A 56,608-nucleotide genomic window follows, 5' to 3' on the forward strand; every position below is an offset into this window, starting at 1 on the left:
GAACGGCACCAGGCCGATCTCGACTTTGCGCCCGGACAGCTTCTCGCAAAGCATCGAACCGAGGGCAATACCGACCGAGAACACAGTGAGGATCAGCGTCACCACGGTTTCGTCGCCGTGCATCCATTCCTTGGCGTAGGCCGGGATCTGCGTCAGGTAAATCGCCCCGACAAACCAGAACCACGAGTTGCCGACAATCGACCGCGACACCGCCGGGGTCTGCCCCAGGCCCAGCTTCAAAGTGGCCCAGGACTGGGTAAAGATGTTCCAGTTCAGGCGCATTTCCGGGGACGCGGCGGCCGCGCGGGGAATGCTGCGGCTGGCCAGGTAACCGAGCACTGCGATACCGACAATCGCCGTGGAAACCAGGGGCGCGTAATGCCCGGACGACATCATGATCCCGGCGCCAATGGTCCCGGCCAGGATCGCCAGGAACGTGCCCATTTCCACCAGGCCGTTGCCACCCACCAGCTCTTCTTCACGCAAGGCCTGGGGCAAGATCGAATACTTCACCGGCCCGAACAGCGCCGAGTGAGTCCCCATGGCGAACAGCGCCACCAGCATCAGCGACAGGTGATCGAACAGGAAGCCGACCGCACCGACCGCCATGATGGCGATTTCCCCGAGCTTGATCAGACGGATCAGCGCGTCCTTGGCGAATTTTTCCCCGAACTGCCCGGCCAACGCCGAGAACAGGAAAAACGGCAGGATGAAAAGCAGCGCGCACAGGTTGACCCAGATCGAACGGTCACCGTCGATGGTCAACTTGTACAAAATGGCGAGGATCAGCGACTGCTTGAAGATGTTGTCGTTGAACGCTCCAAGGGACTGGGTCACGAAAAACGGCAGGAAACGCCGGGTGCGAAGCAAGGTGAACTGTGAGGGGTGACTCATCTTCCGTGTTTCCCTGATATTAGGTAGAGAGTGGCGTGGAGACGGTTATTGGAATGCCGAACGCCGATCCAGGCCACACATTACCTAATCTTTGCAGGTTATTTCTTTAATCCTGCGATACACGGCGAGACAAACAGCTCGCCACGCCACGCCCCCTGCACCGTTCGCTTGCCGACAATCAGCCACATCACCGCCAGCAGCGCCACCAACACGCAGCCAAACATGCTGAAGAAAGTCAGGTTCAAAGTGCTCGCCAGTTTCAGCGTCGCCAGGGAATACACGCCCAGCGGAAAGGTAAAGCCCCACCAGCCGAGATTGAACGGGATGCCGGCGCGCAGGTAACGCACGGTGATCAGCACCGCGATCAGCATCCACCACAACCCGAAGCCCCACAGCGTGATCCCGGCCACCAGCCCCAGCCCGGCAGCGATTTCGCCGACGCCTGGCAAACCGTTGGCGGCAAAGATCGCCGGGGCATCGGCGCCCAGCAGCAACATGCCCAGCGCCCCGGTGCCGATCGGGCCGAGGGCCAGCCAGCTCGAAGCGGCCATGTTTTCGTGAGGCAATTTATGCAGGGCCATGCGCAGCAACAGGATGGTCAAAATGCTGAACGCCACCGGCAGGGAAAACGCCCACAACACGTAGCTGGTCACCAGCACCACCAGTTGCGAATGAGCCTCGGCCAGGTGCGGCGCCAACAGGCCACCGCTGGCGGCGGCCACTTCCGCGGCCACGACGGGCAACAGCCAGACGGCGGTCATCTGGTCAATGCTGTGTTCCTGGCGGGTAAACATCATGTACGGAATCAGCACACCGCAGGCCAGGGACATCGCCACATCCAGCCACCACAGTATTTCGGCGACCTGAATCACCCCGTCGCCCCAACGCGGCAAACCGAACACCAGGAAGCCGTTGATGATGGTCGCCAGGCCCATGGGGATGGTGCCGAAAAACATTGAGACCGTGGAGTGCCCGAAAATCCGCCGTGCCTCATCGAAGAACAGCACCCAACGCGCGGCGTACAGCCCGGTGAACAACACGAACAGAAAGATATTGAACAGCCACAACCCCTCGGCTACCGCAGGCAGACCGGGGATGGCCATGGGCAATTGCGCCAGCGCCAGGGCCAGCACGCCGGTGCCCATGGTGGCGGCGAACCAGTTCGGGGTGAATTGGCGAATCGCTTCCAGCGGGCGCGGAAGAAGACTTAAAGGTTTGTAACCGGGCTTGGCAGCGTTGGGGCAGATCATGGCGAACTCCTGTCCTCTGATGAGGTAGAGCCCATGGTAGAACCGAATCGAATATCTATATAACGGGTAATATCTCTAACTGTTATCTGTTTTGCAGATACATGTCAGACGCTGCCTTCTGATTCGATCACCAGAATCCGCGCCGCGCCCAGCGGATGCGCCACATGTTCGGTGCCGACCGACGCATAAAAAATATCGCCGACGTCCAGCAAGACCTGCTGTTCGACACCGGCTTCGCGGTAATGCATCCGTACTTGCCCATCGAGCACCACGAACACTTCCTGACCATCGTTGACGTGCCATTTGTACGGCTGATCGGTCCAGTGCAAACGGGTAGTGATGCCGTTCATATTGGCGATGTCCAGCGCGCCCCAGGCACGCTCGGCGGTGAAGGATTTGCTGCGGATGATCTTCATGGGACGGTCCGTCGAATGGGTGGCTGCGCCAAGGCTAACGGTCATCCGGCATCGGCGCTACAGGCTTTCACTGCACGCTGACGCATCAATCCCAGCAACGCACCCACAGCCAGGATGATCAGCACCGCGCCATAGCCATCGGTGGTCGCGATCAGCCCAAACGAGCGGGTCAGATTCCCCGCCAACAATGACGGCAGGCAGAACGCCAGGTAACTGAGCGCATAAAACGACGACATCAGTCCCGCCCGCTCATGGGACAACGCCAACGGCACGAGGCTGCGCACGGCCCCCAGGAAACCGGCACCGAAACCGCATCCGGCCACCAGCGTACCGATGAAAAACAGCGACAGGCTGGCGCTGTGGACGGCGATCAGGATCAGCACAACGCCGATGGGCAGCAGACTGGCGCCCAGGCGCAGCACTTTGTCCGCTGGCCGATTGCGCAAGGTGTAGATCATCAGCGCACCGGTCACCGTCAACGCCGCGACCGTCGCGCCGCCGATCAGGTTCGAGGTCGAGCCCGTGGCCGTGCGTACCAGCGACGGGGCCAGGGAAGCGAAGAAACCACCCAGCGCCCATACAGCGGTGTTGATCGGCAGCACCGACCACAAGGTCCGCCGCGCCTGGACCGGCACGTGCAAGGTCGGTCGCAGCGACGCCCAGGCGCCCGGTTGCGCGCTGACGCTTTCCGGCAAACGCCAGACGTACAGCGCCTGCATCACGAATAGCGCCAGCAATACCCAGAAGGTCAGTTGCAACGGCAGCGGCGCGAACTCGGCCAACAACCCGCAACCCATCGCCCCGATGGCCATGCCCAACAACGGCGCCACGCTATTGATCAGCGGCCCTTGCTGGCGATCGGTATCCAGCAGCGCGGCACTTAATACGGCGGTGGCCATCCCGGTGGCGAAGCCCTGAAGCACCCGGGCACTGATCAGCCAAGTGACGCTGTCGGCGTTGATAAACAGCAACATCGCCAGCATGTTCAGCAGGATCGCGGTGAAGATCACCGGTTTGCGCCCGAGGAAATCCGAGAGCGAACCGACGGTCAGCAGCGCTACGAGCAAGCTGAGGGCGTACACGCCGAAGATCAGGGTCAGGGTCGCGGCTGAGAACTGCAGTTGCTCCTGATACAGGTGATACAACGGCGTCGGCGCCGTGGAAGCGGCGAGAAAACTGAGTAAAGTGATCGCCAGAAACCACAGGCTTGCACGGTTTGAGGTAGAACGAGACATGGGCACACTCCGCAAAAGCTAAGTTTTTGCTTTTGCGGAGTGTGCTACTCGTTAGCGCTTAAAGCAAATTCTTTGTGTTAAGGTCCGCCGCATGGCTATTAGGGACCTGTCATCACTTATTTCCTGCGTCGCGTTGCCACCTGAAAGCGGGCCAGGCAAGGCGCAGTCCGTAGGTAATGTCGTTTCCTTGCCAAGGGCTGCAACGCAGCATGGCCCGCTTTCAGGTGACAACCCGGAGGGCCGGGCCTGCTGTTGCGCAGGCCTGCGTTGCTCGTCGTTCATTTGAAAAAACCAAACCACACTCCTCGCGCCTTGGCCTGCGCAACAGCAGACCCGGCGCGACGCAGGAAATAAGTGATGACAGGTCCTAGTTTACGCCCGGGTGGCCGCAGTGCCAGGGTGCAGGAGTCGGTTCACTCGGCAGTCCGTGCTCTCCTCGAAGAGCAGGACCGCGCGAGCGTGACCGTGCCGCAAATTGCTGCGCGCGCAGGAGTGACGCCGTCGACGATTTATCGACGTTGGGGCGATCTGTCGGTGTTGCTGGCGGACGTCGCCCTCGCCCGCCTGCGCCCCGACAGCGAGCCGGCCAACACCGGCAGCCTGCGCGGTGATTTGCGCGCCTGGGGCGAGCAGTATCTGGATGAGATGAGTTCGGAGCTTGGGCGCAACCTGTTGCGCGATGTGCAATGCAGCTCTACGCCGGGCTTTTGTACGGCGATCATTGGCGGGCAGTTGCAGAGCATTCTGGATCGCTACCCTGACCAGCCGCTGCCGAGCGTTGATCGGCTGATCAACCTGATCGCGGCGCCGACGGTGTTTCGCGTCCTGTTTTCGGCGGCGCCACTGGAGGTTGAAGAGTTGCATCGGTTGATTGAGATGGCGTTGAGTCAGTGAGGCCGCCTTCGCGGGCAAGCCTCGCTCCTACGGATATCATCGTCTGTAGTAGAGCGCGGTGCGACGATTCGATTTGCCCGCGAAGAGGCCTACCCAAACCACCACCATCTGCCTGACACAAAACCCTGCGACACCCCGCCACGCCACGACCTTGGTCGACACTGACGAACCCACGCCATCGTGCGAGACTGTCGGTCCGGGCCTGAACCCCGGGTGTCTTTTGCCGGGAGTTTCCATGTCGCTGTCCAGCGGGCTGATCGCCGCCGTTGCCCTGGCCTATATGGCCATCATGTTCGCCATCGCCTTCTACGGCGACCGTCGCAGCACGCCGTTGCCGCCGCGAGTGCGCGCGTGGGTGTACAGTCTGTCGCTGGCCGTCTATTGCACAAGCTGGACGTTCTTTGGCGCCGTGGGCCAGGCCGCCGAACAGCTCTGGTCTTTCCTGCCGATCTACCTCGGGCCGATCCTGCTGCTGGTGTGCGCGCCGTGGGTCCTGCAAAAAATGGTGATGATCAGCAAACAGGAGAACATCACCTCCATCGCCGACTTTATCGCCGCGCGCTATGGCAAGTCACAATCGCTGGCGGTGGTGGTGGCGCTGATCTGCCTGGTCGGCGTGTTGCCCTACATTGCGTTGCAGCTCAAGGGCATCGTGCTCGGGGTGAACCTGCTGATCGGCGCCGGAGCCGACGCCATGGGCACGCGCGCCCAGGACACGGCGTTGATCGTGTCCCTGGTGCTGGCGCTGTTCACCATTGTCTTCGGTACCCGCAACCTCGACGCCACCGAACACCACCGCGGCATGGTGCTGGCGATTGCGTTCGAATCGCTGGTCAAGTTGTTCGCGTTTCTCGCGGTCGGTGCGTTCGTGACCTACGGCTTGTACGACGGTTTCGACGACCTGTTCGACCAGGCCATGCTCGCCCCACGCCTGGAAGAGTATTGGAAGGAAACCATCAACTGGCCGTCGATGGTGGTGCAGACCGGCGTCGCGATGATGGCGATCATCTGCCTGCCCCGGCAGTTCCACGTCACGGTGGTGGAAAACATCGAGCCGCAGGATCTGCGCCTGGCCAAGTGGGTGTTCCCGGCCTACCTGGCATTGGCCGCTCTGTTTGTCGTCCCGATCGCCCTGGCCGGTCAGATGTTGCTACCGAGTTCCGTACTCCCGGATTCCTTCGTCATCAGCCTGCCGCTGGCCCAGGCCCACCCGGCGCTGGCGCTGCTGGCGTTTATCGGCGGCGCTTCGGCGGCCACGGGCATGGTGATCGTGGCCAGCGTGGCGCTGTCGACCATGGTCTCCAACGACATGTTGTTGCCGTGGCTGCTGCGCCGTAACAATGCAGAGCGTCCCTTCGAAGTGTTCCGCCAGTGGATGCTGTCGGTGCGTCGCGTCACCATCGTGGTGATTTTGCTGTTGGCCTACGTCAGTTATCGCCTGCTCGGCTCCACCGCCAGCCTGGCGACCATCGGCCAGATCGCCTTCGCCGCCGTGACGCAATTGGCCCCGGCGATGCTCGGCGCGCTGTACTGGAAACAGGCCAACCGTCGCGGTGTGTTTGCCGGCCTGGCTGCCGGGACATTCCTGTGGTTCTACACCTTGGTTCTGCCGATTGCCGCCCACAGCCTCGGCTTGTCCCTGAGCACGTTCCCGGGGCTGGCCTGGTTGCACAGCAACCCGCTGCACCTGCCGCTGACCCCGCTGACCCAAGGCGTGGTGTTGTCGCTGGCGGCCAACTTCACGTTGTTTGCCTGGGTCTCGGTGCTGTCGCGCACGCGGGTTTCGGAGCACTGGCAGGCCGGTCGTTTCATTGGCCAGGAAATCAGCGCCCGGCCCAGTGCACGCTCGATGCTGTCGGTGCAAATCGATGATCTGCTGCAACTGGCCGCGCGTTTTGTCGGTGAAGAGCGCGCCCGCCAAAGCTTTATCCGCTTCGCCTATCGCCAGGGCAAAGGCTTCAATCCGAACCAGAACGCCGACGGCGAATGGATCGCCCATACCGAACGTTTGCTCGCCGGTGTGCTCGGCGCTTCTTCGACGCGGGCTGTAGTAAAAGCCGCCATCGAAGGTCGGGAGATGCAGCTCGAAGACGTAGTCCGCATCGCCGATGAAGCGTCGGAAGTGTTGCAGTTCAACCGCGCGTTGCTGCAAGGGGCGATCGAGAACATCACCCAGGGCATCAGCGTGGTCGACCAGTCACTGAAACTGGTGGCCTGGAACCGGCGCTATCTGGAGCTGTTCAACTACCCGGACGGTTTGATCAGCGTTGGCCGGCCGATTGCCGACATCATTCGCTACAACGCCGAGCGCGGTCTGTGCGGCCCGGGCGAAGCGGAAGTCCACGTCGCCCGTCGCCTGCACTGGATGCGTCAGGGCCGTGCCCATACCTCGGAGCGGCTGTTTCCCAATGGTCGCGTGATTGAGCTGATCGGCAACCCGATGCCCGGCGGTGGTTTCGTCATGAGCTTCACTGACATCACCGCGTTCCGCGAAGCCGAGCAGGCGCTGACCGAGGCCAACGAAGGCCTGGAACAACGGGTGACCGAACGGACCCACGAACTCTCGCAACTCAACGTCGCCCTGACCGAAGCCAAAGGCACCGCCGAGTCGGCCAACCAGTCGAAAACCCGTTTTCTGGCGGCGGTCAGCCATGACTTGATGCAACCGCTGAACGCCGCACGGCTGTTCTCCGCCGCCCTGACCCATCAGGACGACGGCTTGTCCGTTGAGGCGCAGAAACTGATCCATCATCTGGACACTTCGTTGCGTTCGGCCGAGGACTTGATCAGCGACTTGCTGGACATTTCCCGCCTGGAAAACGGCAAGATCAACCCCGATCCCAAGCCGTTCGTGCTCAATGAGCTGTTCGATATCCTCGGCGCCGAATTCAAGGCACTGGCGCAGGAACAAGGCCTGAAATTCCGCCTGCGCGGCAGCACGTTGCGGGTCGACAGCGACATCAAGTTGCTGCGACGCATCCTGCAAAACTTCCTGACCAACGCTTTTCGCTACGCCAAAGGCCCGGTGCTGCTGGGGGTTCGGCGGCGCAAGGGCGAACTGTGCCTGGAAGTCTGGGACCGTGGCCCGGGGATTGCGGAAGATAAACGGCAAGTGATTTTCGAAGAGTTCAAACGCCTCGACAGCCACCAGACCCGCGCCGAGAAAGGCCTGGGCCTGGGCCTGGCGATTGCCGACGGCTTGTGCCGGGTGCTCGGCCATACCTTGCAGGTACGTTCCTGGCCGGGGCACGGCAGCGTATTCAGCGTCAGCGTGCCGCTGGCTCGGGCGCAGACCGTGGTGCCGAACACCGTGGTCGAACTCAACGGCAAATTGCCGACAGGTGCGCAGGTGCTGTGCATCGATAACGAAGACAGCATTTTGATTGGCATGAACAGCCTGCTGACGCGCTGGGGTTGCCAGGTCTGGACTGCGCGCAACCGTGAAGAATGCGCAACGTTGCTCGATGACGGGATGCGGCCGCAGTTGGCCCTGGTGGATTACCACCTGGACGATGGCGAAACCGGGACCGAGTTGATGGCGTGGCTGCGCACGCGATTGGGTGAACCGGTGCCGGGGGTGGTGATCAGTGCCGACGGGCGCCCGGAAATGGTGGCGCAGGTGCATGCGGAGGGGCTGGATTACCTGGCCAAACCGGTGAAACCGGCGGCGTTGCGGGCGTTATTGAGTCGGCATTTGCCGTTGTGAATGAGGCCTAAAAAACAACCCAAAACCTGTGGCGAGGGAGCTTGCTCCTGCTGGGCTGCGAAGCAGCCCCAATTCCTGCCACTATGACTGCCAGGCACATCGCGCTGACTGCTTTACGACTGCTGCGCAGCCGAGCGGGAGCAAGCTCCCTCGCCACAAAAGCGGTTACTCAGGTAGCTCAGCCAACCCATCCACATCGGTCATCGCCCGTTCCAGCAAATCCGCCGGCAAGCTCTTGCTCGCCCGCGCGCCCAGCAACTTCAATTGCTCGCTACGGCTGACCAGGTTGCCGCGCCCTTCCGTCAGCTTGTTGCGCGCCGAGCTGTAGGCTTTATCCAGTTGCTGCAAGCGATTGCCGACTTCATCCAGGTCCTGGATGAACAACACGAACTTGTCGTACAGCCACCCCGCCCGCTCGGCGATTTCCCGGGCGTTCTGGGTCTGGCGTTCCTGTTTCCACAGGCTGTCGATGACGCGCAGCGTGGCGAGCAAGGTGGTCGGGCTGACGATCACGATGTTGCGGTCGAAGGCTTCCTGGAACAGCGTCGGCTCGGCCTGCAATGCCGCGGAAAATGCCGCTTCAATCGGTACGAACAACAGAACGAAATCCAGGCTGTGCAAGCCGTCCAGTCGCTTGTAATCCTTGCCGGACAAGCCTTTGACGTGATTGCGCAGGGACAGCACGTGCTGCTTGATCGCGATCTGGCCGATGGCATCGTCTTCGGCCGCAACGTATTGCTGATAGGCCGTGAGGCTGACTTTGGAGTCGACCACCACTTGTTTGTCGCCGGGCAGGTAAATGATCACGTCCGGCTGGAAACGCTCGCCGTCCGGGCCTTTGAGGGTGACTTGGGTCTGGTACTCGCGGCCCTTCTCCAGCCCGGCGTGTTCAAGCACGCGCTCGAGAATCAACTCGCCCCAGTTGCCTTGAGTCTTCTGTCCTTTCAAGGCACGGGTCAGGTTGGTCGCTTCGTCGCTCAGGCGCAGGTTCAGCTGCTGCAAGCGCTCCAGTTCCTTGGCCAGGGAAAAGCGCTCGCGGGCCTCGGCTTGATAGCTTTCTTCGACGCGTTTTTCGAAGGACTGAATGCGTTCTTTCAACGGATCGAGCAACTGCCCCAGGCGCTGCTGACTGGTTTCGGCAAATCGCTGCTCACGCTCGTCGAAGATCTTGCCCGCCAGTTCGGCGAACTGCGCCCGCAACTCATCGCGCGAGCCCTGGAGGTCGTTGAGGCGCTGCTGATGGCTTTCCTGCTGCTCGCGCAGCTCGGCGTTGAGGGAGGCGGCTTGCGCGTCCAGGCGACGCAACTCAGCCTCTTTGCCGGCGCGCTCGATATTCCAGGCGTGGGCAGCGTCGCGGGCATCGTCGCGTTCGATTTGCAGCAGTTCGACTTCACGGCGCAGCGCGGCAAGATCAGCTTGCTTGGTGGAGTTGGCCTGGCTCAGATCGCCGATTTCGTCGCGGCATGCATCGAGCTGGGCGTTCAAGCCGTCCTGGGCCAATTGGGCCATGGCCAGCCGCTCTTCCAGCAACGCCACGTCCGCCTGCCCGACGCTGGCCCGGCGCTGGATTTGCCAGGCCAGTGCCAGCAATGGCAATGCCGCCCCTGCCAGACCGAGCAAGATGCTGGTCAAGTCGATAGCCATAGCCACTCCTGCCGTTGAGATAAAGCTTGAAGGTTAACCAAGGCGTCAGGTCTTGGACAGCTCAGTCTTCGGTCAGCCCCAATTCCCGCTGGGCGCGGCGGTCACCGGCGCGGGCGGCCTGGCGCAACATGTCGTGCCCGATGCGCCGATCCCGGGCGTTACCGCACTCGCGGCACATCAATTGACCCAGACGGCTTTGCGCAGCGACCACACCTTCGCGGGCCGGTTGCTTGAGCAATCGTCCGGCAAAGTGTTTGACGTTGGGGTTATCGCCCAGGCGCGGGCTGTCCAGAAGCCACTCGGCCACACGCAGGGAAAAGCGCTTGGTTGGGGTAACAACAGGGGGTGTTGCGGTAACAGCGGTTGATACTGAGCGAAACTTCATAAAGCACTGTGGGGCAGATCGGAAGGCGCGCCACTCTACTCTTTTTTTCGTACAGGTAAAGTCGAAAAAACCCGGCACGCCCGTCCTAGAGCAAGCGCTTGGGACAATCCACAGAAGCTGTGGATAACTCAGTGGACAACCCACCTTGAACTCTCGCAAAGCCCTGTGTAATGGGGCTCGCAGTCAAACTGACGATTTTTTCACCAGTAAAAAAAAGCGATGTTTTTCATTGACTTAAATTTTCATTACAGGCACCTACCGGGTTTGATGCCAAGGTGACAGCGGCGTGACAGTCTGCGCAACTAATGTGCACAAGTACCTTCGCGGTGGTTATATCGATGCACTTTTTCGGCGCATTTTGCAGCCAAGCCTGGGGATAAGCCTGACTGGCGCATGGCCCCGTAGCCGCTGCCGAGCGACGCGAGGCTGCGTTCGACTGCTTCGCTGCCGCTACAGGCCTGAAGAAAACTTTTTTTGCTGACACACTTCCTTTCTCAAATTCAATCCGTTAGTATCCGCGGCGTTAGTACCAAGCTGAAAGTCAATTCTGGTCGAACAAATCCCCCCGGTCAGCCTTCCCTTAGAGAAGCCTCCACCGACAAAGCGGGATCGACCACCTCGATGGTTTCCAGGTAAACCTTGTGTCAACACTGCCTTTGAAATGAATGCAAAGGGTGTTGCGAAGCTCACTTACTCTGACCGAACCAGCCTGCAAATTGATCAGGATCTTCACCCCGGGCCCAGAACCTTTGCCCTTGATGTGTTGCCTGCCCTCCTAAGTACCTACCTGCCAGCCCAAGCGCGCCAATTATCAGCGCTTCAAACTGTCTGCTTTGTTCCAGTCGGGTTCTTCGTTCGACCAACGGTGGTCGTCGTCACTGGAACGTTTAAATTTTGCACGGCTCTTACTCCGTGTCGCTTGTAGGAACACCTAATAATGTCTACTCAAATCCACACTCAGGATGCCATTCGCACCCTAACCAACGCTTTTGCACCAATGAACTGCCTGATCATGGCCGCTCGCAAAGGCTGCTTCAGCTTCACTCTGGTCAACGAACACGGCATCGCTCGTCACAGCGAACGCCTGTACCCCGATCAATACTCCAGCGCTGAACCGCTGCAGGCCGTGATCGATCGTACTCGCCAGGCACTGGTTGCCTGAGACGCCAGAAAGACTGAAAACCGCAAAAGCCCTGCTCAAAAAGCGGGGCTTTTTATTGCCTGATATTTCTCTTTTCTCCCTCTCGGCCTAAGTACTAACCGATATAACGGTTATAACTGGCTGCCGGAAATATTTTAAAAACAGGCCTTTACGGCGCGAATATGACACTACACTTCAACTCAAGCGGCTTGATCCGCTTCCGGCGAGCCTGAGTCGATTCACTGCTGCCAAAGCCCCCCATTCAGGTATCGCCGCCCATTTCATGTTTCGAGGGCTTTATGGGTATCGCTGCCAGCGAACTGTGCCGTTATGTGATTCGCCCGACCTTGATCTACCTCGGGCGCCATAGCGCAACTGCCGAATCCCTGCTGCTGGGCATCGCCGCCAGCCAGTCAGCCCTTGGCTCCGCCCTGCATGACCGCCGTGGACATGGCCTGTATAGAATCGCCGAACCCCGCCACCGTGCCCTCTGGGATCACTACCTGGCCCTCGACCCTGAACGGGCGAGCCTGGTGCGTGGCCTGGCCAGCCAGCACGCCTTTTTAAGCAGTCCGCACCTGGAATTGACCGTCAACCTGCGTTACGCCACCGCCATCGCCTGGCTGCTGGTAGAAGAGCAAAACACTCCCCTCCCCGATCCCGATGATGTGCTGGGCATGGCCCGAATCTGGCGCCAGACCTTCCAGCCCCAGGGACGCCTGCGCGACTTCACTTGCGCTTGGCAGACCTGTGTTTCATCGCTGAATCAGGTCGCTTGCTGACCACCCGGTTGCACAAGATCCCACAACCGGTAGCGATTCTGGTCTGATTGTCCTACAAAACCGCTCTAACTCAACCCATACAGGCTATAGCGCTGGGACGAAAATGTTGGTAATTTTCGCCCCGGTGATCACCAGGAGTTCTAATAATGAAAAAAGTAATGCTCAAAACCACCCTTAGCCTCGCCGTTACCTTGGCATCCACCCAGCTCTTCGCAAGTGGCTTCGCCATCAACGAACAAAGCATCAGCGGTATGGGTACAGGTTTTGCCGGGCGATCTTCATCTGCCGATGACGCAAGCACAATTTTTGGCAACCCTGCCGGCATGTCGCGCATCAAGCGCGAACAAGTGACCGGCGGCGCTGCAATGCTCGATGCACACACCGATATCAGCAAGTCCAGCTCCAGCCCTAACGGCGGCAGCCACGACGGCGACATGGTCCCGTTCATCGCCGTACCGATGGGCTACTACGTCAAGCCTATCGATGACAAATGGGCAGTCGGTGTTGGCGTGTACGCACCGTTCGGTCTGGTGACCGATTACGAGCACGGTTTTGCCGGCCGCTACTTCGGCAGCACCAGCGATGTAAAAGTCGTGACCCTGCAACCGACCGTGAGCTACGCCTTCAACGACAAGGTGTCGATCGGTTTCGGTCCGACCATCAACCGTATCGACGGCAAGCTGGAATCGAACCTGTCGATTACCCAGGCAGCTCCAGATGGTGAAGTGAAGATCAAAGGCGACGACACCGCGCTGGGCTACAACATCGGTGTACTGGTTCAAGCCACCGACAGCACTCGTGTCGGCCTGACTTACCACTCGAAAGTGAAGTACAAGCTGGAAGGCAACACCAAGGTCAACTACGGCGTCCTCGCTGCCGTGGGCCAGAACCCAAGCCAGAAGTACGACGCATCGCTGGACCTGACCACCCCTGAATCGGTGGACTTCTCGGTTACTCATCAGCTCGACGACAAGTGGACCCTGTACGCAGGCAGCACCTGGACGCGCTGGAGCCGCCTGAAAGAAATCACCGTCGAAAACAAAGGTGTTCCGGCCATCCTCAACGGTCAATTCGGTTCGATTACCGAAGAACAGAACTGGCACGACACCTGGGCTCACGCCATCGGCGCGTCCTACCAGCTGAACAAGGAATGGGTACTGCGTACCGGCCTGTCCTTCGACCAGGCACCGACCAACAACGTCGACCGTTCCCCACGTATCCCGACTGGCGATCGCAAGATTTTCAGCCTGGGCGCCGGCTGGAGCCCGACCGACGACCTGACCATCGACGTGGCGTACTCGTACCTGCGTGAAGAGTCGGTCAAGGTCGCCAACAGCAACGATCGTGGCCAGAGCTACGACGCCAAGTATCAAAACTATGCAAACGGTTTTGGTGTAGGCGCGACCTACCGCTTCTGATGATTCAAGGCGAGCCTGAATCGCTCGCTGCCTGAATCGAAAAAGCCCCGCTCTCTTGTCCAGAGGCGGGGCTTTTTAGTGGGCGTCGATCAGGGTTTCGAGGCCAGGGCTTTTTCGACGGCTTCGATGAACTCAGGGTCGTCGGGCTTGGTCAGGCTGGAGAAATTGGCAATCACCTTGCCCTGGCGATCAACCACGTATTTGTAGAAATTCCACTTCGGCGCGCTGCTTTGCTCGGCGAGGATTTTGAACAAGTGAGTCGCGTCGGCACCGCGAACGTTCTGCGGCTCGGTCATGGTGAAGGTCACGCCGTAGTTGACGTAGCAGACCTTGGCGGTCTCAGCGCCGTCCTTGGCCTCTTGCTTGAAGTCATTGGACGGAACGCCGATCACCTCCAGCCCTTGGTCCTTGTAGCGCTGATACAGCGCCTCAAGGCCTTTGAACTGTGGGGCGAACCCGCAGAAGCTCGCGGTGTTGACCACCACCAGCGGCTTGCCGGCGAAACGCTGGCACAGATCGATGGATTCCTTGGCGCGCAACTTGGGCAACGAGCCCTGCAACAGCTCCGGACAATCGGCCGCTTGCGCCAGCCCGGTGAACGCCATCAGCAACGCGGGGACTGCAAGCCAGCGTTTGAGCATGTCGGTACATCCTTGAGAAGTCGTCAGAAGGTGACGTTACTCGCCCTCGCAACCCCCTAGCAAGCACCCATGCCCAGCTGCATCAACGCCAGCCCGCCCTGGTGCCAGCCCCACCACGCCAGGGCCAGCAACAAGGCGCCGCCGGCGGCGACAATGATCCGTGGCCAGAGACTGTTCATATCGCACTCATTTGGGTTTGCAACCGCGCCACCGGCCGCTCGCGCACTGGCCAGTTCAGGGCGGCTGCCAACAGGCTCAAGAGTATCGCCACTTGCCAGATCAAGTCGTAGCTCCCCATCCGGTCATACACCACCCCGCCCAACCAGCCGCCGAGGAACGAGCCTAGCTGGTGGAACAGGAACACAATCCCACCGAGCATGGACAGGTTTCGCACACCGAACAAGGTCGCCACGGTGCCGTTGGTCAATGGCACCGTGGACAGCCACAGGAAGCCCATGGCCATGCCGAACAAGTACGCCGTAGTCGTCGTGACCGGCGCCCACAGGAACAACCCGATCACCACCGCCCGCAGCAGGTACAAACCGGTAAGCAAACGCGGCTTGGACATCCGCCCGCCGAGCCAGCCTGCCGTATACGTCCCGAAGATATTGAACAACCCGATCAACGCCAGCACCGTGGTGCCGACGCTGGCCGGCAGGTGTTGGTCCACCAGATAGGCCGGCAGGTGCACGCCGATGAAGACCACCTGGAAACCGCAGACAAAAAAGCCGAACGCCAGCAGCCAGAACCCGGAGTGGGAACAGGCTTCACGCAAGGCTTCGGACAGGGTTTGTTCATGCCCGAGGGTCGGCAATGGCGTGTCCTTGAGCATGCTCACCAGCGGCACGATCAGCGCCACCAACAGGCCCAGCACCAACAACGCGGCGGACCAGCCGAGCCAGCCGATCAACCCCAACGTACCGGGCAACATGGCGAACTGGCCGAAAGAACCGGCGGCGCTGGCAATGCCCATGCCCATGCTGCGTTTCTCCGGCGGCACCGCGCGACCGACCACGCCGAGGATCACCGAGAACGACGTACCGGACAAGCCGATGCCGATCAGCAGGCCGGCGCTCAGGGACAAGGTCACGCCCGAGTCGGCAAAGCCCATGCAGATCAAGCCCACGGCGTACAACACGCCACCGACCAGCACCACTTTGGCTGCGCCGAAGCGGTCAGCCAAAGCACCGGTAAACGGCTGCGCCAGGCCCCAGATCAGGTTCTGCAAGGCGATGGCAAAGGCAAACGTCTCACGGCCCCAGCCGAACTCGGCACTCATGGGCGCCAGGAACAGCCCGAAGCCGTGGCGCACGCCCAAGGACAACGCGAGTATCAGCGCACTCCCCACCAATACCCAACCGCAAGTACGCCACATCGATGTCATTCTTATTCTCCGGTAGCGGGTATATACCCGCTTAAGATCGAAAAAACCGGCCTCAAGCCAGTTCGTTCAGCAATTTGATCAAGGTTTCACGTTTTTCGGCGCCCAGCCGATCGATCAACCGTTGCTGCGCCGCTTCCCACGCCGGCAAAGCGGCTGCCAGGCGTTCGGCGCCGGCCTCGGTGAGCCTCACGATGCGATTGCGCATGTCCTCGCCCTCGACCATCGCCACCAGCCCTTCGCCCTCCAGCACCCGAAGATTGCGCCCGAGGGTGCTGCGGTCCAGGCCCATGGCCTCGGCCAGGGTGGAAATACTCGGTTGATCCAGTCGCTGCAGGTTACACAGCAAAGAATACTGGGCGACGTTGATCCCGAAGCCGTCGAGAGCGCCGTCGTAATGCCTGCTGACGCCACGGGCGGCGCGACGCAGGTTGGTGCATAAACATTGAGAGTCGAGCATGGTGCGTGTATATACCCGCGGTTGAATGAAAGCAAATTTTTGATACATCTGGCCCCGTAGGAGCGAGGCTTGCCCGCGAAGAACGCACCGCGGTATCGCAGGCACACCGCGTTATCGTTCTTCGCGGGCAAGCCTCGCTCCTACGGGAGCAGCGCTAATCCAACGAGCAGCGTCATTTCCAGCAATTCCAACAACGCCCCCGCCGTATCGCCGGTGGTGCCGCCCAATCGCCGCATCATCACCTGCCGCAACCAGACAAACACCACCGTCGCCAGCGCGAGCGCCACCAGGCCGTTGAAAAGGCCGGCGATCAACACGCAAACCAGCGCACTGACCGCCAACACCTGCCAACCGGCCTGACGCGGCAGATGATCCGCCAACGCCTGCCCCAACCCGCCGGCGCGCACATAAGGCGTGGTCAGGAACAACCCCAACAACGCCGCCCGCCCGATCAACGGAACGATGACCAGCACAATGCCGTGCCCCTGCTCGATCAACGCCAGCAACGCGGCAAATTTCAGCAGCAACACCAACACCAGCGTCACCACCGCGATCGGACCGCTGCGTGGATCTTTCATGATGGTCAGGGTGCGTTCGCGATCACCAAATCCACCGAGCCAGGCATCGGCGCTGTCGGCCAGGCCATCCAGGTGCAACGCGCCGCTGAGCAAGACCCAAACCGTCAGCAGTAGCGCGGCGTGCAACAACAGCGGCGCGCCCGACAACAGCCCGTTCAACGCCCACAACAAACCGCCGAACAGCAGGCCGACCAGCGGATAAAACAGCAGCGAACGCCCCAACGCCTGAGGCGCCGGCATGCCCGGCAGACGAATCGGCAGGCTGCTCAAAAATTGCAGGGCGATCCAGAACGGCAACATGATCAGAGCGCTTCCCGTAACAACGGGCCGGCGCCGACCGTCAGCGAATGCAACGACGCGTGGGCGACTTCAACGTTGAGCAACTGCTCGCGGGGCAAGCCACGGGCCTGGGCCAGCAGCAACTTCATGACGCCGCCATGGGTGATCAGCAATACCCGCTCGCCGGCATAGGCCGCGTGCAGCCGCTCGACCGCCGCCAATACTCGCGCAGAAAAGTCCGCCACTGGCTCGGCTTCGGGCGGGGTAAAGGAATACGGATCGGTCCAGAACCGCCCCAACGCTTCGGCACTGGTTTGCATCAGCACCGCCGTGCTCTGCCCTTCCCACGCGCCGAAATGCAGTTCTTGCAGGTCTTTTTCCAGCTGCACCGGCAGGCCGAGTTGCGCGCCAATTTCTTCGGCAAACCGCGCACAGCGCTGCAACGGCGAGCTGACCAGACGATCCCACGGCCCCTGCCCGATCACTGCCGCACGTAACTGCGCCCAGCCCTTGTCGGTCAGCGCGTCGTCGAGGCTGCCACGCAAGCCGCCACCGAGCTCGGTCTCGCCGTGGCGCAAAAGATCCAGGCGCAAAGTCATGCCGGACGGTCCGCCACGGCCGCTTCAGCGAAGGTCGCCATCTGCCCATGAAGATCGCAGGCCAGGCGCAACAACGGCACCGCCAACGCCGCCCCACTGCCCTCGCCCAGACGCAGACCCAGATCCAGCAACGGCTCGGCGTTCAGGGTTTCCAGCACGTGACGATGGCCCGGCTCGGCGCCGCGATGGCCGAACAGCAGCCACTCGCGGCACTCTGGATTCAAACGCACCGCCACCAACGCGGCAACGCTGCAAATAAAGCCGTCCACCAACACCGCTACACCTTCCTGGGCGCAGGCGAGATAGGCACCGACCAACGCCACAATCTCAAACCCACCGAGGTTGAACAGGGTTTGCAGCGCATCGCCGCGTTGAGCGCCGTGCAACGCCAAAGCGCGTTCAATCACTTGCGCCTTATGGCTGACACCCGCCGCGTTCAACCCGGTGCCCGGCCCGGTCAGGTGTACCACCGGGCAATCCAGCAACGCGCAAGCCAGGGCGCTGGCGGCGGTGGTGTTGCCGATACCCATTTCGCCGCCGATGAACAATTGCGCACCGTTGGCAATGGCGCGTAATACGCTGTCGCGACCGGCCTGCATCGCCCGTTCGCCTTGAGCGACGGTCATGGCCGGGCCGTTCACAAAGTTGGCCGTGCCGGGGCCGACGTTCAGATGGCGCACGCCAGGCAGGTTCAACGACGGTGTGACAGTGCCGAGATCGACCACTTCCAGTTGCGCGCCCAACTGCCGCGCCAACACGCTGATCGCCGCGCCGCCGGTGACGAAGTTGTGCAGCATCTGCCCGGTGACTTCCTGGGGAAACGCCGACACCCCTTCCGCGACCACGCCATGGTCACCGGCAAAAATCGCGATCCACAGCTGATCGAGGCTCGGCTTGACCTGTCCCTGCAACCCGGCCAGTTGCACCGCTACCGCTTCCAGTCGACCGAGGGAGCCGGCCGGTTTGGTCAGTTGCTGTTGCCGGGCCTCGGCCTGTTCGACGACGGCCGCATCGATCGGCTTGCACGGGTTCAGCCACCAGGATTGAGTCATAACGCAGTACCTTTCAGAGTCAGGGGCAGGCCGGCGACGGTCAGGACAACACGCTGACAGCGCTCAGCCAGGGCTTGATGCAGCCAACCGGCTTCATCGACATAGCGGCGAGTCAATTCGCCCAGCGGCACGACACCCATTCCGGTCTCGTTGCTGACAAAAATGATTTCACCCGGCAGCGAGGCCAGGCAGTCCAGCAAGGCATCGCGCTCGGCCATCAGGCGCTCGGGGTTATCGAGCATCAGCAGATTGGTCAGCCACAGGGTCAGGCAATCCACCAGCAGGCAACGCTCGGCGCGGGCGCTTTCGCGCAGGACGCGGGCCAGTTCCAGGGGTTCTTCGATCAGCGCCCATTCGGCGGGGCGACGGGCGCGGTGATGGGCGACCCGTTCGTTCATCTCGCCGTCCAAAGGTTGGCTGGTGGCGATGTAGGTGACCTGGAGTCGACTGTCGGTGGCGAGTTTTTCAGCCAGGCGGCTTTTGCCGGAGCGGGCGCCGCCGAGGATTAGTTGGAGCATGGTTCATTCCTTAAAATCGTCGGTGTTGTTGCGGGCCTCTTCGCGGGCAAGCCTCGCGCCTGTAGGAGCGAGGCTTGCCCGCGAAGGCGCCCTCAAAATCACCTCAAAACCCACAGAGCTCACGCAACAGCGCGGTATCCAGATGCTTCTCCACCAAATCCGCCAACCGCTCGATATCGCGCTCGCGCAAGGCGTGATAATCCACGTCCTGCACGTCCTGCAATCCAGCCCAACGCAACAGCGCGCTGCTCGCCGCAGGTGATTCAAATAGGCCATGCAGGTAGGTGCCGAAAATCTGCCCGTCGAGGCTTTGCGCGCCATCACAGCGACCGTCATCCAACTGCACCGCCGCATGCTCCAGTGCCGGCCCGCTGGTCACGCCCGCGTGGATTTCATAACCACTGACTTCGGCATTCTCCAACGCCAGCCGCCCACGCACATTGCGCAACTGCTTCTCTTCTTCGAGCAAAGTTTCGAAGGCCAACAACCCCAGCCCGGCGCTGGAACCCGGCGCGCCTTCGAGACCCAATGGGTCATGAACCTGTTCGCCAAGCATTTGCAGGCCGCCGCAAATCCCCAGCACTTTGCCGCCGTAGCGCAAGTGTCGGGAGATCGCCGTGTCCCAACCGTTGGCCCGCAGGTACGCGAGGTCGCTGCGCACGCTTTTCGAGCCCGGAAGAATCATCAGGTCAGCGGCGGGAATCGCCTGGCCGGGGCCGATGAATTGCAGGTCCACTTGCGGGTGTAAACGCAGCGGATCGAAATCGGTGTGGTTGCTGATGCGCGGCAACACCGGCACCACCACTTTCAACACTTGATCAGCCTTGTCGGTCTGGCGCTGGTCGATGCCGTCCTCGGCTTCCAGGTGCAGGTCCATCACATACGGCAGCACGCCGATCACCGGTTTGCCGGTGCGTTCTTCGAGCCAGTCGAGGCCCGGTTGCAGCAACGCGATGTCACCGCGAAAACGGTTGATGATGAAACCTTTGACCCGCGCCTGCTCGCTGGGCGACAGCAGCTCCAGCGTGCCGACCAAATGGGCGAAAACCCCGCCGCGATTGATGTCGGCGATCAGCACCACCGGGCAATCCACCGCTTCGGCAAAGCCCATGTTGGCGATGTCGCCGGCCCGCAGATTGATCTCCGCCGGCGAGCCCGCACCTTCGACCATCACCACCGGATACGCCGCGCTCAGCCGTTCGTGGGAGGCCAGCACCGCTTGCATCGCGATGGCTTTGTAATCGTGATAGGCCACGGCGTTCATGGTGGTGACGGCGCGGCCATGGATGATCACTTGGGCGCCGGTATCGCTGTTGGGTTTGAGCAGTACCGGGTTCATGTCGGTGTGCGGCTCCAGATTGGCGGCCTGGGCCTGCACCGCTTGGGCGCGACCGATCTCGCCACCGTCGGCAGTCACGGCGCTGTTCAACGCCATGTTCTGCGGCTTGAACGGCACGACACTGACGCCATGACGCGTAACCCAGCGACACAACGCCGTCACCAACGTGCTTTTACCGGCGTCGGACGTGGTGCCCTGCACCATCAACGTAGTCATTGGCTTTCCTTGGCGAAGGCTTGCAGCGCTTGTTCGAGACGGGCTTCTTCGGCGGCATCGGCGGGCAAGCCGAAACGCAGGCTGCTGTTGTTCGTGAACAAGCGCAGCAGGATGCCGCGCCGGGCCATGAATTCGTGCAGCTTTTCGGCGCGTTCGGTGATCAGCCATTGAAACAAGGCGCAACCGCCCTGGGGTTTGAGGTCGTAGCGCTCCAGCAACGCGGCCAAACGCTGACTGGCCTCATCACTGCGCAGCCGTTGCCGGGCATGGCCTTCGGTGTCTTGCAAACAGGCTTGGCCCAGCACTCGGGTCGGGCCGCTGACGGCCCAAGGTCCGACTTGCTCGGCCAGCAATTTAAGCAATTTGCGCTCGGCCAGGACAAAGCCCAGCCGCACCCCGGCGAGACCGAAAAACTTGCCGAAGGAGCGCAACACGATCAAACCGACCTGATTGGCAAACGGCGCGATGCTCAGCTGCGGCGTGTTATCCATGAACGCTTCGTCCACCACCAGCCAGCCGCCGCGCTGGGCCAGCCGCGAGTGCCAGTCGAGCAGGCGACTCGGGCTCAGGCTCAGGCCCGTCGGGTTGTTCGGGTTGACCACCACCAGCACATCGAGGCGGTCGAGAAAGAAATCGACTTCCTGCTCCAGCACTTCGCGCACGATGTAACCATTGCGCCGCCAGGCTTCGGCGTGTTCGGCGTAACACGGCGACAGCACGCCGACCTTGCCGGCCCGACGCAAACGCGGCAGCAACTGGATCGCCATTTGCGAACCGGCCACCGGCAGCACTTGCGCGGCGCCGTAATAATCGCAAGCGGCCTGCTCCAGACCGTCATCGGTTTCCGGCAGGCGCGCCCAGGCCCGCAGCGGAATCTCCGGGATCGGAAACGGCCACGGCGCCAGACCGCTGGAGAGGTCGAGCCAATCGGCTTCGGCGATGCCGTATTCGAGCGCTGCCTTGCGTAAACGGCCACCGTGCTCAAGCATAGAATTCAGCTCCCACACAGAGAATCAGCAGCCATAACCATACGCCGCGCTGGACCAATTGCCAGCCACGGTCGATGGAGTCGGCATCCGCCGCCGGGCCTTCGCCCAGTTGTGGACGCTGATGCAGTTCGCCGTGATAAATCGCCGCCCCGCCCAACTCGACCCCCAGCGCCCCAGCACCGGCCGCCATCACGGGGCCGGCGTTCGGGCTGTCCCAGGTCGGGCCTTGAGTGCGCCAGCATTTCAGTGCGAGTCGGGTTTTACCCAGCAGCGCGTAGGTCAACGCCACCAGGCGTGCAGGAATGTAGTTGAGGACGTCGTCGATCTTCGCCGCCGCCCAGCCGAAGCGTTCGAAACGTTCGTTGCGATAGCCCCACATCGCGTCGAGGGTGTTGCTCAGACGATAGAGCACCACGCCCGGCGCACCGGCCACGGCAAACCAGAACAGCGCGGCGAATACTGCGTCGCTGCCGTTTTCCAGGACAGATTCGGTGGCGGCGCGGGCGACTTCGGTTTTATCCAGTTCGCTGGTCTGGCGGCTGACCAGATAACCCACGCGTTTGCGCGCGTCTTCCAGATCATCGCTGCGCAGCGCCTTGGCCACCGGCTCGACGTGTTCGCCGAGGCTGCGCATGCCGAGGGCGCAATACAGCGCCAGGATTTCCACCAGCCAACCGACATAAGGCGCCCATGAAAGCGCCGTGGCCAACAGGGTCAGCGGCAATACCGCGATCACCCACGCGGTGACGCCATGACTGCGCCAGCCGCGGCCACCGGAGTTGAATCGTTGCTCGATGCGATCGGCAAAACCGCCGAACGCCACCAGCGGATGCCAGCGTTTGGGTTCACCCAGCAGCGCATCCAGCGCCACGGCGGCGACACTCAGCAACGCCACACTCATTGACTCACTCCCCAATAATTTTCGTACAGCAGCTCACTGAGCGGACGCGCCTGCGCCCAGCCTTCGAGCACCAGCATCGGAGCCGGATAGAAGGCCTTGACCGGGCCCAGGCACAACACAGCCAGCGGCTTGGCACCGGCGGGCAAACCCAGCAGGTCGGCCAGGGCTTGCGGCTCGAACAACGAGACCCAGCCCATGCCCAATCCTTCGGCGCGGGACGCCAGCCACAGGTTCTGGATCGCGCAGGACAGCGAGGCCATGTCCATTTCCGGCAAGGTGCGACGGCCGAAGATGTGGCGCTCGCGGTCGTCCATCAGCGCGGCGACCAGCACTTCGGCGCAGTCGTTGATGCCTTCGACCTTGAGCTTCATGAATTCATCGGTGCGCTCGCCGAGGGCTTCGGCGGTGCGGATGCGTTCTTCTTCCACCAGTTGCTGGATCTGTCCGCGCAGGGCTTTATCGCTGATGCGAATGAAGCGCCACGGCTGCATCAGACCGACGCTGGGCGCCTGGTGCGCGGCTTCGAGCAGACGCCGCAGGAGTTCGGGTTCGACGGTGCCGCCGCTGAAGTGACGCATGTCGCGACGTTCGCCGATGGCGCGGTAGACCGCCGCGCGCTCAGCCGCGCTGAACGCAAGATCCTCTGGCTTCATGGCTTGAACAACGCCGCCATCGCTTGCGGGTTGGACGGGAAATAAAAGTGCACGTAGGAAGCGGTCATGCGCCCGTCCCGATAAACCGCTTCGGCCCCGCGCCCGCCGTTGGGGCTCAGGCCCCGGGCAATCGGCTCCAGCTCGGTGCTGGTCAACGAGTGGTGATAGGTGTGTCCGCGCAACAAGCCCTCAGGCAGTTCCACGGCTTGCAACGCCAACGCGGCCAGACGCTTTTGCATCACGGCGTCCCCGGCCAGCAAGCCGACCAGTTCCGCGCGGGTGCCTTCGACATCGGTCAAGGAATCGAGCAGGTACAACATGCCGCCGCATTCGGCGAGCAAGGGTTTACCTGCTTGATGGTGCGCACGGATTGCGCTCAGCATCGAAGTGTTCTGCGCCAGCGCCACATGGTGCAGTTCCGGATAACCACCCGGCAGGTACAGGCTGTCAGCCTCCGGCAATTGGGTATCGCGGATCGGCGAGAAGAACACCAGCTCGGCACCCATCGCCCGCAGTAGATCCAGGCTGGCGCCGTAGGTGAAGGCAAACGCTTCGTCACGGGCCACGGCAATGCGCACGCCTTTGAGTAACGGTTCAGCAGTGATCACGTCCGGGGCGGCGAATTCGACAGCGGGTGGCAGCGCTACCTCGCAACTGCTGGCCAACGCATCGGCAGCGGCATCGAGGCGCAGATCAAGGTCGTTCAACTCGCTGGCCTGGACCAGACCGAGGTGACGGCTCGGCAATTCGATCCCGGTTTCCCGGGACAGCGCGCCGTACCAGCGCAGGCCTTCGGTGAGGCTGCCTTCGAGCAATTGTGCGTGACGCAAGGTGCCCACGCGGTTGGCCAGGACGCCGGCAAACGGCAAGTCCGGTTGATACTTCGCCAGCCCCAACGCCAAGGCGCCAAAGGTCTGGGCCATGGCGGTGCCGTCGATCACACCGAGTACCGGCACGCCGAAATGCCGCGCCAGGTCAGCGCTGGACGGCGTGCCGTCGAACAGGCCCATTACACCTTCAATCAGAATCAGGTCGGCTTCACCCGCCGCTTCCCACAACAGCCGACGACTGTCCTGCTCGCCGACCATCCACATGTCCAGTTGATACACCGGCGCACCGCTGGCACGCTCGAGGATCATCGGGTCGAGGAAGTCCGGGCCACATTTGAACACGCGCACTTTACGCCCCTGATTGCGATGCAAACGGGCCAGCGCGGCGGTGACGGTGGTCTTGCCCTGGCCGGAGGCCGGCGCGGCAATCAGTACTGCCGGGCAGTGACGGGGTTGACTCACAATTCGACGCCTTTTTGCGCTTTGATCCCGGCCTGGAACGCGTGCTTGATCACGCCCATGTCGGTGACGGTGTCGGCCAGCTCGATCATCTCCGGCTTGGCGCCGCGACCGGTGACCACCACGTGCTGCATCGGCGGGCGGGCCTGCAAGTCGCTGAGCACTTGATCGAGATCGAGGTAGCCGTGCTTGAGGGCGATGTTCAGTTCATCCAGCACCACCAGGCCGATCGACGGATCGCGCAGCAGCTCGCGGGACACTTCCCACGCGGCTTCGGCGGCGGCGATGTCACGCTGACGGTCCTGGGTTTCCCAGGTGAAGCCCTCGCCCATCACATGAAAGCGCACTTGCTCCGGGAAGCGGCGGAAGAACAGCTCTTCGCCGGTGCTGTTACGCCCCTTGATGAACTGCACCACGCCGCACTGCATGCCGTGGCCCATGGACCGGGCGAGCATGCCGAAGGCCGAGCTGCTTTTGCCTTTGCCGTTGCCGGTCAGCACCAGCAGCAGGCCGCATTCGTTCGGCGAGTTGGCGATGCGTTCGTCAATCACGGCTTTTTTGCGCTGCATGCGCGCCAAGTGGCGTTCGTCACGATCGGGGGTATCAGTCATGGGGGAGCTCTCCGTTGAGGCTGGATAACGGCGGGCAGGCACAAGAATAGACGGCAAGAAGCCTGGCATCGCCCACCGTGATGCCGCTGGATGGATCAGGCCGGTCTCCGGGCTCATGAGCGGTTTGCACCGGACTGCGCGCCTTCCCATGTTTTTCAACACAGTGGCTCTAGGCGCAGTTTTTCACTCATTTACCGTTGCGGGGGCAGCGCCGGGATCGTGATTGTGCACACGTGGGGCAAATCACTCACCGGCTTCCCTGTTTCACTCTGTCGACCGCAGCCACAGAGCACCTGAAACAAGCCGCGAAGGTTAGAGGGTTGGGGGTGGAGCGTCAATTAAAGCCGGGACGCCACTGGGCGAATAACTGCCGTCGATCAATTATCTGCCGCTATTCTTGTGCCACAGGCTCAGCGATGATATCAAAGAGCCACATCTCACAACACAATAACAAGGGTGAGCCACATGCAAGGCATGATCATCAGCAATCCGAAGCTGGAATTCCTGCGCCCGCTGCTGGAACGCTGGTTTGACTGTATCGACCGCTACAACGCCGTGCGCGGCGACAACGATACGCCGTACTGGTTTGACGAAAAGGCCAACCTCAGCCTGCTGTCGGCGGCGGCCTGGATGGCGGAAATGGTCACGCTGCAACAAACGCCGACCCGCAAGCAGGTCGAAGAAGGCGAACGCAATGCCCGCGCCGACCTGTTTATCGCCACCAGCGACGAACGTGCTTACCTCCAGACGACCCAGCGCTGGCCCAAGGTCAACAGCCTGAACCTGACACAAGCCCTGGTCGATATCACCAGCGACGCCAAGCGCATCAGCTACGCCAGCGACCTGAAACTCGGCTGCCTGTTCGTCGCCCCGCAAAAGGCCCAGCAAAGCGCGACCCCGGAAGAACTCCAGGACATGGTCGACGACCTGCAAAAGGAACACACCTGCGCCGTGGCCTGGTATTTCCCCTACGCCTACCGCAAATTGCGCAACGAAGCCGGCCACTATCACCCCGGTATCGCCGTGCTGTTCAAAGAGCCCCGTGGTTGACGGGTTGAACCATCGCGCTTTTTTACTTCTCTATGATTAAACAGTGCATTCATAGGGAAGATCAGCATGCGCAAGCCCCAGCTCGTTTTCGTCATCGCGCTCGCCGGAGGGCTTGTTGCCTGCGGCGAGCATTCCAGCCTGCAAGTCACGGACGGCACCGGCCCTTCGCCCAAGTTGCCAGAACCGAACAAAACCCTGATCCCGACGGTGAACATCGCCCCGGCGATCGGCTGGCCGGCCGGTGCCAAACCCACCGCTGCAGCCGGCACGCAGGTGGCAGCGTTTGCCGAAAATCTCGATCACCCGCGCTGGCTCTACGTGCTGCCCAACGGTGATGTACTGGTGGCCGAAACCAACGCGCCGCCCAAGCCCGATGACGGCACAGGCATTCGCGGCTGGGTGATGAAGAAAGTCATGGGTCGCGCCGGTGCCGCCGTGCCGAGCCCCAACCGCATCACGCTGCTGCGGGACAAGGACCACGATGGCGTGGCCGAAACCCGTACGGTGTTCCTGGAAAACCTCAACTCGCCGTTCGGCATGACCCTGGTCGGCAATGACCTGTACGTCGCCGACACCGATCGTTTGCTGCGTTTTCACTATGAAACCGGCGATACGGCGATCAAGTCAGAGCCCATGAAGGTCATCGACCTGCCGGGCGGCACGCTGAATCACCACTGGACCAAGAACGTCATCGCCAGCAAGGACGGGAGCAAGCTGTACGTGACCGTGGGCTCCAACAGTAACGTCGGCGAAAACGGCCTGGACAAGGAAGAAGGTCGCGCGGCGATCTGGGAAGTCGACCGCGCCACCGGCAACCACCGAATCTTCGCCTCCGGCCTGCGCAACCCCAACGGCATGGGCTGGGAACCGAATAGCGGTGCGCTGTGGACCTCGGTCAACGAGCGCGATGAAATCGGCAGCGACCTGGTGCCGGACTACATCACCTCGGTCAAGGACGGCGCCTTCTATGGCTGGCCGTTCAGCTATTACGGGCAGCACGTCGATGTGCGCGTCGAACCGCAGAACCCGGACCTGGTGGCCAAAGCCATCGCCCCGGACTACGCCGTCGGCCCGCACACCGCCTCGCTGGGCTTTACCTTTGCCGAAGGCAGCAAGTTGCCGGCACCGTTTACCAACGGCGCTTTCGTCGGCCAGCACGGCTCGTGGAACCGCAAACCACACAGCGGCTATAAAGTGATTTTCGTACCGTTCACGGCGGGCAAACCGACCGGGGCACCGGTGGATGTGCTGACCGGGTTCCTCGACAAGGACGAAAACGCCTTGGGCCGGCCGGTGGGTGTGGTGATCGATCAGCAGGGGGACTTGCTGGTGGCGGATGATGTGGGGAACAAGGTGTGGCGGGTTTCGGCAGTTAAATAAACAGCAAAAAAAATCGCAGTCTTCGGCAATCCATTGTGGAAGCTGCCGAAGGCTGCGATTTTTCAACAGGCACTTACCGTTTGCGGCACAGCGTCAATCCATCGCCAATCGGCAATAACGACAAATCCACTCGTGCGTCACCCTTCAAGGCTCGATTCAGCGCTTGAATCGCCCGCGTGTCCGCACTGTCGGGATTGCTCTCCAGCACCCGCCCACTCCACAACGTGTTATCGAACACCGCCAAACCACCCACCCGCAATAAACGCAGGGCGTGTTCCAGATAACTCGGGTAGTTGGCCTTGTCGGCATCGATGAAGATCAGGTCAAACCGCCCTGACAGTTGCGCAAGGGTTTCCAGCGCTGGCGCCAGGCGCAGGTCGATGCGCTCGGCCAGGCCTGCCTCCTGCCAGTAACGCACGGCCGTGGCGTTGTAGTCGCCAGGGATATCGCAACAGATCAGCGAGCCGTCATCCGGCAGCGCCGCCGCCATGCACAAGGCGCTGTAACCGGTGAAGGTGCCCACTTCCAGCAAACGCCGGGCGCCGGTGAGCTTGACCAGCAAGGCGAGGAACTGCCCCTGCTCCGGCGCTACCTGCCAGCGCGCCGTGGGCAGCGCCTGGGTTTCATCGCGCAAACGCTTGAGCAGCGGCGTTTCCCTGAGGGAAACGTCGAGCAGGTAGCTATAGAGGGAATCGTCGAGATTGAGCGTGCGAGCGGTCATGACAACCTCTTGCCGGGAAAATTACTGATTACGCGCCAGGTGCTCAGGTTGCAAGACGCGTTTGGCGCTCAGGTAGGCTTTCTGCCAATAGGCTTTGGACAGGCTGTCGAGCTTCACCGTGCCGCCGGTGGCCGGGGCGTGGACGAAGCGGCCTTCACCGACATAAATTCCGGCGTGGCTGACTTGGGAGCCGCCGTTGGTGGCGAAGAAGATCAGGTCGCCGGTTTGCAGGCCTTCCTTGCCGACATTGGCCGCTTGCATGCTGATCATCTCGCGGGTGGTGCGCGGCAGGGAAATGCCGGTGACGTCACGGTAGACGTAACCGATCAGGCCGCTGCAATCGAACCCGGAATCCGGCGTGTTGCCGCCCCAGCGATACGGCGTGCCCACCAGGCCCAAGGCGCGGAACAACACGTCTTCGGCTTCAGGCGAGAATGGTTGGGCGGCACTGAAAACAATCGGCGCACGAACCACAGGCGCAGATGGCGGTGGTGTGCGGCTGGCGCAGCCGCTGAGCAGCGCTGCGAAGAACATCAGGGTGAGGCGGGCTGACATTGTCATAAGCAAAACACCTGATCGGGCTGCGGCTTTTTCTGTCGGAAGGACAGAAAAGAAAACCGCCTGCGCTGGGCGCAGGCGGTTTGCCATCAATAATAGATCAGGATTCTAGCGCCTATGCGCCAAACTTCAAGTAAGACTTTAAGTTCGCCTTACATAAAGTGTGCTTACTTGCGAGCAGTGACCACGGTCGGAGCCATCGCGAGTGCGCGCTTGGCTTCGATGAAGGTCTTGCTCCAGTAGCTGTCGCCCAGGTTATCGACCCGCACGCCACCGCTTTTGCGGCTGCTGGAGTGGATGAACTGGTCATCACCGAGGTAGATACCGGCGTGACTGACGCGACCGCGACGACCGTTGGTGGCGAAGAACAGCAAGTCGCCAGGCTTCAGGTTGTTGCGCGACACCAGAGGGGCGTCCACGTTGATCATTTCGCGAGTGGAGCGCGGCAGGTTCATGCCGGCCTCTTCACGAAACAGATAGCCGATGAAACCGCTGCAGTCGAAACCGGCTTCAGAGGTACCGCCGAAACGGTAACGAGTACCGATCAGGGACATGCCACGTTCGAGGATGCTGTCGGCCAGAACCGGAAGCTGGTAGGACTTGCCATCGGCGAAGTCTGCCAGTTCCTTTTCGGTGGCCACCTCTTCCTGATAAAGAACGGAAGATTGGGCGGTAACAGAGTTTTTAACCTGCTGTTGAGGCGCCTGCTGGGACACTGGAGAGTGAGCAGCGCAACCGAACAACAGGGTGACGAGTGCGAGAGGCACGAGGGGTGCGAAGCGATTTAGCATGGGCACGACCGTGGCTGATAGTTGTAAAGAAGCCGAGACTATGCCCGCTATCAACCTCATTTGCAAATTCAATCGATCTTTTTGTGACTTCTCGGTTTCTCGTTTACATCTAAGCGCTTAAGCCCATTTTGAATGTTTGCGCAGCCTGCCCCCCTGCAGGAAAGCGGATTTTCTGGCGCCTGGAATATGCCAAAACCCGCCGCAGGCCCCGGATTTACCAGCCTAGGGTTTCTTTCAAGAAGGGGATGGTCAGCTTGCGCTGGGCTTGAAGCGAAGCCTGATCGAGACGTTCAAGCAGCTCGAAAAGCGCACTCATGCTGCGGGTACCGCGAGTCAGGATGAAATGCCCGACTTCGTCAGTCAGGTGCAAACCGCGACGGGATGCGCGCAACTGCAGGGCACGCAATTTGTCTTCGTCGGAGAGTGGGCGCATCTGGAAGATCAGCGCCAGGGTCAGGCGCGATTTGAGATCCGCCAGCTTCACCGGCAGTTCACGCGGCGAGGTCGAAGCGGCAATCAACAGACGCCGACCGCTGTCACGCAGACGGTTGAACAGGTGAAACAACGCCTCTTCCCAATCCGCCCGGCCGGCGACGGCTTGCAGATCATCAAGGCAGACCAGTTCGTATTGTTCGAGGTTGTCGAGGATTTCAATGCCGCGATCCAGCAACTCAGCCAGCGGCAGATACACCGCCGGTTCGCCCATCTGCTCGAAGCGCAGGCATGCCGCCTGCAACAAGTGCGTGCGCCCTACCCCGTCCTTGCCCCAGAGGTAAATCAGGCTTTCGGTCCAGCCGGCGTCGGCTTCGCATAGCCGCTCGACATAGCCGAGTGCAGCGGCATTGGCGCCTGGGTAGTAATTGATAAAGGTAGCGTCATCACGCAGACGCACACCTAGGGGCAGCTGAATCGGTTTCATGCTGACTGAACAGTTCCAAAGGAACCGTTAGTGGCCTCTGTGTAAAGTTTGCGAAGTTTATACCCGTGGGGCAGCCCGCACAATGCGGCAGACCACAAGCAAAATCAAAGGTTTGCGTTAATGCACTGGTTTTATGGCAGTTTCTTTGGCGGTGCATGTGACAGCCACCGGAGGGAATCGGGCCAGCCTGGCAGAAAACCAGGCCGCCCGTCATGGGGGATCAGACGACTTTACAGGTCGGGTTCGTCGACCCCGCTGTACACATCCGAATCTTTATACAAATCATGCAGATGGCGCACCAGCACCATGATCACCGCCGCCACCGGCAACGCCAGCAGCACGCCGGTAAAGCCGAACAGCTCGCCACCGGCCAGAATCGCGAAAATCACCGCCACCGGGTGCAGGCCGATCCGGTCGCCGACCAGCAATGGCGTGAGCACCATGCCTTCCAGCGCCTGCCCGACCATGAACACCGCGACAATGCCGAGCATCGGGTAGAGGTCGCCATGGAACTGGAACAGTCCAGCGATCAGCGCCGCGCCAATGCCGATGACAAAGCCCATGTACGGCACGATTGCCGCCAAACCGGCAATCAGGCCGATCAACAGCCCCAGCTCCAGCCCGAGCAGCATCAAACCGGCGGCATAGATCACGCCCAGCGCCAGCATCACCAGCAACTGCCCGCGCACAAACGCCCCGAGCACTTCATGGCATTCGCCGGCCAGGGTCACCACGCGTTCTTCGCGATCACGGGGTAGCAGGCTGCGGATCTTCGCCATCATCAGGTCCCAATCGCGCAGCAGGTAGAAACTCACCACCGGGATCAGCACCAGATTCGCCAGCCAGCCGATCAGCGCCAGCCCGGAAGCCGTCGCCTGGCTCAGCACCACGCCGACAATGTCGGTGGTCTGGCCCATGTGTTCGCTGATCGCAGCCTTGAGCTTGTCGAACTTCCAGAAGTTATCCGACAAGCCAAACTTCGATTGCGCCCACGGCAACGCGGTGTGCTGCAACCAATCAAGCATCTGCGGCGCGAGTTCGTACAAGCGGAACAACTGCTTGGCGAGCAATGGCACCAGCACCAACAGCAACGTGGTGAAGATCAAGGTAAACAGCGCAAACACCGCCACCACGCCCCAGGTCCGTGACAGACCGGCCCTCTCCAGGCGATCCACCAGGGGATCGAACAGATAGGCCAACAGCAGCGCCACCAGAAATGGCGTCAGGATCGGATGCAACAGCCAGACAAACGCGCAGAGCAGGACCACCCCACCCAACCAGAACCACCGCCGCGTATCGGCCATGTACAACTCCCTATGCATCTATATAAAGAAAGAACACCTTACCAACGGAATCGCAACTGCGGCACAGGTGCCGGAGCCGGCGCTGCGACGGGCGCCGAACCGTCGGCCACTGGCGCCACCGGCGTGACCGGTGCAGGCGCCTCACCGGCCGGCACCTCTTGCAACTTCGCCAGTGACAACTGCGAGCGCAACTGCTCGGCACTGCCGTTGATGCGATAAACAACACGGTCGCCGTCGATACTGAAAAGGCGCCCGCCGAAAGGATCGAGTAAACGGCCCAACGCCGCATAGCGTTCCAGGTTCATGCCCTGCACTTCAAGCAGTTGTTCGCTCGACGCGCCGGCCTTGACCACAAAACGTGGCGCCAGGCGCTCAGCCACCGCCAGCATGACCGCATCGGTCACCGCCGCCTGGTCCGCGCCCTGCACACTGCCCGCTTCCTTCTGGTCGCCCAGCCACAAATGCCACTTGGCCTGCCACTGGCCGCCCTCTTCATGGGCATGCACCGCCAGCAAGGCGTCCGCGTTGTAGCGTTCCGAGGCACCGCGCAAGGGGGCCGCATCGCTGCCTTCAAGATTGGGGGCCGTGGCCACCAGTTGCTCACTCAAATCCGCCAGCGGCAGGCGCAATGGCAAACCGCGGTGTTGCGCTGCGCGCCGCAATGGCGCCGCGCTGGCCTGGCCGTCGCCCACCAGGCTCGAACCCTCGGTGGAGTCATTCAACCACCAGCCCAGGATCGACGGCCGATTCGCGCCCCACAACGACAGCCCGGCACGGCGCAGCGCCTGATCGGTGGTGGCCGGGTCGAAATCGACCTTGAGCACTTCCGGCGGCCCGGCGTCAAAGCCGTACTGGCTGATGATTTGCTGCGGGTCTTTGCGGATCGCCGCCAACCCCGGGTTTTGCACAGACTTGGGATCGCCGGTGAGGCGCAGCACCAATGTATCCAGCGCCGCCTGGGTCGCTTGATCGCGGATCTCCGGGCTCTGACCGCTGACCGGCTGGCGGACCTGATAAAGATTTTTCACGGGTTCGGCATGACTCGCCAGGGTGACAAGCGACAAACAACCGGCAAACATAAATTTAGAAAAAAAACGCATGGAAGATTCCTGACGACAAGAGCGGCTGGAACTGGCCGCGTGAACGTATGGAGCAAGGCTGTGACCATCACCCCGCGCAAAACATTCACCCGGCCTCGATAAGTTTTTCACACTGTCATAACGATAGACGGTTAATGGCGATACCTTATACAGGCATGAGCGACGCCACCCACACGGGCAATTGCGGTTTTTTTAACGGGATATGCCCCTGCCGTCGGCGCGAGGATGGCCGCTGCCTCTCAAGCCTGATAAAATCGCGCGCCTTCGCAGACCGGCAACAGCCGGGCAGTGTCGGAATAGCGCGCAAGGCTTTCGCCTACGTTGTTTCGGCGGCCCTAATGGACTCGGTCGTTACCCCTGAATCCCCCCTAAAGGCCTGGATCATGAGCAAGCAACCCTCCCTGAGCTACAAGGACGCCGGTGTAGACATCGACGCCGGTGAAGCATTGGTCGAACGCATCAAGAGCGTCGCCAAGCGCACTGCGCGCCCGGAAGTCATGGGCGGCCTGGGCGGTTTCGGCGCCCTCTGCGAAATCCCGGCCGGCTACAAGCAGCCTGTGCTGGTTTCCGGCACCGACGGCGTCGGCACCAAGCTGCGCCTGGCGCTGAACCTGAACAAGCACGACAGCATCGGCATCGACCTGGTCGCCATGTGCGTGAACGACCTGGTGGTGTGCGGCGCCGAGCCGCTGTTCTTCCTCGACTACTACGCCACCGGCAAACTCAACGTCGAAACCGCGACCCAGGTCGTGACCGGCATCGGCGCCGGCTGCGAACTGTCCGGCTGCTCCCTGGTCGGCGGCGAAACCGCTGAAATGCCTGGCATGTACGAAGGCGAAGACTACGACCTGGCCGGCTTCTGCGTCGGCGTCGTGGAAAAATCCGAGATCATCGACGGTTCCAAAGTCGCGGCCGGCGATGCCCTGCTCGCCCTGCCGTCTTCCGGCCCGCACTCCAACGGCTACTCGCTGATCCGCAAGATCATCGAAGTCTCCGGTGCCGACATCGAAAACATCCAGCTCGACGGCAAACCGCTGACCGACCTGCTGATGGCCCCGACCCGTATCTACGTGAAGCCGCTGCTCAAGCTGATCAAGGACACCGGCGCGGTCAAAGCCATGGCCCACATCACCGGTGGTGGCCTGCTGGACAACATCCCGCGCGTACTGCCAAAAGGCGCGCAAGCTGTCGTTGATGTCGCGAGCTGGACCCGCCCTGCGGTGTTCGACTGGCTGCAAGAGAAAGGCAACGTCGACGAAAACGAAATGCACCGCGTGCTGAACTGCGGCGTCGGCATGGTCATCTGCGTGGCTCAAGAGCACGTTGAAACCGCGCTGAACGTGCTGCGTGAAGCCGGCGAGCAGCCTTGGGTCATCGGTCAGATCTCCACCGCTGCCGAAGGCGCGGCCCAGGTCGAACTGAAGAACCTCAAGGCTCATTAATGTCTGTCACCTGTGATGTGGTGGTGCTGTTGTCCGGCACCGGCAGTAACTTGCAGGCCTTGATCGACAGCACGCGGACCGGCGACAGCCCGGTCCGCATCGCTGCGGTGATTTCCAACCGTGCCGACGCCTACGGCCTGCAACGCGCCAGGGACGCGGGTATCGACACCCGCGCCCTGGATCACAAGGCTTTCGAGGGCCGCGAGGCCTTCGACGCCGCGCTGATCGAACTGATCGACGCCTTCAATCCCAAACTCGTGGTACTCGCCGGTTTCATGCGCATTCTCAGCGCCGGTTTCGTGCGTCATTACCAGGGTCGCCTGCTCAATATCCATCCCTCGTTGCTGCCCAAATACAAAGGGTTACACACTCACCAGCGCGCGCTGGAGGCCGGAGACACCGAGCACGGCTGCTCCGTGCACTTCGTCACCGAGGAACTCGATGGCGGACCTCTGGTCGTACAGGCAGTAATACCGGTAGAGTTGCACGATTCGCCGCAGAGTCTGGCGCAGCGGGTCCACGTTCAGGAACACCTGATCTACCCGATGGCCGTACGCTGGTTTGCCGAAGGTCGTTTAGCCCTCGGCGAACACGGTGCTTTACTGGATGAAAAGTTACTCGCGGCCAGCGGCCACTTGATTCGAACCTAGGAGATATTATGCGTCGCGCCTTGCTCTTCGCTTGCGCTCTGCTCGCCCTGCCCTTCGCGCAGGCCGCAGACCTTCAACCCTTCTCCGCCAGCTACACCGCCGACTGGAAACAGCTGCCCATGAGCGGCACCGCCGAACGCAGCCTGGTCAAGGGCGCCAACGGTGTCTGGACGCTCAGCTTCAAGGCGTCGATGATGATCGCCAGCCTGTCCGAACAAAGCACCCTGACCCTGGACAAGGACACCTTGCTGCCTCAGTCCTACCACTTTGAACGTGGCGGCCTGGGCAAAGCCAAGAAGGCAGACCTGGACTTCGACTGGACCGCCAAAATGGTCACCGGCACCGATCGCGGTGACCCGGTCAAGATCCCGCTCAACCGTGGCATGGTCGACAAATCCACTTATCAGCTGGCCCTGCAACACGACGTGGCCGCTGGCAAGAAAAGCATGAGCTACCAGGTCGTCGATGACGGCGAAGTCGATACCTATGACTTCCGCGTGCTGGGCCCGGAAAAAGTCGACACCAAGGCTGGCCAGATCGATGCGATCAAGGTCGAGCGCGTACGCGACCCGACGCAAAGCAAACGCATCACCGTGATGTGGTTCGCCAAGGACTGGGATTACCTGCTGGTCCGCCTGCAACAGGTTGAAACCGACGGCAAGGAGTACAACATCATGCTCCTGGACGGTACGGTCAACGGCAAGGCTGTCAAAGGCAGCTGATCCGGATCAACACAAAAAGCCCCGCGATTGCGGGGCTTTTTTTTGCCGATTGTTCCCACGCGGAGCATGGGAACGATGGATTAGACCGAAAACCGCGCCACCATGCTGTTCAAATCCACCGCCAACCGCGACAACTCCTGGCTCGCGGCACTGGTCTGGTTCGCCCCCGCCGAGGTCTGCAACGCCAGATCACGAATGTTCATCAAATTGCGATCCACCTCCCGCGCCACCGCTGCCTGCTCCTCCGAAGCGCTGGCGATCACGATGTTGCGCTCGTTGATCAACGTGAATGCCGATGCAATCTCCTCCAGCGCCACCCCCGCCGCCTTCGCCACTTCCAGGGTCGAGCGCGCCCGGCTATTGCTCTGTTGCATCGAGCTGACGGCCGAATCGGTGCCTTGCTGGATGCCGCTGATCATCTGCTCGATTTCCTGGGTCGACTGTTGCGTGCGATGGGCCAGCGCCCGCACCTCGTCCGCCACCACGGCAAAACCGCGCCCGGCATCCCCCGCGCGGGCCGCTTCGATCGCCGCGTTCAGGGCCAGCAAATTGGTCTGCTCGGCGATCGAGCGAATCACATCCAGCACCTTGCTGATGCCATAGACCTTCTGCGCCAGGTCCTCGACCTGGGTCGCGTTGGCGGTGACATCGTCTGCCAGGGATTCGATGGACAGCACGGTCTGATGCACTTGCTCACGGCCGTGCTGGGCAATCCGGTCAGACTCTCGGGACGCTTCGGACGTGGCCACCGCGTTGCTCGCCACTTCTTCCACCGCCGCGGTCATCTGATTGACCGCCGTGGCGGCCTGTTCGATTTCCAGGCTCTGCTGGTGCAAGCCACGGGTGGCGTCTTCCGTAACGCAACTGAGTTCCTCCGAGGCCGAGGCCAATTGGCTGGACGAGTCGGAAATGCGCCGAATAGTCTCGCGCAGGCTCTGCTGCATGCTCTTGAGCGCATGGAGCAATCGCGCCGGCTCGTCCTTGCCGGTGATGCTGATATCGCCCGTCAGGTCGCCGCCCGCCACAATCTCGGCCACCCGCAACGACTGGGACAGCGGCAGGACGATGCTGCGGGTCAACAATAACGCCAAGCCAATGGTCATCAGTGCCGCAATGGCGACCATCACCCCGACCCACACCCGGGAATTGCTGAACACCAGACGCGCCGCTTCGGTCGCCAGGTTGGCGTTCTGTTTGTTCAGTTCCACCAGGGATTTGAGGGTGACGGCGATGTCATCGGCCAACGGGCTCATCTCGTCATTGACGATGACCGCTGCCTCCTCAACCCGCCCTTGGCTGGACAGGTTCATCACCTGCCCCTGGAATTGCAGGTATTTTTGCTCCGCCGCTTTAAAGCGATCAAACAGCGAGCGCTCTTCGGGCAGCACGATCAACGCGTTATAGCGTTGCTGTGCATCGCCGAGCACGCCTTTGAGTTCATTGAGCTTGCCGACATTCTGGGCCAACGCCTGGGGATCGCGGTTGATCAGCAGGCGCATGGTCAAGGCACGCAGCCGCAGCATGTCCTGACTCATTTCCCCGACAGCCATCACGCTGGGTAGCCAGTTGTTATCGACCTGGTCGGATTGAGCCCGCATGTTCGACATTTGTTGCAGGGCGAACGCCCCCAAACCGAACACCATCAATGCCAACAGGCCAAAACCCAGGCTCGCGCGCGGCGCAATATTGAGATTTCGGATACTCATTGCTTTGGTTCCTTCCAATGAACACTGCATTTCCCTACAGCGGGTTGCCTTAGAAGGTATCGGCCCCGGGAAATTTTGCGTAAGACCGAAACGTGATATCAAAACGCTTTGCTACTTCGATCCTCGGGCGGGAACGATTCAGCGCGGTAGATAACAGCAAAAGATCGCAGCCTACGGCAGCTCCTTCGGAAGAAATACGATCTGCTGTAGAAGCTGCCGAAGGCCGCAATCTCTTCAGCGCAATAACCCCTTTCTCTCTTTGGGCAGAATCGAAAGGAAATTGTCCCGTGCGACTTTTCGCGCAACGTCCTCAGGCAAGGCATCAAGAAATGGGTCAAAGCTGCGCATTTCCTGACCGAGCTTGTTGAAACGTCCCACCACATCCGAACCCAGCATGAACCGCTCCGGGAAGCGCTCCACCAGTTTCAGCCATTCCTCCCGAGGCTTGCCCTGCTCATCCAATAGATACGGCGTGAGCATGCTCCACGACAGGTCGATGAACAGGTTCGGGTACGCCTCAAGCATTCGGGTCAGGGTCGGCAACAGAAAATCCAGCTGGGTCTGATGCCGATGGATCTCCACGCTGGTGCCGGCGTGGGCCCAGATAAACCGGGTGTGCGGGTGATTACGCAGCGGCTCTTCGACTTCCGCGAGGTACAGCGGATTTTTCTCACGCTTGGAGGTGAGGTTGGAATGCAGCATTACCGGCAGGTCGTTTTCGGCGGCCAGATGATAAATCCGCGTCATCGCCTCATTGTTGGCGCGGGGCGTATCTCCCGAGGTCAGGGCCGTCAGGTCATCGTGCCGGGTGAAGACTTCGCCGATGCCCTGCCACAGCCCCGGATTGAGATCGAGCATGCGCTGGATATGCGCCTCGGAGTTTTTATCGTTGGGGTTGAAGCCCGACAGGAACGGGTGAAAACGCTGACGTTGCTCGGGCGTAAGCTTGTTCACCGCAGCGGCAACGATCACGTCGGTCGCGCTGTACCAATAGGCGTCGGCATCATCACCGGCGTAATAGCGCGGGCGCTTGGGTTCGTCTTCATGCCATTTCTTGGCCACCGGGATGCCGGAAATCATCACGTGATCGATGGAGTTGTCAGCCATCGCCTTGAGCAATGTCGGCATTCCCGCCGTTTCCTGGAAGAAATCCACGTAATGCAGGTGCGCATCGCTGTAGGCGTATTCGCGGGCGTTGGCGGATGCGCTGCACAGCAGTAACAACCAGGCGAGGCGCAAGCGGGTCTGGGGCACGGGCAATCTCCGGGGGCATTAGCGACATAGACCCCACGGCGCCAACCAGGGTTCAGCCGGCAACAAAGTGGAACGCAGCACAGCACAGATGCTCTATACCTTCAGGGTCCGTTTTTGCTCGAATGACTTTTCCTACTGCCGAAGAGGTTTCCCATGACTGTTACCGTCAATACCATTTCCAGCGAAGGCTTTCGTCACACTGTCCAGATCGATGATCACGAACTGTTCGCCGATGTACCCACCTCAGCCGGTGGCGAAGGCTCGGCGCCGGAGCCCCACGATTACTTCGACGCCGCCCTCGGGGCCTGCAAGGCCCTGACCTTGAAAATGTACGCCAAGAAAAAAGACATCCCGCTGACCGGCGTGGGTGTCGAAGTCAAACGCGACAACAGCCAAGAACAGAAAGGCAAATACGCGCTGCACGTGACCCTCACGCTCAAAGGTGTGCTCAGCGACGCCCAGCGCGAGGAATTGCTGCGTGTCGCGGATCGCTGCCCGATTCATAAACTGATGACCACCACCGAGGTCACTATCGAAACCCACGCCCCACAGGGCTTCGACAGCCAGTAACCACGGCGATGTCAGCGGCGGGTTATGCTCTGTGCATCACCCGCCCAGCCTGGAAAGCCGCATGAACACGCCCCTCGTGATCCGCCCCCGCGCCGAAGATGTCGAAGGTCAGCCGATTCTTCGCCCATTGCCGTCAGCCAAATGCCGCAGCGTCGGGCCTTTCGTGTTTTTCGACCACATGCTCGAAACCCGTTATCCGCCGGGTAAAGGCATGAACATCCGACAACATCCGCACATCGGTCTGTCGACCCTCACCTATTTGTTCCAGGGGCAGATCCAGCACAAGGACAGCCTCGGCTCCGATCAGGTTGTAGGCACTGGAGATGTCAGCTGGATGACTGCCGGCAGCGCGATAGCACACGTTGAACGCACGCCTGAAGCGCTGAAAGACAGCGGCTTCACGATGCACGGTTTGCAGATCTGGCTGGCATCGCCCAAAGAGCATGAGCAGGGTCCGGGGCATTACAGCCATCACCCGGCGGCCACGCTGCCGGTCAGCGACAACCTCGGGGTGAAGATCCGGATGATTGCCGGGTCAGGCTTTTGCCTGGAATCGCCGGTGCCGGTGCTTTCTCCTACCTTGTATGCCGAACTGAACCTGCAAACGGCGACGACTTTGCTGATTCCCACCGAACACGAAGAACGCGCACTGTATGTGCTCGACGGCGAGGTACAACTGGATGGCGAGTTGATAGAGCCGCATTCGCTGGTGGTGTTGCCGGTCGGGGAAGAGATGACGTTGTTTGCCGAGAGCGACTGTCACGCCGTGCTGTTCGGCGGTGCACCGCTGGATGGGCCGCGGCGGATCAACTGGAATTTTGTGGCGAGCGATCCGGCGGCGATTGATGAAGCGCGCCGACGCTGGGCGGCCGGGGATTGGCCGACGGTGCCAGGGGAAAGTGAAAGGATCGAACTGCCGCGCTGACATGATCGTTCCCACGCGCAGCAAAGGAATGCAGCCCGGGACGCTCTGCGTCCCATTGGAACGCGGAGCGTCCCTGGAGGCATTCCTTTGCTGCGCGTAGGAACGATCAAACGCTCCGTGTGGGAACGATCATCAGGCGCTGAATACTTCATCCAGCAAGTTATGCATCGACACAAACGCCCGACTGGCGGTCTTCGCGTCATACATCATTTTGCCCGGCACATTCGCATGTGGATCGGTAAACGAGTGCACCGCGCCGCCATAGCTCAGCAGTTGCCAATCCACGCCCGCCGCGTTCATTTCAGCTTCGAACGCCGGCAGTTGCTCTTTCGGCACCAGCGGATCGGACGCCCCGTGCAACACCAGTACCGAGCCGTTGATGTTTTTCGCATCGTTGACGTTCGGCGTATCCAGCGAGCCATGGAACGACACCGCCGCTTTCACCGGCGCACCGCTGCGGGCCAGTTCCAGCGCGCAGCAACCGCCAAAGCAGAAACCGAAGGTGGCCAGTTTCGAGGTATCGACCGCCGCATCGCCCTGAGCCTGCAACTGCTCGAACGCCGCCTGCATACGCTGGCGCAACAGGCCACGGTCACTCTTCAGCGGCATCATCGCCGCGCCCGCCTCGTCGCCGTTCTGCGGACGCACCGACTGGCCGTACAGGTCGGCGATCAGCACCACATAACCTTTGGCCGCCACTGACTTGGCAATCTCTTCGGCACCGGCGCTGATGCCCATCCAGTTCGGCGCCATCAACAGACCCGGGCGTGGCCCTTTGTGGTCGGCATCAAAGGCCAGGCGGCTTTCGTAAGACTGGCCATCAAGCTGATAGACCACGGAACGCACAGTGACTTGGCTCATTTCAGACTCCTGAGTCTCAAGAATAAAAAAACCCGCCGAAGCGGGTTTTTGTACAACGCAGTTAAACCGACAGTTCAACCAACAGCTTGTTGAGACGGCGCACGTAGGCTGCCGGGTCTTTCAAGCTGTCGCCGGCCGCCAGGGCCGCCTGATCGAACAGGATGTGCGACAGGTCGCCGAAGCGCTCGTCGCTCTGCTCGGCGTCGAGTTTCTCGATCAGCGGGTGAGCCGGGTTGAATTCGAAGATCGGCTTCGAATCCGGAACCTTCTGCCCGCTGGCTTCGAGGATCTGACGCATTTGCATGCCCAGGTCCTGTTCGCCGATAGCGAGGATCGCCGGGGAGTCGGTGAGGCGATGGGAAACCCGGACTTCAGCGACGGAATCGCCCAGTGCGGTTTTCAGACGCTCAACCAGGCCTTCTTTGGACTTGGCGACTTCTTCCGCGGCTTTCTTGTCCTCTTCCGAGTCCAGGTTGCCCAGGTCCAGGTCACCGCGTGCCACGTCGACAAAGCTCTTGCCGTCGAAGTCGCTGAGGTAGCTCATCAGCCACTCGTCGATACGGTCGGTCAGCAGCAGCACTTCGATGCCTTTCTTGCGGAAGACTTCCAGGTGCGGGCTGTTTTTGACTTGCGCGTAGGTTTCGCCGGTCAGGTAGTAGATCTTGTCCTGACCTTCCTTGGCGCGGGCCAGGTAGTCAGCCAGACCGACCACTTGCTCGCCTTCTTCGCCCTGGGTGGAGGCGAAACGCAGCAGGCCAGCGATTTTCTCTTTGTTGGCGAAATCTTCAGCCGGGCCTTCTTTCATGACCTGGCCGAAGTTTTTCCAGAAGCCTTTGTATTGCTCAGGCTCGTTCTTCGCCAGTTTTTCCAGCATGTCCAGAACGCGCTTGGTCAGCGCCGACTTCATGGAATCGATGATCGGGTCTTTCTGCAGGATTTCCCGCGACACGTTCAGCGACAGGTCGTTGGAGTCGACCACGCCTTTGATGAAGCGCAGGTACAACGGCAGGAACGACTCGGCCTGATCCATCACAAACACGCGTTGCACGTACAGCTTCAGGCCTTTCGGCGCTTCACGCTGGTACAGGTCGAACGGAGCACGGGTCGGTACGTAGAGCAGCGAGCTGTATTCCAGCTTGCCTTCGACCTTGTTGTGGCTCCAGCTCAGTGGGTTCTCGAAGTCATGGGCGATGTGCTTGTAGAACTCCTGGTATTCCTCGTCCTTGATCTCGGTGCGAGGACGGGTCCACAGGGCGCTGGCGCGGTTGACGGTTTCCCACTCAACGGCCGGTGCCTCTTCGCCTTCAACGGCTGCCACTTCTTTCGGCAACTCGATCGGCAAAGCGATGTGATCGGAGTACTTCTTGATGATGTTGCGCAGGCGCCAGCCATCAGCGAATTCGTCTTCACCGGACTTCAGGTGCAGGACGATACGGGTGCCGCGTTCGGCTTTCTCGACGGTGGCAACTTCGAAGTCGCCCTCGCCCTTGGACGACCAATGCACGCCTTCGGAAGCGGCAGCACCGGCGCGACGGCTGAACACGTCAACCTTATCGGCAACGATGAAAGCGGAGTAGAAACCCACACCGAACTGACCGATCAGGTGCGAATCTTTCTTCTGATCGCCGGACAGGTGTTTCATGAAATCAGCGGTGCCGGACTTGGCGATCGTCCCCAGGTGGGTGATCGCGTCTTCGCGGCTCATGCCGATACCGTTGTCTTCGAGGGTGACGGTTTTCGCGTCCTTGTCGAAGCTCACTCGGATTTTCAGTTCGGCGCCACCTTCCAGCAACTCAGGCTTGGACAGGGCTTCGAAACGTAATTTGTCGACAGCGTCAGAGGCGTTCGAGATCAACTCGCGAAGGAAAATTTCCTTGTTGGAATACAGCGAATGGATCATGAGGTGCAGCAGTTGCTTCACCTCGGTCTGGAAGCCCAGGGTTTCCTTTTGAGTTTCCACACTCATGGTCATCAAACTCCAATCAGATGGCAGTGGCCGTGACCTTCAGGGTCGACGGCGGGTTGTCATCAGAGTTTGGGGCTGAGTTCAGGATTTCAAGGGCTCTTCGATTTTGAAATGTCCACGGGCCGTGGCAATCGGCTCGGCTTCGGTGCTTTGCCAGGCCGTCACCGCCACGTTGGCCACCCGCCGCCCCTGGCGACACACCTGGCAGCGCGCCCAGGTATCGCGAAATTGCCCGGCGCGCAGGTAGTCGAGGGAGAAGTCGATGATCTTCGGCACACCGGGCGAGCCAGTGAAAATCAACAGGTGCAACGCGGCCGACAGCTCCATGAACCCGGCAATGACGCCGCCATGGATCGCCGGCAATAAAGGGTTACCAATGTTGTCCTTGTTCGCCGGCAGGCGAAACAGCAGCTCATCCCCCACCCGTGAACATTCGATGCCGATCAACTTGGCGTAGGGAATCAGGTGCAGCAGCGAGGCGTAGTCCCCTTGCGCATGGGCCTGTTGCAGTTGTTCCTTGAACGAGTCCGTCATTTCGCACCTCCAGCGATGGCGCCACCAAAGCCTTTGGTGCCCTTGATGCCTTTGCCCATGCGCATGAAGGTGCCGACCACGTGGGCGATGGGCTGCTCGGGATCGTCCTGGTAGGCAAAGCCCCGGGCGAAGATCACATCGGTGGTCACCCGGTAACATTGGGCGAAACCGTAGACATCCCTATCGGGTTCGGCGGCGTGCATGTAGTCGATGCGCAGGTCGAGGGTCGGGCAGACTTCGAATTCCGGCAGCACGCACAGAGTCGACATGCCTAAAGCGGTGTCCATCAGCGACGTCAAAGCGCCCCCGTGAATGACCCCGGTTTGTGGATTGCCAACGATTTGCGGGCTGTAGGGCAGGACGACCGTTAGTCCGTCCGTACTCGCGCTGTGAACTCGTAAACCGAGCACCTGACAATGTCGCAGTGCCGAGAGAAATCGTGTTGCGCGCTCAAAAACGGGGTTTTCGGCCATGGGATAGGAACTCTTCTTAGTATCGGATCAACGCATTGGGTTATCAGGTAAAAGTTCAATCAGGTTTAAAACTTATATATCTGTATGAAATGAGGAACTTATCGCTGACGGCTGTGCTCGAAAGGCCAGTAGATATTTTCCATAAGGAGAAACACCCCATGCGTAAGACTTTAGCTATTGCCTTGATGTTGACCGCTTCCCTCGGTCTCGCTGCGTGCGATAAAAAATCCGAGGACAAAGCTCAAGATGCTAACCAACATGCTGAGCAAGCTCAGCAAGACATGAACAAAGCACAGGATAAAGTGAACGACGCTGCGAAAGAAAACGCCGAAGCCGCCAAAGCTCAGGCTGAATCGAACAAAGCTGCAGCACAGGAGTCCGCTCCGGCCGCTCCAACCGAAGCACCTAAAAACTAAAACAGTTTTTAGCGTGATTAAAGAAAACCCGCCAAGTGCGGGTTTTCTTTTGCCTGGCATTTACCCTTACAGCAATTTCAACCGCCGCTAGTTGGTGGTGGCTGAAAGGCACATTCACCCGAATAGCCCGGTCGACCATCACACACGGTCAAACAGCTCGCCTGGTTTTTAAACTTGGCACTGACGGATAACGGATAACCGTAGTCCGGCGTTATCACCTTCAAAGTCGATGCGCAGGAGGCCTGCGTATTGAAACGAAAGGTAATGCTGTCCCACCGTTCCCGACGCTGAAATAACAATGAGAAGGTGTGGCCGCTGTTCCACATCGATTTGCTCGGTACCACGAAACGATAGTGCAGTTCGTCCAGCCGCTGACCAAACACCTTGTAAGTGCTGCGCCCAGTCTCGATCTTGGGCACCGGATAGGGAATCGGCAGGACGTAGGGCAGCCCGGTAAGGCCGGTATCAACGTCCAGGCCTTTCTGGAAATAAGGCACCTCGATATAGGGGAAGCCGCTGTAAGTGATACGGTCGTCGCGATGAAACTGACTTTGGGACGGCTTGTAATCCGGCGCCAATGCGAAGGCGACATCAAGCGTCAGCAACGCTTTATCGACGTCCAGGTTTTCGGACAGGAACTCCCTGTCGGTGGAGCCATCCTGAGTGACACAACCACCCAGCGACACGGCGATACCGATCAGCAGCAAGACGCCACGACCCGTTAGTGAATTGTTCATCAGGCTTAGCGCTCGGAAAGGGGTAATGCGGGGCCCAGGCCACGGCCGACCAGTTCCCACGAGCCGTTTTTGGCCTGCCAGTGGAAGCGCGTTGCGAACCAGGCAATCGTCATGTCCTCGGCCAGACGCTTGTCATCAATGCTTGGCTTGCCATCCTTGTGTGCCTGGACGGCCTGGGCATAAGCGGCCTTTGAAATATCGGCCAGTTCACCGACGTTGGCATCGGCTGGCAACTGATAGGCCGCACTCAGGCCGTCCTCACGTCCGCCGACCAATATTTGTTTGAAGTTCAGGAACGCCGCCAGCCGATTGTCCGGGGACACCGACATCAGTGTCCCCCCGGAGCTGTAGACCTTGGCCTTGAACCGGGTGTCAAACCACAGCACTTCGCCGGTGTGGGTATCCAACGCGCGACCGGACTCCCTAAACAGCAAAACCTCCTCACGCCCTGGTTGCGGCACGCCCCAGTCGGGATGTTTCAGATCGTTGATTGGGCTTAACACCCGCGACAAGGGCACGCCATTTTGTACGCTGATGAGCAGCGTACCGACGCCGCTGTAGCCCGAGGTGACCGCCAACAGCATGGGCTGCCCCTCGCTCAGCGCCTTGATCGGCCGCACACCACCGACTTCCCAGGAACCGAAGGGCCGGTACTTGCGGGAACGAAAACTGATAGACAACTGCGGTCCGTAGCCAGCAAGCGTTTTTGTGGGTGCCGGCGGGACAACCAGGAAATCGCCGAATCGTTTGGCCTCGGGCTTGGGAGGCACGGCGGACGGGGAGGCCTGCGCCAGCGCACTGCCGGCCATCAGGGCCCATACCCACCAGCCGCGTCGGCGGCGTGGTGGCTGACACGTTTGAAATCCGTTCAAGAATTGCCTTCCATGGGAAACCGAAGCCGGACGTTACAACGCCATCATGCGGCTGCGCAATGCCCCGGCCTGTCGTGCTAGAGCAATACGGTCCTGAACGTCGGGCTGATCATCAGCAACAACGAACACACCAGGCCGATCAACCACACCAGGCTGCGCTGCCAGGCAAGATCGCCCCAATAACACAGCAAATAAATGATGCGCGTGATCACAAAAATGATCGCCAGCGAATCAATCAGCCACCCCTGCGTTTGCGTGGTGTGCGCCATCAACACGCCCACCGCAAACAAGATGAACGCCTCAAAACAGTTCTGATGAGCCGCCACCGCACGCGCACCGAAACCGGTCAATTGCGCCTGTTGCTGACGCGGCAGATGATTGTTGTAACCGCCCTGCTCTTTCATCGCCTTGGCCACCGGCATGCGGGCCACGTAGATCAGCAATGCGCTGATAAACACACACCAGAACGGAATACTCATCAAGCGGCCTCTTTGTTGGCTTCGGGCAATGGCGCCTCTGTAGGGGTATAGACCATCACATCGAGAACGTCGGAATGAAACTCCCGGCGATACAACACCAGCACCACGCCGGCGCTCATCAACATGAACAGCCACGGACTGACGAACCACGCCAGCATGGTCATGCCAAAATAGTACGAACGCAGGCCGAAGTTGAACTGGTTGGCCGCCATCGAAATCACCCGCGCCGCCCGTGCCGCGAAGGCTTTGCGCTCCTGCTCGGAGACATGCCGCTCGCCGATCATCGGTGCCGAGCCCACCAGGATCGCCGCGAAGTTGTACTGGCGCATGCACCAACTGAAGGTGAAGAACGCGTAGACGAACACCAGCGCCAGGCACAGCAACTTGATCTCCGACATGCCCTGGGACGCCTGCTGCACCATCGGGATATCCGCCAGCAGCGACACCGCCCGTTCGGAGGCGCCGAGCACGGTGAGAATGCCCGCCAGGATAATCAGCGTGCTGGAGGCGAAGAACGAGGCGTTACGTTCCAGGTTGCCGATCACGCTGGCATCGGCGATGCGGTTGTCGCGCAGCAGCATGCGACGCATCCAGTCTTCGCGATACAGATGCAACACGCTGGCCAGGCACGCGGTATCGCGGCCCTTCCACGTCGCATAACGGGTGTAACCGCCCCAGCAGATGACAAACCAGAGCGCGGCGAGCAGGTGGATCAGGTTGGCGTGGATAAACGACATGCAATTCCCTGTGAGACGTTGGCAGAACGTGTAGGAGCGAGGCTTGTGTGGCGAGGGGGCTTGCCCCCGTTGGGCTGCACAGCAGGCCCATTCTTTGGGGCCGCTTCGCGACCCAACGGGGGCAAGCCTTCTCGCAACACAAGCGTGGACCCACATCGGTTTTTAGTAGTGGTTCGACGTTGCTTCGCGGGAAAAGACACTGCATCGCGCCCAATAAAAATGCCCCGTATCAATGGATACGGGGCATTTGTGTTTCAACCCATTGCCCGCTTGTGACGGACGATCAGTTTACGCCAACGCTTCGGCGCGCTTGCCAAGCATGCGGTCGCACACGGCGGCCACGACCAGGGTCATGACCGACGGCACCAGCCACGCCAGACCTTGCTCGCTCAACGGCAGGTGCGACAGTTGCGTCGGCATCCAGTCCGCCAGGCCCGCGCCCTTGAGCGCGTCGATCAGGCCGAAGATGAACGACACCAGCATCACCGGGCCGACGATGCGGCGCTGGTCACGCCAGAAGTCCTTGCAGAAGCTCAGGGCGACCAGGGCGATGCATGGCGGGTAGATTGCGGTCAGCACCGGGATCGAGAACGCAATCAGCTTGGTCAGGCCCAGGTTGGACACAAACAGCGAGAACACCGCCAGGATAATGACCAACGTCTTGTAGGACAGTGGCAGCACCCGGCTGAAGTATTCGGCGCAGGCGCAGGTCAGGCCAACCGCCGTCACCAGACAGGCCAGCGAGATCAGCACTGCAAGGAAACCGCTGCCCAGGGAACCGAAGGTGTGCTGCACGTAGGCATGCAGCACCGCCGCACCATTCGCGGCACCGGCGGCCACTTCATGGCTGCCCGAACCGAGGCGGAACAGGCTGACATACACCAGCGCCAGACCCACGCCAGCAATCAGCCCGGCAATGATCGCGTAACGAGTGATCAAGGCTGGCGACTCGACGCCTCGGGAACGAATGGCGTTAACGATGACGATGCCGAACACCAGCGCACCCAGGGTATCCATGGTCAGGTAACCATTGATGAAGCCTTGGGAGAACGGTGCCGCGACGTATTCAGGCGTAGCCACGCCAATGTCACCGGCCGGCAAGGCGAACGCGGCGATGCCGAGCACCGCCAGGGCGATGATCTTCAGCGGTGCGAGGAAACGTCCTACGGTGTCCAGCAGACGACCCGGATAGAGCGAGATGAAGAACACCAGCAGGAAGTACACCGAACTGTAGAGGAACAGTGCCAGCGGGCTCTCGCCGGTCAGCGGCGCCAGGCCCACCTCGAAGGACACAGTGGCGGTGCGTGGCGTGGCGAACAACGGACCGACCGCCAGGTAGCACACAGCAGCCAGAATGCCACCGGCGACTTTACCGATCGGGCTGCTCAAGGCATCCATGGCACCGCCGACTTTGGCCAGGGCGACCACGGTGATCACCGGCAGGCCGACCGCCGTGATCAGAAAGCCCAGCGCCGCCATCCAGACATTAGGCCCGGACTGCAAGCCGACAATAGGCGGGAAGATAATGTTGCCAGCCCCGACGAACAGGGCAAACGTCATAAAACCAAGTGCCAGGATGTCCTGGCCTTTCAACACTTTCATTAAGGAAATACCACACTACTGAATCGGAATTTAGAGAGGGATTTCCCTGTGGGTGAGGGAAATGCTGTCGATCCGTATAGGGCCAACCCGTTTAGCGCATAGCGGCCTTGTGGGCGGCGGGCGCAAAAATGGCTGCCAGCCTAACGAATTTGCCTGACAAACGCACTGTTAGAGGGCGAACTATCCGATACGCGACATTTCCGTGTCGCGTTTACATATCTAATTTTCCACCTCAGGTCAGATCGTTCCCACGCTCTGCGTGGGAATGCATCCCGCGACGCTCTGCGTCGCATTCGAAGGCGGAACGCGGAGCGTCCCCGGCGGCATTCCCACGCGGAGCGTGGGAACGATCACCCGGAAACAACAAAGGCCACCCGAAGGTGGCCTTTGTCTGGTGAAGCGTCAGCTAAGCGCGAGGCTTATTTGATCGCCCAACCGGTCAGCTCGGACAAAGCCTTGCCGATGTCTGCCAGCGAACGCACGGTTTTAACGCCTGCGTCTTCCAGGGCAGCAAACTTCTCGTCTGCAGTGCCCTTGCCGCCAGAGATGATTGCGCCAGCATGGCCCATGCGCTTGCCCGCAGGGGCAGTCACACCAGCGATGTAGGAAACAACCGGCTTGGTCACGTGTGCCTTGATGTAGGCAGCTGCTTCTTCTTCAGCCGAACCGCCGATCTCACCGATCATTACGATCGCTTCGGTCTTCGGGTCTTCCTGGAACAGCTTCAGGATGTCGATGAAGTTCGAACCCGGGATCGGGTCACCACCGATGCCGACGCAAGTCGACTGACCGAAACCGGCGTCAGTTGTCTGCTTCACAGCTTCGTAGGTCAGGGTGCCGGAACGGGAAACGATACCGACCTTGCCTGGCAAGTGAATGTGACCTGGCATGATGCCGATCTTGCATTCGCCTGGAGTGATCACGCCTGGGCAGTTAGGACCGATCAGGACTACGCCCAGTTCGTCGCACTTGACCTTGGCATCCAGCATATCCAGGGTAGGAATGCCTTCAGTGATGCAAACGATCAGCTTGATGCCGCCGAAGGCTGCTTCCAGGATGGAGTCCTTGCAGAAAGCAGCTGGAACGTAGATCACGCTGGCGGTGGCGCCAGTAGCAGCTACAGCTTCTTTCACGGTGTTGAACACTGGCAGACCCAGGTGCTCGGTGCCGCCTTTGCCAGGCGTTACGCCGCCAACCATCTTGGTGCCGTATTCGATGGCTTGCTCGGTATGGAAACTACCTTGCGAACCGGTAATACCCTGGCAGATAACTTTGGTGTCTTTATTGATCAGGACGCTCATTATTTGCCCTCCGCAGCTTTGACAACTTGTTGAGCAGCGTCGGTCAGGCTGGTAGCCGCGATGATGTTCAAACCGCTTTCTGCCAGTACTTTAGCGCCCAGCTCAGCGTTGTTGCCTTCAAGGCGAACAACAACCGGGATTTTCACGCCGACTTCTTTCACTGCACCGATGATGCCTTCGGCAATCATGTCGCAACGAACGATGCCGCCGAAGATGTTGACCAATACTGCAGCGACGTTAGTGTCGGACAGGATGATCTTGAACGCTTCGGTAACGCGTTCTTTGGTAGCACCGCCGCCCACGTCGAGGAAGTTGGCTGGTTTGCCGCCATGCAGATTGACGATGTCCATGGTACCCATGGCCAGGCCAGCACCGTTGACCATGCAACCGATGTTGCCTTCCAGTGCTACGTAGTTCAGTTCGAACTTGGCAGCGTGCGCTTCGCGCGGATCGTCTTGCGACGGATCGTGGAAAGTCTTCAGCTTAGGCTGACGGTACATGGCGTTGGCGTCGATGTTGATCTTGGCATCGAGGCAATGCAGATCGCCGTCAGCCTTGATCACCAGCGGGTTCACTTCCAGCAGAGCCAGGTCGTGATCCTTGAACAGCTTGGCCAGACCTACGAAGATCTTGGCGAACTGAGTAACTTGCTTACCTTCCAGACCCAGCTGGAATGCCAGCTCGCGACCCTGGAATGGCTGAGCGCCAACCAGTGGATCGATCGTGGCTTTCAGGATTTTTTCTGGCGTGTCGTGAGCGATTTTCTCGATGTCCACGCCACCTTCGGTGGAAGCCATGAACACGATACGACGGCTCGAACGGTCAACGACAGCGCCCAGGTACAGCTCTTTAGCGATATCAGTGCACGATTCAACCAGGATCTTGGTGACTGGCTGACCATTGGCATCAGTCTGGTAAGTCACCAGACGCTTGCCCAACCACTGTTGAGCGAATGCTTTGGCGTCTTCTCTGCTGCGAACCAGCTTAACGCCGCCCGCTTTACCGCGACCACCTGCGTGAACCTGGGCTTTGACAACCCATTCGGTCCCGCCGATTTTGTCGCACGCTTCTGCTGCTGCTTCCGGGGTGTCTACGGCGAAACCCTGGGATACTGGCAGGCCGTACTGAGCGAACAGCTGCTTACCCTGATACTCGTGAAGATTCATGCTTATTACCGTCTTCGTTAGGTACTGCGCATTCGGTGCTGCACTGTTGAAGTGCCGCACCACCTGTGACTGCTGCTTGCGTAGGTGTTCCGGATAACCGGTGAGACTACGCAAGGCTGCGTCCGGCGGACATTCCGCGGTGAGTCTTGCACGCAAGGCTCACGACGGGCCTTCCGCCGTGGTTTCTTATTGTCTTGTCTTAACGCTTCTTGCGGTTGGCGATGTGAATGGCGCCGCCATTCACTGCCAGAGCAGCTTCGTGCAAGGCTTCGGACAGGGTCGGATGGGAGAAAACCATCATGCCCAGGTCTTCGGCACTGGTGCCGAATTCCATACCGATCGCGCCCTGCTGAACCAGTTCCGCAGCGCTCGGGCCAATCACGTGGACGCCCAGTACGCGGTCAGTCTTGGCATCAGCAATGACTTTCACGAAACCGCCGGTGTCGTTGGCTGCCATGGCACGGCCACTGGCTGCGAACGGGAAAGTGCCGACGTTAACTTCAACGCCTTCAGCTTTCAAGGTTTGCTCGGTTTTACCGACCCACGCGATTTCCGGGTGGGTATAAATAACAGACGGGATCAGGTCATAGTTGATCTGGGCTTTGTGGCCCTTGATGCGCTCTACAACCATGATGCCTTCTTCGGACGCCTTGTGCGCCAGCATCATGCCGCGAACCACGTCACCGATTGCGAAAACGCCCGGAACGCTGGTAGCGCACTGGTCGTCAACGAAAACGAAGCCACGTTCGTCGATGTTCACACCGCTGTCAGCTGCCAGCAGCTCAGTGGTCACCGGACGGCGACCAACGGCAACGATCAGCTTGTCGAACGTGATGTTCTGTTCGCCGTTGGCATCGGTGTAGTTCACAACGACTTCGTCGCCATTCACTTTGGAACCGGTAACGCGAGCGCCCAGCTTGATGTCCAGACCTTGTTTGGTCAGGGTTTTGTAGGCTTCCTTGGAAACCGCTTCGTCAGCCGCTGGCAGGAACTTCTCCAGGGCTTCCAGCACAGTCACTTCAGCGCCCAGACGGGACCATACCGAACCCAGTTCCAGACCGATCACGCCAGCGCCGATCACGCCCAGACGCTTAGGTACGGCGGCGAATTCCAGAGCGCCGGTCGAATCGACGATCACGTTCTGGTCAACCGGAGCCGGTGGAATGTCGATCGGACGCGAACCGGAAGCCAGGATCACGTTCTCGGCTTCGATGATTTCAACGGTGCCGTCTGGCTTGGTCAGCTCGACTTTCTTGCCGGCCAGCAGTTTGCCGTGGCCTTGCAGGGAAGTAACGCCGTTGGCCTTGAACAGGGTGGCAACGCCAGAGGTCAGGCCTTTGACGATGTTGGCTTTACGGCCAACCATTGCCGCCACGTCCATGGTCACGCCAGCGTGATTGATACCGTGGATCGCGAAGCCTTCTTTGGCTTCCTTGTATTTCCAGGAGCTGTCCAGCAGCGCCTTGGAAGGAATGCAGCCGACGTTCAGGCAAGTACCGCCCAGAGCCAGTTTGCCTTCCTTGTCGGTGTATTTCTCGATGCAGGCAGTGCTGAGACCCAGTTGCGCTGCTTTGATGGCAGCCACGTAGCCGCCAGGGCCCGCACCGATCACTACTACGTCAAATTTCTGCGACATGTAAAAGAATCCTCTTTTAGCTTCAAGCTTCAAGCTTCAAGCGGCAAGCCAAGCTGCATGTACCTTGCAGCCTTTAGCTTGCAGCTCATAGCCGTATGCGATACGACAAACCTCAAGCCAAGCTGTTTTTTCTTTCAGCTTGTAGCTTGAAGCTTGCCGCTGCTTCTCTATCAGATATCCAGAAGGAGACGAGCCGGGTCTTCCAGCAGGTTCTTGATGGTAACCAGGAAGGTCACAGCTTCTTTGCCATCGATCAGACGGTGATCGTAGGACAGAGCCAGGTACATCATCGGACGGATAACGACCTGACCGTTGATCGCCATAGGGCGCTGCAGAATGTTGTGCATGCCCAGAATGGCCGCTTGCGGCGGGTTGACGATCGGGGTCGACATCATCGAACCGAAGGTACCACCGTTGGTGATGGTGAACGTACCACCGGTCATTTCGTCCATCGACAGCTTGCCGTCGCGAGCCTTCTTGCCGAAAGCGGCGATGCCGCCTTCGATTTCAGCCAGGCTCATCAGTTCAGCGTTACGCAGGACCGGTACAACCAGGCCACGGTCGCTGGAAACAGCCACACCGACGTCGGCGTAGCCGTGGTAAACGATGTCAGCACCGTCGATCGACGCGTTGACAGCCGGGAAGCGTTTCAGCGCTTCGGTGGCTGCTTTAACGAAGAACGACATGAAGCCCAGGCGTACGCCGTTATGGGACTTCTCGAACAGATCCTTGTACTTCGAACGCAGGGCCATGACTTCGGTCATGTCGACTTCGTTGAAAGTAGTCAGCATCGCCATGTTCGACTGGGCTTCGACCAGACGCTTGGCAACGGTGGCCCGCACGCGGGTCATCGGTACGCGCTTCTCGATGCGGTCGCCAGCGGCGAACACAGGCGCGGCGCCAGCCGGGGCTGCAGCCTTGGCAGGTGCGGCGGCCGGAGCGGCTTTCTTGGCAGCAACAGCAGCGACGACGTCTTCCTTGGTCACACGACCGCCTTTGCCAGTACCGGCAACGGAAGCGATGTTGATGCCGTTTTCTTCAGCCAGCTTGCGAGCAGCCGGTGCAGCAACAGGATCGTCTTCGCCTTCAGCGGCCGGGGCAGCAGCTTGTGCGGCGGCAGGAGCAGCGGCAGCAGCCGGAGCGGCGGCAGCAGCGCCGCCCTCTTCGATCGAGCCCAGGACTTCGTCGGACAGAACGGTGTCGCCTTCGTTCTTGACGATAGCGCCCAGCACGCCGTCAGCGGTGGCCAACACTTCCAGTACCACTTTGTCGGTTTCGATATCGACGATCAGGTCATCACGCTTGACGGCGTCGCCTGGTTTTTTGTGCCAGGTGGCAACGGTGCCATCGGCAACCGATTCCGGGAAAGTGGGGGCTTTGATTTCGATAGCCATTATCTGTGGGTCCTTAAATTCGGTTTCAGGTGCGCGAAGGCGTTAAACAGTAAAGGCGTCTTGCAACAGTTTTTCCTGCTGCTCAGCGTGCATCGATGCATAACCACAAGCCGGTGCAGCAGAAGCATCACGACCGGCGTACTCGAGAACGAGTGCCTTGTTGTGATTGCCCACGATGCGGCGCATGTGGTGTTGGCTGCAGTACCAGGCACCCTGGTTCATCGGCTCTTCCTGACACCAAACGATATGTTTGAGATTGGTGTAAGGAGCCAGGACTTCGTTCAAGTCGTCCTCAGGGAATGGGTACAGCTGCTCGATACGCACGATGGCGATGTCATCACGACCTTCGGCACGGCGTTTTTCCAGCAGGTCGTAGTAGACCTTGCCGCTACACAGAACAATGCGCTCGACCTTTTTCGGGTCCAGGGCATCGATTTCCGGGATAACGGTCTGGAACGAACCTTCGGCCAGATCTTCCAGGGTCGATATGGCGAGCTTGTGACGCAACAGCGACTTCGGAGTCAGCACGATCAATGGCTTGCGCAGCGGGCGGATCACCTGACGACGCAGCAAGTGGTAGATCTGGGCCGGCGTGGTCGGTACTGCTACCTGGATGTTGTGCTCGGCGCACAGTTGCAGGTAACGCTCCAGACGTGCCGAAGAGTGCTCCGGACCCTGACCTTCATAACCGTGCGGCAACAGCATGGTCAGACCGCAGAGACGGCCCCACTTGTGTTCGCCACTGGTGATGAACTGGTCGATAACCACCTGGGCACCGTTGGCGAAATCGCCGAACTGGGCTTCCCAGATCACCAGCGCCTCAGGCGTGGTGGTCGAGTAACCGTATTCGAACGCCAGTACGGCTTCTTCGGACAGGAACGAATCGTACAGGTCGAAACGTGGCTGGCCTTTGTACAGGTTCTGCAGCGGGATGTAGCTGCCGGCGTCTTTCTGGTTGTGCAACACAGCGTGGCGGTGCGAGAACGTACCGCGGCCGATGTCCTGGCCGGTCATGCGGATCGGGTGACCTTCGAACGCCAGGGTCGCGTACGCCATAGTTTCGGCGTAACCCCAGTTGATCGGCAGGCCGCCGACTTGCATCTTCTGACGGTCTTCGTAGATTTTCGAGACCTGGCGCTGAACCACGAAGCCTTCCGGGATTTCCAGCAGCTTGGCGGACAGTTCCTGCAAGGTTTTCAGGTCGAAACGCGTGTCGTGACGTGCAGTCCAGGCGTGGCCCAGGTACGGACGCCAGTCCACGAACAACTCTTTGTTCGGCTCTTTGACCAGGCTTTTTACAACATGCAGGCCGTTGTCCAGCGCGTTGCGGTATTCGTCGATCTTGGCCTGTACGCGCGCATCATCAACCACACCGGCCTGGGTCAGGCGTTCGGCGTACAGCTCACGGGTGGTGCGCTGCTTGGTGATCTGCTGGTACATCAGAGGCTGGGTGCCGCTCGGCTCGTCAGCTTCGTTGTGGCCGCGACGACGGTAGCAGACCAGGTCGATTACCACGTCACGCTTGAACTGCATGCGGTAGTCGATGGCCAGCTGGGTCACGAACAATACGGCTTCCGGATCATCACCATTCACATGGAGGATCGGCGCCTGGATCATTTTCGCAACGTCGGTGGCGTACTCGGTGGAACGCGAGTCCAGCGGGTTGCTGATGGTGAAACCAACCTGGTTGTTGATCACGATGTGCACGGTGCCGCCGGTTTTGAAACCGCGGGTCTGCGACATCTGGAAGGTTTCCATCACCACGCCCTGACCTGCGAATGCAGCGTCACCGTGGATGGAGATCGGCAGGACTTTTTCACCGGTAGGGTCGTTACGACGATCCTGACGGGCACGGACCGAACCCTCGACCACTGGAGAAACGATTTCCAGGTGGGATGGGTTGAAGGCCATGGCCAGGTGAACTTCACCGCCGGTGGTCATGACGTTGGACGAGAAGCCCTGGTGATATTTAACGTCACCGGAACCCAGCTCGACCTTCTTCTTGCCTTCGAACTCGTCGAACAGCTCGCGCGGGTTCTTGCCGAAGGTGTTGACCAGTACGTTGAGACGG

At 60.4% G+C, this 56,608-nt stretch carries 55 protein-coding genes and 1 riboswitch (2 of these 56 only partly in view); of the genes, 13 read left to right on the top strand and 42 right to left on the bottom strand.

The window, feature by feature from the left end:
• The 4 genes from FQ192_RS00560 to FQ192_RS00575 form a co-directional block, all read right to left on the bottom strand.
• On the bottom strand, window positions 1-894 hold the beginning of the coding sequence (locus tag FQ192_RS00560) for an MFS transporter (RefSeq protein ID WP_133836579.1). The gene continues 981 nt to the left of window position 1, outside the view; the window shows 894 of its 1,875 coding nt (coding positions 1-894); it begins with the start codon at window positions 892-894; the stop codon falls past the left edge of the window.
• A gap of 98 nt (window positions 895-992) precedes the next feature.
• Window positions 993-2,144 (bottom strand): TDT family transporter, encoded by a 1,152-nt coding sequence (locus FQ192_RS00565; protein WP_149656927.1) that lies wholly within the window; start codon window positions 2,142-2,144, stop codon window positions 993-995.
• 104 nt (window positions 2,145-2,248) lie between these two features.
• Window positions 2,249-2,560 (bottom strand): cupin, encoded by a 312-nt coding sequence (locus FQ192_RS00570; RefSeq protein WP_149656928.1) that lies wholly within the window; start codon window positions 2,558-2,560, stop codon window positions 2,249-2,251.
• A 41-nt stretch (window positions 2,561-2,601) separates the two neighbouring features.
• A complete protein-coding gene (locus tag FQ192_RS00575) occupies window positions 2,602-3,795 on the bottom strand; it encodes an MFS transporter (protein ID WP_149656929.1) in 1,194 nt (397 codons plus the stop codon).
• 357 nt (window positions 3,796-4,152) lie between these two features.
• Here FQ192_RS00575 and FQ192_RS00580 point away from each other — a divergent pair, with 357 nt between their 5' ends.
• Entirely contained in the window at window positions 4,153-4,689 is a 537-nt protein-coding gene (locus FQ192_RS00580) for a TetR/AcrR family transcriptional regulator (RefSeq protein WP_149656930.1), read from the top strand.
• 235 nt (window positions 4,690-4,924) lie between these two features.
• Window positions 4,925-8,395 carry a PAS domain-containing hybrid sensor histidine kinase/response regulator gene (locus FQ192_RS00585; RefSeq protein ID WP_149656931.1) on the top strand — a complete coding sequence of 1,157 codons (3,471 nt, stop codon included), beginning with the start codon at window positions 4,925-4,927 and terminating at the stop codon, window positions 8,393-8,395.
• 165 nt (window positions 8,396-8,560) lie between these two features.
• Here FQ192_RS00585 and rmuC read toward each other — a convergent pair whose 3' ends face one another.
• Window positions 8,561-9,925: a DNA recombination protein RmuC gene (gene rmuC / locus FQ192_RS00590; protein WP_169374230.1), complete on the bottom strand. Its 1,365-nt coding sequence runs from the start codon at window positions 9,923-9,925 to the stop codon at window positions 8,561-8,563.
• A gap of 175 nt (window positions 9,926-10,100) precedes the next feature.
• A complete protein-coding gene (locus FQ192_RS00595; protein WP_149656933.1) occupies window positions 10,101-10,424 on the bottom strand; it encodes a sel1 repeat family protein in 324 nt (107 codons plus the stop codon).
• A 937-nt stretch (window positions 10,425-11,361) separates the two neighbouring features.
• Between FQ192_RS00595 and FQ192_RS00605 the strand changes: the two genes are divergently transcribed.
• The 3 genes from FQ192_RS00605 to FQ192_RS00615 all read left to right on the top strand — a co-directional run bounded on the left by FQ192_RS00605 (window position 11,362) and on the right by FQ192_RS00615 (window position 13,765).
• Window positions 11,362-11,586 (top strand): hypothetical protein, encoded by a 225-nt coding sequence (locus tag FQ192_RS00605; protein WP_003214941.1) that lies wholly within the window; start codon window positions 11,362-11,364, stop codon window positions 11,584-11,586.
• A gap of 278 nt (window positions 11,587-11,864) precedes the next feature.
• Window positions 11,865-12,347: a hypothetical protein gene (locus FQ192_RS00610; protein ID WP_133836569.1), complete on the top strand. Its 483-nt coding sequence runs from the start codon at window positions 11,865-11,867 to the stop codon at window positions 12,345-12,347.
• Between the two features lie 146 nt (window positions 12,348-12,493).
• Complete coding sequence (locus FQ192_RS00615; protein ID WP_149656934.1) at window positions 12,494-13,765, top strand: OmpP1/FadL family transporter; 1,272 nt, start codon at window positions 12,494-12,496, stop codon at window positions 13,763-13,765.
• A gap of 89 nt (window positions 13,766-13,854) precedes the next feature.
• On the opposite strand, the gene FQ192_RS00620 is transcribed toward FQ192_RS00615, so the two are convergent.
• From FQ192_RS00620 to cobO, 14 genes are all read right to left on the bottom strand, one after another.
• The gene (locus FQ192_RS00620; RefSeq protein WP_149656935.1) at window positions 13,855-14,406 is read right to left on the bottom strand and encodes a glutathione peroxidase; all 552 of its coding nucleotides are present in this window, start codon (window positions 14,404-14,406) and stop codon (window positions 13,855-13,857) included.
• 56 nt (window positions 14,407-14,462) lie between these two features.
• Entirely contained in the window at window positions 14,463-14,585 is a 123-nt protein-coding gene (locus FQ192_RS34265) for a hypothetical protein (protein WP_256672180.1), read from the bottom strand.
• Window positions 14,582-15,790, bottom strand: coding sequence for an MFS transporter (locus FQ192_RS00625; protein WP_149656936.1), 1,209 nt, complete (start codon window positions 15,788-15,790; stop codon window positions 14,582-14,584). Before FQ192_RS00625 ends, FQ192_RS34265 begins: the two co-directional genes overlap by 4 nt.
• 52 nt (window positions 15,791-15,842) lie before the next feature.
• A complete protein-coding gene (locus FQ192_RS00630; protein ID WP_149656937.1) occupies window positions 15,843-16,247 on the bottom strand; it encodes a MarR family winged helix-turn-helix transcriptional regulator in 405 nt (134 codons plus the stop codon).
• A gap of 140 nt (window positions 16,248-16,387) precedes the next feature.
• Entirely contained in the window at window positions 16,388-17,125 is a 738-nt protein-coding gene (locus FQ192_RS00640) for an adenosylcobinamide-GDP ribazoletransferase (protein ID WP_149656938.1), read from the bottom strand.
• Between the two features lie 2 nt (window positions 17,126-17,127).
• On the bottom strand, window positions 17,128-17,703 hold the full coding sequence (cobC, locus tag FQ192_RS00645) for an alpha-ribazole phosphatase family protein (protein ID WP_149656939.1): 576 nt from the start codon (window positions 17,701-17,703) through the stop codon (window positions 17,128-17,130).
• The gene (cobT, locus tag FQ192_RS00650) at window positions 17,700-18,755 is read right to left on the bottom strand and encodes a nicotinate-nucleotide--dimethylbenzimidazole phosphoribosyltransferase (RefSeq protein WP_149656940.1); all 1,056 of its coding nucleotides are present in this window, start codon (window positions 18,753-18,755) and stop codon (window positions 17,700-17,702) included. Before cobT ends, cobC begins: the two co-directional genes overlap by 4 nt.
• Window positions 18,752-19,273: a bifunctional adenosylcobinamide kinase/adenosylcobinamide-phosphate guanylyltransferase gene (cobU, locus tag FQ192_RS00655; RefSeq protein WP_149656941.1), complete on the bottom strand. Its 522-nt coding sequence runs from the start codon at window positions 19,271-19,273 to the stop codon at window positions 18,752-18,754. The genes cobT and cobU overlap by 4 nt, the downstream gene beginning before the upstream one ends.
• Before the next feature lie 103 nt (window positions 19,274-19,376).
• Window positions 19,377-20,828, bottom strand: a complete 1,452-nt coding sequence (locus FQ192_RS00660) for a cobyric acid synthase (RefSeq protein WP_149656942.1) — start codon at window positions 20,826-20,828, stop codon at window positions 19,377-19,379.
• Window positions 20,825-21,817 (bottom strand): threonine-phosphate decarboxylase CobD, encoded by a 993-nt coding sequence (gene cobD, locus FQ192_RS00665; protein WP_149656943.1) that lies wholly within the window; start codon window positions 21,815-21,817, stop codon window positions 20,825-20,827. The genes FQ192_RS00660 and cobD overlap by 4 nt, the downstream gene beginning before the upstream one ends.
• Window positions 21,810-22,718, bottom strand: a complete 909-nt coding sequence (gene cbiB / locus FQ192_RS00670) for an adenosylcobinamide-phosphate synthase CbiB (RefSeq protein WP_149656944.1) — start codon at window positions 22,716-22,718, stop codon at window positions 21,810-21,812. Before cbiB ends, cobD begins: the two co-directional genes overlap by 8 nt.
• Window positions 22,715-23,371, bottom strand: coding sequence for a 5,6-dimethylbenzimidazole synthase (gene bluB / locus FQ192_RS00675; RefSeq protein WP_149656945.1), 657 nt, complete (start codon window positions 23,369-23,371; stop codon window positions 22,715-22,717). The genes cbiB and bluB overlap by 4 nt, the downstream gene beginning before the upstream one ends.
• Window positions 23,368-24,663: a cobyrinate a,c-diamide synthase gene (locus tag FQ192_RS00680; protein WP_149656946.1), complete on the bottom strand. Its 1,296-nt coding sequence runs from the start codon at window positions 24,661-24,663 to the stop codon at window positions 23,368-23,370. The genes bluB and FQ192_RS00680 overlap by 4 nt, the downstream gene beginning before the upstream one ends.
• Window positions 24,660-25,271 (bottom strand): cob(I)yrinic acid a,c-diamide adenosyltransferase, encoded by a 612-nt coding sequence (gene cobO, locus FQ192_RS00685; protein ID WP_149656947.1) that lies wholly within the window; start codon window positions 25,269-25,271, stop codon window positions 24,660-24,662. Before cobO ends, FQ192_RS00680 begins: the two co-directional genes overlap by 4 nt.
• 80 nt (window positions 25,272-25,351) lie before the next feature.
• A riboswitch (cobalamin riboswitch) is annotated at window positions 25,352-25,583 on the bottom strand.
• Between the two features lie 153 nt (window positions 25,584-25,736).
• On the opposite strand from cobO, the gene FQ192_RS00690 reads away from it, so the two are divergent.
• Window positions 25,737-26,321 carry a hypothetical protein gene (locus tag FQ192_RS00690; RefSeq protein WP_149656948.1) on the top strand — a complete coding sequence of 195 codons (585 nt, stop codon included), beginning with the start codon at window positions 25,737-25,739 and terminating at the stop codon, window positions 26,319-26,321.
• Window positions 26,322-26,387: 66 nt separating this feature from the next.
• A complete protein-coding gene (locus FQ192_RS00695) occupies window positions 26,388-27,701 on the top strand; it encodes a sorbosone dehydrogenase family protein (protein ID WP_149656949.1) in 1,314 nt (437 codons plus the stop codon).
• A gap of 73 nt (window positions 27,702-27,774) precedes the next feature.
• Here the strand turns inward: FQ192_RS00695 and FQ192_RS00700 are convergent, their stop codons facing one another.
• The 6 genes from FQ192_RS00700 to FQ192_RS00725 form a co-directional block, all read right to left on the bottom strand.
• Window positions 27,775-28,422: a class I SAM-dependent methyltransferase gene (locus FQ192_RS00700; protein WP_149656950.1), complete on the bottom strand. Its 648-nt coding sequence runs from the start codon at window positions 28,420-28,422 to the stop codon at window positions 27,775-27,777.
• A gap of 21 nt (window positions 28,423-28,443) precedes the next feature.
• On the bottom strand, window positions 28,444-28,983 hold the full coding sequence (locus FQ192_RS00705; RefSeq protein ID WP_149656951.1) for a C40 family peptidase: 540 nt from the start codon (window positions 28,981-28,983) through the stop codon (window positions 28,444-28,446).
• 164 nt (window positions 28,984-29,147) lie between these two features.
• Window positions 29,148-29,771 carry a C40 family peptidase gene (locus FQ192_RS00710; protein WP_149656952.1) on the bottom strand — a complete coding sequence of 208 codons (624 nt, stop codon included), beginning with the start codon at window positions 29,769-29,771 and terminating at the stop codon, window positions 29,148-29,150.
• Between the two features lie 214 nt (window positions 29,772-29,985).
• The gene (hda, locus tag FQ192_RS00715; RefSeq protein ID WP_054049492.1) at window positions 29,986-30,690 is read right to left on the bottom strand and encodes a DnaA regulatory inactivator Hda; all 705 of its coding nucleotides are present in this window, start codon (window positions 30,688-30,690) and stop codon (window positions 29,986-29,988) included.
• Window positions 30,691-30,920: 230 nt separating this feature from the next.
• On the bottom strand, window positions 30,921-31,994 hold the full coding sequence (locus FQ192_RS00720) for an AI-2E family transporter (protein ID WP_149656953.1): 1,074 nt from the start codon (window positions 31,992-31,994) through the stop codon (window positions 30,921-30,923).
• 38 nt (window positions 31,995-32,032) lie between these two features.
• Window positions 32,033-33,094: a DUF2066 domain-containing protein gene (locus FQ192_RS00725; protein ID WP_149656954.1), complete on the bottom strand. Its 1,062-nt coding sequence runs from the start codon at window positions 33,092-33,094 to the stop codon at window positions 32,033-32,035.
• A 383-nt stretch (window positions 33,095-33,477) separates the two neighbouring features.
• On the opposite strand from FQ192_RS00725, the gene purM reads away from it, so the two are divergent.
• From purM to FQ192_RS00740, 3 genes are read left to right on the top strand one after another with little or no spacing between them, the layout of a single operon-like run.
• Window positions 33,478-34,536: a phosphoribosylformylglycinamidine cyclo-ligase gene (purM, locus tag FQ192_RS00730; protein WP_133836547.1), complete on the top strand. Its 1,059-nt coding sequence runs from the start codon at window positions 33,478-33,480 to the stop codon at window positions 34,534-34,536.
• Entirely contained in the window at window positions 34,536-35,186 is a 651-nt protein-coding gene (gene purN / locus FQ192_RS00735) for a phosphoribosylglycinamide formyltransferase (protein WP_149656955.1), read from the top strand. Before purM ends, purN begins: the two co-directional genes overlap by 1 nt.
• A gap of 8 nt (window positions 35,187-35,194) precedes the next feature.
• The gene (locus tag FQ192_RS00740) at window positions 35,195-35,908 is read left to right on the top strand and encodes a DUF3108 domain-containing protein (protein WP_149656956.1); all 714 of its coding nucleotides are present in this window, start codon (window positions 35,195-35,197) and stop codon (window positions 35,906-35,908) included.
• Between the two features lie 80 nt (window positions 35,909-35,988).
• On the opposite strand, the gene FQ192_RS00745 is transcribed toward FQ192_RS00740, so the two are convergent.
• On the bottom strand, window positions 35,989-37,614 hold the full coding sequence (locus FQ192_RS00745) for a methyl-accepting chemotaxis protein (RefSeq protein ID WP_149656957.1): 1,626 nt from the start codon (window positions 37,612-37,614) through the stop codon (window positions 35,989-35,991).
• A 234-nt stretch (window positions 37,615-37,848) separates the two neighbouring features.
• Complete coding sequence (locus tag FQ192_RS00750) at window positions 37,849-38,868, bottom strand: amidohydrolase family protein (protein WP_149656958.1); 1,020 nt, start codon at window positions 38,866-38,868, stop codon at window positions 37,849-37,851.
• A 153-nt stretch (window positions 38,869-39,021) separates the two neighbouring features.
• Here FQ192_RS00750 and FQ192_RS00755 point away from each other — a divergent pair, with 153 nt between their 5' ends.
• Complete coding sequence (locus tag FQ192_RS00755; protein WP_149656959.1) at window positions 39,022-39,438, top strand: OsmC family protein; 417 nt, start codon at window positions 39,022-39,024, stop codon at window positions 39,436-39,438.
• 61 nt (window positions 39,439-39,499) lie between these two features.
• Window positions 39,500-40,363 carry a pirin family protein gene (locus FQ192_RS00760; protein WP_149656960.1) on the top strand — a complete coding sequence of 288 codons (864 nt, stop codon included), beginning with the start codon at window positions 39,500-39,502 and terminating at the stop codon, window positions 40,361-40,363.
• 132 nt (window positions 40,364-40,495) lie between these two features.
• Here FQ192_RS00760 and FQ192_RS00765 read toward each other — a convergent pair whose 3' ends face one another.
• The 4 genes from FQ192_RS00765 to FQ192_RS00780 form a co-directional block, all read right to left on the bottom strand.
• Window positions 40,496-41,224, bottom strand: coding sequence for a dienelactone hydrolase family protein (locus FQ192_RS00765; RefSeq protein WP_149656961.1), 729 nt, complete (start codon window positions 41,222-41,224; stop codon window positions 40,496-40,498).
• A gap of 61 nt (window positions 41,225-41,285) precedes the next feature.
• On the bottom strand, window positions 41,286-43,190 hold the full coding sequence (htpG, locus tag FQ192_RS00770; protein WP_149656962.1) for a molecular chaperone HtpG: 1,905 nt from the start codon (window positions 43,188-43,190) through the stop codon (window positions 41,286-41,288).
• Between the two features lie 81 nt (window positions 43,191-43,271).
• Window positions 43,272-43,724, bottom strand: coding sequence for a PaaI family thioesterase (locus tag FQ192_RS00775; protein WP_149656963.1), 453 nt, complete (start codon window positions 43,722-43,724; stop codon window positions 43,272-43,274).
• Window positions 43,721-44,197: a PaaI family thioesterase gene (locus FQ192_RS00780; protein WP_149656964.1), complete on the bottom strand. Its 477-nt coding sequence runs from the start codon at window positions 44,195-44,197 to the stop codon at window positions 43,721-43,723. The genes FQ192_RS00775 and FQ192_RS00780 overlap by 4 nt, the downstream gene beginning before the upstream one ends.
• 158 nt (window positions 44,198-44,355) lie before the next feature.
• Between FQ192_RS00780 and FQ192_RS00785 the strand changes: the two genes are divergently transcribed.
• Window positions 44,356-44,613, top strand: a complete 258-nt coding sequence (locus FQ192_RS00785) for a hypothetical protein (RefSeq protein WP_149656965.1) — start codon at window positions 44,356-44,358, stop codon at window positions 44,611-44,613.
• 77 nt (window positions 44,614-44,690) lie between these two features.
• Here the strand turns inward: FQ192_RS00785 and FQ192_RS00790 are convergent, their stop codons facing one another.
• From FQ192_RS00790 to FQ192_RS00835, 10 genes are all read right to left on the bottom strand, one after another.
• Window positions 44,691-45,350, bottom strand: a complete 660-nt coding sequence (locus tag FQ192_RS00790; protein ID WP_149656966.1) for a hypothetical protein — start codon at window positions 45,348-45,350, stop codon at window positions 44,691-44,693.
• Between the two features lie 5 nt (window positions 45,351-45,355).
• On the bottom strand, window positions 45,356-46,222 hold the full coding sequence (locus tag FQ192_RS00795; protein ID WP_256672182.1) for a hypothetical protein: 867 nt from the start codon (window positions 46,220-46,222) through the stop codon (window positions 45,356-45,358).
• 77 nt (window positions 46,223-46,299) lie between these two features.
• The gene (locus FQ192_RS00800; RefSeq protein WP_149656967.1) at window positions 46,300-46,701 is read right to left on the bottom strand and encodes an MAPEG family protein; all 402 of its coding nucleotides are present in this window, start codon (window positions 46,699-46,701) and stop codon (window positions 46,300-46,302) included.
• On the bottom strand, window positions 46,701-47,438 hold the full coding sequence (locus FQ192_RS00805; protein WP_133836535.1) for a DUF599 domain-containing protein: 738 nt from the start codon (window positions 47,436-47,438) through the stop codon (window positions 46,701-46,703). The genes FQ192_RS00800 and FQ192_RS00805 overlap by 1 nt, the downstream gene beginning before the upstream one ends.
• A 288-nt stretch (window positions 47,439-47,726) precedes the next feature.
• The gene (brnQ, locus tag FQ192_RS00810) at window positions 47,727-49,040 is read right to left on the bottom strand and encodes a branched-chain amino acid transport system II carrier protein (protein ID WP_149656968.1); all 1,314 of its coding nucleotides are present in this window, start codon (window positions 49,038-49,040) and stop codon (window positions 47,727-47,729) included.
• 419 nt (window positions 49,041-49,459) lie between these two features.
• Window positions 49,460-50,341, bottom strand: a complete 882-nt coding sequence (sucD, locus tag FQ192_RS00815) for a succinate--CoA ligase subunit alpha (RefSeq protein WP_149656969.1) — start codon at window positions 50,339-50,341, stop codon at window positions 49,460-49,462.
• On the bottom strand, window positions 50,341-51,507 hold the full coding sequence (gene sucC, locus FQ192_RS00820) for an ADP-forming succinate--CoA ligase subunit beta (RefSeq protein WP_149656970.1): 1,167 nt from the start codon (window positions 51,505-51,507) through the stop codon (window positions 50,341-50,343). The genes sucD and sucC overlap by 1 nt, the downstream gene beginning before the upstream one ends.
• A 199-nt stretch (window positions 51,508-51,706) precedes the next feature.
• On the bottom strand, window positions 51,707-53,143 hold the full coding sequence (gene lpdA / locus FQ192_RS00825) for a dihydrolipoyl dehydrogenase (protein ID WP_123409099.1): 1,437 nt from the start codon (window positions 53,141-53,143) through the stop codon (window positions 51,707-51,709).
• Between the two features lie 170 nt (window positions 53,144-53,313).
• On the bottom strand, window positions 53,314-54,537 hold the full coding sequence (gene odhB, locus FQ192_RS00830) for a 2-oxoglutarate dehydrogenase complex dihydrolipoyllysine-residue succinyltransferase (RefSeq protein ID WP_149656971.1): 1,224 nt from the start codon (window positions 54,535-54,537) through the stop codon (window positions 53,314-53,316).
• A 42-nt stretch (window positions 54,538-54,579) separates the two neighbouring features.
• Window positions 54,580-56,608, bottom strand: partial view of a 2-oxoglutarate dehydrogenase E1 component gene (locus tag FQ192_RS00835; protein WP_149656972.1) — the 3' portion only. It continues 803 nt past the right edge of the window; only the last 2,029 of its 2,832 coding nucleotides appear in the window; its start codon lies off the right edge, out of view; its stop codon occupies window positions 54,580-54,582.

The sequence above is a fragment of the Pseudomonas sp. ANT_J12 genome (genome assembly GCF_008370045.1).
Taxonomy (GTDB): domain Bacteria; phylum Pseudomonadota; class Gammaproteobacteria; order Pseudomonadales; family Pseudomonadaceae; genus Aquipseudomonas.

Coding starts and splice junctions, on each gene's coding strand:
- FQ192_RS00705 (WP_149656951.1), bottom strand. CDS start 28,983: ATGACAATGTCAGCCCGCCTCACCCTGATGTTCTTCGCAGCGCTGCTC.
- FQ192_RS00780 (WP_149656964.1), bottom strand. CDS start 44,197: ATGGCCGAAAACCCCGTTTTTGAGCGCGCAACACGATTTCTCTCGGCA.
- FQ192_RS00610 (WP_133836569.1), top strand. CDS start 11,865: ATGGGTATCGCTGCCAGCGAACTGTGCCGTTATGTGATTCGCCCGACC.
- FQ192_RS00695 (WP_149656949.1), top strand. CDS start 26,388: ATGCGCAAGCCCCAGCTCGTTTTCGTCATCGCGCTCGCCGGAGGGCTT.
- cobD (WP_149656943.1), bottom strand. CDS start 21,817: ATGCTTGAGCACGGTGGCCGTTTACGCAAGGCAGCGCTCGAATACGGC.
- cobO (WP_149656947.1), bottom strand. CDS start 25,271: ATGACTGATACCCCCGATCGTGACGAACGCCACTTGGCGCGCATGCAG.
- bluB (WP_149656945.1), bottom strand. CDS start 23,371: ATGAAGCCAGAGGATCTTGCGTTCAGCGCGGCTGAGCGCGCGGCGGTC.
- cobU (WP_149656941.1), bottom strand. CDS start 19,273: ATGCTCCAACTAATCCTCGGCGGCGCCCGCTCCGGCAAAAGCCGCCTG.
- FQ192_RS00710 (WP_149656952.1), bottom strand. CDS start 29,771: ATGCTAAATCGCTTCGCACCCCTCGTGCCTCTCGCACTCGTCACCCTG.
- purM (WP_133836547.1), top strand. CDS start 33,478: ATGAGCAAGCAACCCTCCCTGAGCTACAAGGACGCCGGTGTAGACATC.
- FQ192_RS00595 (WP_149656933.1), bottom strand. CDS start 10,424: ATGAAGTTTCGCTCAGTATCAACCGCTGTTACCGCAACACCCCCTGTT.
- odhB (WP_149656971.1), bottom strand. CDS start 54,537: ATGGCTATCGAAATCAAAGCCCCCACTTTCCCGGAATCGGTTGCCGAT.
- sucD (WP_149656969.1), bottom strand. CDS start 50,341: ATGAGCGTCCTGATCAATAAAGACACCAAAGTTATCTGCCAGGGTATT.
- FQ192_RS00580 (WP_149656930.1), top strand. CDS start 4,153: ATGACAGGTCCTAGTTTACGCCCGGGTGGCCGCAGTGCCAGGGTGCAG.
- FQ192_RS00800 (WP_149656967.1), bottom strand. CDS start 46,701: ATGAGTATTCCGTTCTGGTGTGTGTTTATCAGCGCATTGCTGATCTAC.
- FQ192_RS00630 (WP_149656937.1), bottom strand. CDS start 16,247: ATGCTCGACTCTCAATGTTTATGCACCAACCTGCGTCGCGCCGCCCGT.
- sucC (WP_149656970.1), bottom strand. CDS start 51,507: ATGAATCTTCACGAGTATCAGGGTAAGCAGCTGTTCGCTCAGTACGGC.
- FQ192_RS34265 (WP_256672180.1), bottom strand. CDS start 14,585: ATGAACAGTCTCTGGCCACGGATCATTGTCGCCGCCGGCGGCGCCTTG.
- FQ192_RS00790 (WP_149656966.1), bottom strand. CDS start 45,350: ATGAACAATTCACTAACGGGTCGTGGCGTCTTGCTGCTGATCGGTATC.
- FQ192_RS00615 (WP_149656934.1), top strand. CDS start 12,494: ATGAAAAAAGTAATGCTCAAAACCACCCTTAGCCTCGCCGTTACCTTG.
- brnQ (WP_149656968.1), bottom strand. CDS start 49,040: ATGAAAGTGTTGAAAGGCCAGGACATCCTGGCACTTGGTTTTATGACG.
- FQ192_RS00575 (WP_149656929.1), bottom strand. CDS start 3,795: ATGTCTCGTTCTACCTCAAACCGTGCAAGCCTGTGGTTTCTGGCGATC.
- FQ192_RS00640 (WP_149656938.1), bottom strand. CDS start 17,125: ATGTTGCCGTTCTGGATCGCCCTGCAATTTTTGAGCAGCCTGCCGATT.
- FQ192_RS00585 (WP_149656931.1), top strand. CDS start 4,925: ATGTCGCTGTCCAGCGGGCTGATCGCCGCCGTTGCCCTGGCCTATATG.
- FQ192_RS00760 (WP_149656960.1), top strand. CDS start 39,500: ATGAACACGCCCCTCGTGATCCGCCCCCGCGCCGAAGATGTCGAAGGT.
- FQ192_RS00765 (WP_149656961.1), bottom strand. CDS start 41,224: ATGAGCCAAGTCACTGTGCGTTCCGTGGTCTATCAGCTTGATGGCCAG.
- lpdA (WP_123409099.1), bottom strand. CDS start 53,143: ATGTCGCAGAAATTTGACGTAGTAGTGATCGGTGCGGGCCCTGGCGGC.
- FQ192_RS00660 (WP_149656942.1), bottom strand. CDS start 20,828: ATGACTACGTTGATGGTGCAGGGCACCACGTCCGACGCCGGTAAAAGC.
- FQ192_RS00740 (WP_149656956.1), top strand. CDS start 35,195: ATGCGTCGCGCCTTGCTCTTCGCTTGCGCTCTGCTCGCCCTGCCCTTC.
- FQ192_RS00625 (WP_149656936.1), bottom strand. CDS start 15,790: ATGACATCGATGTGGCGTACTTGCGGTTGGGTATTGGTGGGGAGTGCG.
- FQ192_RS00805 (WP_133836535.1), bottom strand. CDS start 47,438: ATGTCGTTTATCCACGCCAACCTGATCCACCTGCTCGCCGCGCTCTGG.
- FQ192_RS00565 (WP_149656927.1), bottom strand. CDS start 2,144: ATGATCTGCCCCAACGCTGCCAAGCCCGGTTACAAACCTTTAAGTCTT.
- FQ192_RS00755 (WP_149656959.1), top strand. CDS start 39,022: ATGACTGTTACCGTCAATACCATTTCCAGCGAAGGCTTTCGTCACACT.
- htpG (WP_149656962.1), bottom strand. CDS start 43,190: ATGAGTGTGGAAACTCAAAAGGAAACCCTGGGCTTCCAGACCGAGGTG.
- FQ192_RS00700 (WP_149656950.1), bottom strand. CDS start 28,422: ATGACCGCTCGCACGCTCAATCTCGACGATTCCCTCTATAGCTACCTG.
- FQ192_RS00720 (WP_149656953.1), bottom strand. CDS start 31,994: ATGGCCGATACGCGGCGGTGGTTCTGGTTGGGTGGGGTGGTCCTGCTC.
- FQ192_RS00570 (WP_149656928.1), bottom strand. CDS start 2,560: ATGAAGATCATCCGCAGCAAATCCTTCACCGCCGAGCGTGCCTGGGGC.
- cbiB (WP_149656944.1), bottom strand. CDS start 22,718: ATGAGTGTGGCGTTGCTGAGTGTCGCCGCCGTGGCGCTGGATGCGCTG.
- FQ192_RS00725 (WP_149656954.1), bottom strand. CDS start 33,094: ATGCGTTTTTTTTCTAAATTTATGTTTGCCGGTTGTTTGTCGCTTGTC.
- FQ192_RS00745 (WP_149656957.1), bottom strand. CDS start 37,614: ATGAGTATCCGAAATCTCAATATTGCGCCGCGCGCGAGCCTGGGTTTT.
- FQ192_RS00605 (WP_003214941.1), top strand. CDS start 11,362: ATGTCTACTCAAATCCACACTCAGGATGCCATTCGCACCCTAACCAAC.
- cobT (WP_149656940.1), bottom strand. CDS start 18,755: ATGACTCAATCCTGGTGGCTGAACCCGTGCAAGCCGATCGATGCGGCC.
- FQ192_RS00775 (WP_149656963.1), bottom strand. CDS start 43,724: ATGACGGACTCGTTCAAGGAACAACTGCAACAGGCCCATGCGCAAGGG.
- cobC (WP_149656939.1), bottom strand. CDS start 17,703: ATGACTTTGCGCCTGGATCTTTTGCGCCACGGCGAGACCGAGCTCGGT.
- FQ192_RS00785 (WP_149656965.1), top strand. CDS start 44,356: ATGCGTAAGACTTTAGCTATTGCCTTGATGTTGACCGCTTCCCTCGGT.
- FQ192_RS00620 (WP_149656935.1), bottom strand. CDS start 14,406: ATGCTCAAACGCTGGCTTGCAGTCCCCGCGTTGCTGATGGCGTTCACC.
- FQ192_RS00690 (WP_149656948.1), top strand. CDS start 25,737: ATGCAAGGCATGATCATCAGCAATCCGAAGCTGGAATTCCTGCGCCCG.
- hda (WP_054049492.1), bottom strand. CDS start 30,690: ATGAAACCGATTCAGCTGCCCCTAGGTGTGCGTCTGCGTGATGACGCT.
- purN (WP_149656955.1), top strand. CDS start 34,536: ATGTCTGTCACCTGTGATGTGGTGGTGCTGTTGTCCGGCACCGGCAGT.